The 55,526-nt window shown below is 63.4% G+C and carries 54 protein-coding genes, 1 tRNA gene and 2 rRNA genes (2 of these 57 only partly in view); 23 read left to right on the plus strand and 34 right to left on the minus strand.

Going from position 1 to position 55,526, the window contains the following annotated elements; all coding sequences use genetic code 11:
• The 3 genes from MesoLj_RS09545 to MesoLj_RS09555 all read left to right on the plus strand — a co-directional run.
• Positions 1-2,220 (plus strand): 23S ribosomal RNA (locus MesoLj_RS09545) (it extends 578 nt beyond the left edge of the window).
• A gap of 195 nt (positions 2,221-2,415) precedes the next feature.
• Positions 2,416-2,530 (plus strand): 5S ribosomal RNA (gene rrf / locus MesoLj_RS09550).
• 297 nt (positions 2,531-2,827) lie between these two features.
• Positions 2,828-2,904 (plus strand) — tRNA-Met (locus MesoLj_RS09555).
• A 551-nt stretch (positions 2,905-3,455) separates the two neighbouring features.
• Here the strand turns inward: MesoLj_RS09555 and MesoLj_RS09560 are convergent.
• Positions 3,456-4,238: a hypothetical protein gene (locus MesoLj_RS09560; protein ID WP_202325842.1), complete on the minus strand. Its 783-nt coding sequence runs from the start codon at positions 4,236-4,238 to the stop codon at positions 3,456-3,458.
• Between the two features lie 180 nt (positions 4,239-4,418).
• On the opposite strand from MesoLj_RS09560, the gene MesoLj_RS09565 reads away from it, so the two are divergent.
• A complete protein-coding gene (locus tag MesoLj_RS09565; RefSeq protein WP_202325843.1) occupies positions 4,419-5,201 on the plus strand; it encodes a DeoR/GlpR family DNA-binding transcription regulator in 783 nt (260 codons plus the stop codon).
• A gap of 18 nt (positions 5,202-5,219) precedes the next feature.
• On the opposite strand, the gene MesoLj_RS09570 is transcribed toward MesoLj_RS09565, so the two are convergent.
• Both MesoLj_RS09570 and MesoLj_RS09575 read right to left on the minus strand, forming a co-directional pair.
• On the minus strand, positions 5,220-6,665 hold the full coding sequence (locus MesoLj_RS09570; RefSeq protein ID WP_244735334.1) for an ROK family protein: 1,446 nt from the start codon (positions 6,663-6,665) through the stop codon (positions 5,220-5,222).
• 84 nt (positions 6,666-6,749) lie between these two features.
• On the minus strand, positions 6,750-7,658 hold the full coding sequence (locus tag MesoLj_RS09575) for a tagatose-bisphosphate aldolase (RefSeq protein ID WP_202325845.1): 909 nt from the start codon (positions 7,656-7,658) through the stop codon (positions 6,750-6,752).
• Positions 7,659-7,947: 289 nt separating this feature from the next.
• On the opposite strand from MesoLj_RS09575, the gene MesoLj_RS09580 reads away from it, so the two are divergent.
• From MesoLj_RS09580 to MesoLj_RS09595, 4 genes are all read left to right on the plus strand, one after another.
• Positions 7,948-8,853, plus strand: a complete 906-nt coding sequence (locus MesoLj_RS09580; RefSeq protein WP_140772214.1) for a sugar-binding transcriptional regulator — start codon at positions 7,948-7,950, stop codon at positions 8,851-8,853.
• A 450-nt stretch (positions 8,854-9,303) separates the two neighbouring features.
• On the plus strand, positions 9,304-10,281 hold the full coding sequence (locus MesoLj_RS09585; RefSeq protein ID WP_140772212.1) for an ABC transporter substrate-binding protein: 978 nt from the start codon (positions 9,304-9,306) through the stop codon (positions 10,279-10,281).
• 100 nt (positions 10,282-10,381) lie between these two features.
• On the plus strand, positions 10,382-11,443 hold the full coding sequence (locus MesoLj_RS09590; protein WP_140772210.1) for an ABC transporter permease subunit: 1,062 nt from the start codon (positions 10,382-10,384) through the stop codon (positions 11,441-11,443).
• Positions 11,436-12,191 carry an ATP-binding cassette domain-containing protein gene (locus MesoLj_RS09595; protein ID WP_027043364.1) on the plus strand — a complete coding sequence of 252 codons (756 nt, stop codon included), beginning with the start codon at positions 11,436-11,438 and terminating at the stop codon, positions 12,189-12,191. The genes MesoLj_RS09590 and MesoLj_RS09595 overlap by 8 nt, the downstream gene beginning before the upstream one ends.
• 75 nt (positions 12,192-12,266) lie before the next feature.
• Here the strand turns inward: MesoLj_RS09595 and MesoLj_RS09600 are convergent, their stop codons facing one another.
• The 6 genes from MesoLj_RS09600 to MesoLj_RS09625 form a co-directional block, all read right to left on the minus strand.
• On the minus strand, positions 12,267-12,773 hold the full coding sequence (locus MesoLj_RS09600) for an L-2-amino-thiazoline-4-carboxylic acid hydrolase (protein ID WP_202325846.1): 507 nt from the start codon (positions 12,771-12,773) through the stop codon (positions 12,267-12,269).
• Complete coding sequence (locus MesoLj_RS09605) at positions 12,770-13,555, minus strand: ABC transporter ATP-binding protein (RefSeq protein ID WP_140772206.1); 786 nt, start codon at positions 13,553-13,555, stop codon at positions 12,770-12,772. The genes MesoLj_RS09600 and MesoLj_RS09605 overlap by 4 nt, the downstream gene beginning before the upstream one ends.
• Positions 13,552-14,397 (minus strand): ABC transporter ATP-binding protein, encoded by an 846-nt coding sequence (locus MesoLj_RS09610; protein ID WP_202325847.1) that lies wholly within the window; start codon positions 14,395-14,397, stop codon positions 13,552-13,554. The genes MesoLj_RS09605 and MesoLj_RS09610 overlap by 4 nt, the downstream gene beginning before the upstream one ends.
• The gene (locus MesoLj_RS09615; protein ID WP_202325848.1) at positions 14,394-15,224 is read right to left on the minus strand and encodes an ABC transporter permease; all 831 of its coding nucleotides are present in this window, start codon (positions 15,222-15,224) and stop codon (positions 14,394-14,396) included. Before MesoLj_RS09615 ends, MesoLj_RS09610 begins: the two co-directional genes overlap by 4 nt.
• Positions 15,221-16,207: an ABC transporter permease gene (locus tag MesoLj_RS09620; protein WP_202325849.1), complete on the minus strand. Its 987-nt coding sequence runs from the start codon at positions 16,205-16,207 to the stop codon at positions 15,221-15,223. Before MesoLj_RS09620 ends, MesoLj_RS09615 begins: the two co-directional genes overlap by 4 nt.
• A 246-nt stretch (positions 16,208-16,453) precedes the next feature.
• Complete coding sequence (locus MesoLj_RS09625) at positions 16,454-18,064, minus strand: ABC transporter substrate-binding protein (protein WP_202325850.1); 1,611 nt, start codon at positions 18,062-18,064, stop codon at positions 16,454-16,456.
• A gap of 367 nt (positions 18,065-18,431) precedes the next feature.
• Here MesoLj_RS09625 and MesoLj_RS09630 point away from each other — a divergent pair, with 367 nt between their 5' ends.
• Positions 18,432-19,622 (plus strand): M24 family metallopeptidase, encoded by a 1,191-nt coding sequence (locus MesoLj_RS09630; protein WP_202325851.1) that lies wholly within the window; start codon positions 18,432-18,434, stop codon positions 19,620-19,622.
• Between the two features lie 210 nt (positions 19,623-19,832).
• Here MesoLj_RS09630 and MesoLj_RS09635 read toward each other — a convergent pair whose 3' ends face one another.
• From MesoLj_RS09635 to MesoLj_RS09645, 3 genes are read right to left on the minus strand one after another with little or no spacing between them, the layout of a single operon-like run.
• Positions 19,833-20,249 (minus strand): cupin domain-containing protein, encoded by a 417-nt coding sequence (locus tag MesoLj_RS09635; protein WP_202325852.1) that lies wholly within the window; start codon positions 20,247-20,249, stop codon positions 19,833-19,835.
• 7 nt (positions 20,250-20,256) lie between these two features.
• Positions 20,257-21,123: a phosphoenolpyruvate hydrolase family protein gene (locus MesoLj_RS09640; protein WP_140772192.1), complete on the minus strand. Its 867-nt coding sequence runs from the start codon at positions 21,121-21,123 to the stop codon at positions 20,257-20,259.
• Between the two features lie 11 nt (positions 21,124-21,134).
• Positions 21,135-22,331, minus strand: coding sequence for a Tm-1-like ATP-binding domain-containing protein (locus MesoLj_RS09645; RefSeq protein ID WP_202325853.1), 1,197 nt, complete (start codon positions 22,329-22,331; stop codon positions 21,135-21,137).
• Positions 22,332-22,382: 51 nt separating this feature from the next.
• Between MesoLj_RS09645 and MesoLj_RS09650 the strand changes: the two genes are divergently transcribed.
• The 7 genes from MesoLj_RS09650 (at position 22,383) to MesoLj_RS09680 (ending at position 29,095) form a co-directional block, all read left to right on the plus strand.
• On the plus strand, positions 22,383-23,078 hold the full coding sequence (locus tag MesoLj_RS09650) for a TetR/AcrR family transcriptional regulator (RefSeq protein ID WP_202325854.1): 696 nt from the start codon (positions 22,383-22,385) through the stop codon (positions 23,076-23,078).
• Between the two features lie 359 nt (positions 23,079-23,437).
• Positions 23,438-24,754: an ABC transporter substrate-binding protein gene (locus MesoLj_RS09655; RefSeq protein ID WP_140772186.1), complete on the plus strand. Its 1,317-nt coding sequence runs from the start codon at positions 23,438-23,440 to the stop codon at positions 24,752-24,754.
• A 68-nt stretch (positions 24,755-24,822) separates the two neighbouring features.
• A complete protein-coding gene (locus MesoLj_RS09660; protein WP_056568286.1) occupies positions 24,823-25,728 on the plus strand; it encodes a carbohydrate ABC transporter permease in 906 nt (301 codons plus the stop codon).
• Between the two features lies 1 nt (position 25,729).
• On the plus strand, positions 25,730-26,689 hold the full coding sequence (locus MesoLj_RS09665; protein WP_056568289.1) for a carbohydrate ABC transporter permease: 960 nt from the start codon (positions 25,730-25,732) through the stop codon (positions 26,687-26,689).
• Positions 26,686-26,910: a hypothetical protein gene (locus tag MesoLj_RS09670; RefSeq protein WP_140772182.1), complete on the plus strand. Its 225-nt coding sequence runs from the start codon at positions 26,686-26,688 to the stop codon at positions 26,908-26,910. The genes MesoLj_RS09665 and MesoLj_RS09670 overlap by 4 nt, the downstream gene beginning before the upstream one ends.
• Positions 26,907-28,010, plus strand: coding sequence for an ABC transporter ATP-binding protein (locus MesoLj_RS09675; RefSeq protein WP_140772180.1), 1,104 nt, complete (start codon positions 26,907-26,909; stop codon positions 28,008-28,010). Before MesoLj_RS09670 ends, MesoLj_RS09675 begins: the two co-directional genes overlap by 4 nt.
• Positions 28,010-29,095, plus strand: coding sequence for an ABC transporter ATP-binding protein (locus MesoLj_RS09680; protein WP_202325855.1), 1,086 nt, complete (start codon positions 28,010-28,012; stop codon positions 29,093-29,095). The genes MesoLj_RS09675 and MesoLj_RS09680 overlap by 1 nt, the downstream gene beginning before the upstream one ends.
• Before the next feature lie 48 nt (positions 29,096-29,143).
• Here MesoLj_RS09680 and MesoLj_RS09685 read toward each other — a convergent pair whose 3' ends face one another.
• The gene (locus MesoLj_RS09685; RefSeq protein ID WP_202325856.1) at positions 29,144-30,130 is read right to left on the minus strand and encodes an AraC family transcriptional regulator; all 987 of its coding nucleotides are present in this window, start codon (positions 30,128-30,130) and stop codon (positions 29,144-29,146) included.
• Positions 30,131-30,221: 91 nt separating this feature from the next.
• Between MesoLj_RS09685 and MesoLj_RS09690 the strand changes: the two genes are divergently transcribed.
• A complete protein-coding gene (locus MesoLj_RS09690) occupies positions 30,222-31,436 on the plus strand; it encodes an MFS transporter (RefSeq protein ID WP_202325857.1) in 1,215 nt (404 codons plus the stop codon).
• Positions 31,437-31,473: 37 nt separating this feature from the next.
• Here the strand turns inward: MesoLj_RS09690 and MesoLj_RS09695 are convergent, their stop codons facing one another.
• A complete protein-coding gene (locus MesoLj_RS09695) occupies positions 31,474-32,052 on the minus strand; it encodes a TetR/AcrR family transcriptional regulator (protein ID WP_202325858.1) in 579 nt (192 codons plus the stop codon).
• A gap of 98 nt (positions 32,053-32,150) precedes the next feature.
• On the opposite strand from MesoLj_RS09695, the gene MesoLj_RS09700 reads away from it, so the two are divergent.
• Entirely contained in the window at positions 32,151-33,059 is a 909-nt protein-coding gene (locus tag MesoLj_RS09700) for an SDR family oxidoreductase (RefSeq protein WP_202325859.1), read from the plus strand.
• A gap of 16 nt (positions 33,060-33,075) precedes the next feature.
• Here the strand turns inward: MesoLj_RS09700 and MesoLj_RS09705 are convergent, their stop codons facing one another.
• Positions 33,076-33,423 carry a GFA family protein gene (locus MesoLj_RS09705; protein WP_202325860.1) on the minus strand — a complete coding sequence of 116 codons (348 nt, stop codon included), beginning with the start codon at positions 33,421-33,423 and terminating at the stop codon, positions 33,076-33,078.
• Positions 33,424-33,623: 200 nt separating this feature from the next.
• Between MesoLj_RS09705 and MesoLj_RS09710 the strand changes: the two genes are divergently transcribed.
• The gene (locus MesoLj_RS09710) at positions 33,624-34,919 is read left to right on the plus strand and encodes an amidase (RefSeq protein ID WP_202325861.1); all 1,296 of its coding nucleotides are present in this window, start codon (positions 33,624-33,626) and stop codon (positions 34,917-34,919) included.
• Positions 34,920-34,944: 25 nt separating this feature from the next.
• Here the strand turns inward: MesoLj_RS09710 and MesoLj_RS09715 are convergent, their stop codons facing one another.
• From MesoLj_RS09715 to MesoLj_RS09735, 5 genes are read right to left on the minus strand one after another with little or no spacing between them, the layout of a single operon-like run.
• On the minus strand, positions 34,945-35,334 hold the full coding sequence (locus MesoLj_RS09715) for a hypothetical protein (protein ID WP_202325862.1): 390 nt from the start codon (positions 35,332-35,334) through the stop codon (positions 34,945-34,947).
• A gap of 41 nt (positions 35,335-35,375) precedes the next feature.
• Positions 35,376-36,368, minus strand: a complete 993-nt coding sequence (locus MesoLj_RS09720; protein WP_446720305.1) for a hydroxyacid dehydrogenase — start codon at positions 36,366-36,368, stop codon at positions 35,376-35,378.
• Between the two features lie 2 nt (positions 36,369-36,370).
• Positions 36,371-37,087, minus strand: a complete 717-nt coding sequence (locus tag MesoLj_RS09725; RefSeq protein ID WP_056568322.1) for a FadR/GntR family transcriptional regulator — start codon at positions 37,085-37,087, stop codon at positions 36,371-36,373.
• Positions 37,088-37,089: 2 nt separating this feature from the next.
• The gene (locus tag MesoLj_RS09730) at positions 37,090-38,259 is read right to left on the minus strand and encodes a mandelate racemase/muconate lactonizing enzyme family protein (RefSeq protein WP_056568326.1); all 1,170 of its coding nucleotides are present in this window, start codon (positions 38,257-38,259) and stop codon (positions 37,090-37,092) included.
• Positions 38,260-38,319: 60 nt separating this feature from the next.
• Complete coding sequence (locus MesoLj_RS09735) at positions 38,320-39,207, minus strand: sugar phosphate isomerase/epimerase family protein (RefSeq protein ID WP_140772162.1); 888 nt, start codon at positions 39,205-39,207, stop codon at positions 38,320-38,322.
• A 401-nt stretch (positions 39,208-39,608) separates the two neighbouring features.
• Here MesoLj_RS09735 and MesoLj_RS09740 point away from each other — a divergent pair, with 401 nt between their 5' ends.
• From MesoLj_RS09740 to MesoLj_RS09750, 3 genes are all read left to right on the plus strand, one after another.
• The gene (locus MesoLj_RS09740) at positions 39,609-40,664 is read left to right on the plus strand and encodes a sugar phosphate isomerase/epimerase family protein (RefSeq protein WP_140772161.1); all 1,056 of its coding nucleotides are present in this window, start codon (positions 39,609-39,611) and stop codon (positions 40,662-40,664) included.
• Between the two features lie 148 nt (positions 40,665-40,812).
• A complete protein-coding gene (locus MesoLj_RS09745) occupies positions 40,813-42,000 on the plus strand; it encodes a Gfo/Idh/MocA family protein (RefSeq protein WP_202325863.1) in 1,188 nt (395 codons plus the stop codon).
• 170 nt (positions 42,001-42,170) lie between these two features.
• Positions 42,171-43,022, plus strand: coding sequence for a sugar phosphate isomerase/epimerase family protein (locus MesoLj_RS09750; protein ID WP_202325864.1), 852 nt, complete (start codon positions 42,171-42,173; stop codon positions 43,020-43,022).
• An 88-nt stretch (positions 43,023-43,110) separates the two neighbouring features.
• On the opposite strand, the gene phnE (MesoLj_RS09755) is transcribed toward MesoLj_RS09750, so the two are convergent.
• The 13 genes from phnE (MesoLj_RS09755) to phnG all read right to left on the minus strand — a co-directional run bounded on the left by phnE (MesoLj_RS09755) (position 43,111) and on the right by phnG (position 54,074).
• Complete coding sequence (phnE, locus tag MesoLj_RS09755) at positions 43,111-44,487, minus strand: phosphonate ABC transporter, permease protein PhnE (protein ID WP_202325865.1); 1,377 nt, start codon at positions 44,485-44,487, stop codon at positions 43,111-43,113.
• Positions 44,488-44,582: 95 nt separating this feature from the next.
• Positions 44,583-45,539, minus strand: a complete 957-nt coding sequence (gene phnE / locus MesoLj_RS09760; protein ID WP_202325866.1) for a phosphonate ABC transporter, permease protein PhnE — start codon at positions 45,537-45,539, stop codon at positions 44,583-44,585.
• A 56-nt stretch (positions 45,540-45,595) separates the two neighbouring features.
• Entirely contained in the window at positions 45,596-46,504 is a 909-nt protein-coding gene (phnD, locus tag MesoLj_RS09765) for a phosphonate ABC transporter substrate-binding protein (RefSeq protein WP_140772153.1), read from the minus strand.
• Positions 46,505-46,606: 102 nt separating this feature from the next.
• Positions 46,607-47,464: a phosphonate ABC transporter ATP-binding protein gene (phnC, locus tag MesoLj_RS09770; RefSeq protein WP_140772151.1), complete on the minus strand. Its 858-nt coding sequence runs from the start codon at positions 47,462-47,464 to the stop codon at positions 46,607-46,609.
• 130 nt (positions 47,465-47,594) lie between these two features.
• Positions 47,595-48,305, minus strand: a complete 711-nt coding sequence (locus MesoLj_RS09775; protein WP_202325867.1) for a DUF1868 domain-containing protein — start codon at positions 48,303-48,305, stop codon at positions 47,595-47,597.
• 106 nt (positions 48,306-48,411) lie between these two features.
• Entirely contained in the window at positions 48,412-49,029 is a 618-nt protein-coding gene (locus MesoLj_RS09780) for a DapH/DapD/GlmU-related protein (RefSeq protein WP_202325868.1), read from the minus strand.
• On the minus strand, positions 49,026-49,733 hold the full coding sequence (gene phnL, locus MesoLj_RS09785) for a phosphonate C-P lyase system protein PhnL (protein WP_140772145.1): 708 nt from the start codon (positions 49,731-49,733) through the stop codon (positions 49,026-49,028). The genes MesoLj_RS09780 and phnL overlap by 4 nt, the downstream gene beginning before the upstream one ends.
• 69 nt (positions 49,734-49,802) lie before the next feature.
• On the minus strand, positions 49,803-50,579 hold the full coding sequence (gene phnK, locus MesoLj_RS09790) for a phosphonate C-P lyase system protein PhnK (protein WP_140772143.1): 777 nt from the start codon (positions 50,577-50,579) through the stop codon (positions 49,803-49,805).
• On the minus strand, positions 50,576-51,475 hold the full coding sequence (locus tag MesoLj_RS09795) for an alpha-D-ribose 1-methylphosphonate 5-phosphate C-P-lyase PhnJ (protein WP_202325869.1): 900 nt from the start codon (positions 51,473-51,475) through the stop codon (positions 50,576-50,578). The genes phnK and MesoLj_RS09795 overlap by 4 nt, the downstream gene beginning before the upstream one ends.
• Positions 51,472-51,891 (minus strand): FosX/FosE/FosI family fosfomycin resistance hydrolase, encoded by a 420-nt coding sequence (gene fosX / locus MesoLj_RS09800; RefSeq protein ID WP_210346666.1) that lies wholly within the window; start codon positions 51,889-51,891, stop codon positions 51,472-51,474. The genes MesoLj_RS09795 and fosX overlap by 4 nt, the downstream gene beginning before the upstream one ends.
• Positions 51,888-53,000: a carbon-phosphorus lyase complex subunit PhnI gene (locus MesoLj_RS09805; protein ID WP_202325870.1), complete on the minus strand. Its 1,113-nt coding sequence runs from the start codon at positions 52,998-53,000 to the stop codon at positions 51,888-51,890. Before MesoLj_RS09805 ends, fosX begins: the two co-directional genes overlap by 4 nt.
• A 1-nt stretch (position 53,001) precedes the next feature.
• Positions 53,002-53,613, minus strand: a complete 612-nt coding sequence (gene phnH / locus MesoLj_RS09810; RefSeq protein ID WP_202325871.1) for a phosphonate C-P lyase system protein PhnH — start codon at positions 53,611-53,613, stop codon at positions 53,002-53,004.
• A complete protein-coding gene (gene phnG / locus MesoLj_RS09815; protein ID WP_140772133.1) occupies positions 53,613-54,074 on the minus strand; it encodes a phosphonate C-P lyase system protein PhnG in 462 nt (153 codons plus the stop codon). Before phnG ends, phnH begins: the two co-directional genes overlap by 1 nt.
• A gap of 121 nt (positions 54,075-54,195) precedes the next feature.
• Here phnG and phnF point away from each other — a divergent pair, with 121 nt between their 5' ends.
• Positions 54,196-54,945 (plus strand): phosphonate metabolism transcriptional regulator PhnF, encoded by a 750-nt coding sequence (phnF, locus tag MesoLj_RS09820; RefSeq protein ID WP_140772131.1) that lies wholly within the window; start codon positions 54,196-54,198, stop codon positions 54,943-54,945.
• 284 nt (positions 54,946-55,229) lie between these two features.
• On the opposite strand, the gene MesoLj_RS09825 is transcribed toward phnF, so the two are convergent.
• On the minus strand, positions 55,230-55,526 hold the final stretch of the coding sequence (locus MesoLj_RS09825) for a zinc-binding alcohol dehydrogenase family protein (protein WP_202325872.1). 723 nt of this gene lie beyond the right edge of the window; 297 of the gene's 1,020 nt are visible here — the last part of the coding sequence; the start codon falls outside the window, past its right edge; it ends in the stop codon at positions 55,230-55,232.

Raw genomic sequence — 55,526 nt, forward strand, 5'->3', positions numbered from 1 at the left:
GGAGCCCGCAAGGGTGACCACGTACCTTTTGTATAATGGGTCAGCGACTTAGTGTGACGAGCAAGCTTAAACCGCTAGGTGTAGGCGCAGCGAAAGCGAGTCTGAACAGGGCGTTCAGTTCGTCGCATTAGACCCGAAACCGAGTGATCTAGCCATGAGCAGGTTGAAGGTAAGGTAACACTTACTGGAGGACCGAACCCATAACTGTTGCAATAGTTCGGGATGACTTGTGGCTAGGGGTGAAAGGCCAATCAAACTCGGAAATAGCTGGTTCTCCGCGAAATCTATTTAGGTAGAGCGTCGACCGAATACCCCAGGGGGTAGAGCACTGGATGGGCTAGGGGTCCTCACCGGATTACCAAACCTAACCAAACTCCGAATACCTGGGAGTACTAGTCGGCAGACACACGGCGGGTGCTAACGTCCGTCGTGAAAAGGGAAACAACCCTGACCTACAGCTAAGGTCCCCAAGTTATGGCTAAGTGGGAAAGGATGTGAGGATCCCAAAACAACCAGGATGTTGGCTTAGAAGCAGCCATCATTTAAAGAAAGCGTAACAGCTCACTGGTCTAAATAAGGGTCTTTGCGCCGAAAATGTAACGGGGCTAAAGCCATACACCGAAGCTTAGGGTTCGTAGCAATACGAGCGGTAGCGGAGCGTTCTGTAAGCTGATGAAGCCATACCCGTGAGGGGTGGTGGAGGTATCAGAAGTGCGAATGCTGACATGAGTAACGTAAGGGGAGTGAGAGACTCCCCCGCCGAAAGACCAAGGGTTCCTGCTTAAAGCTAATCTGAGCAGGGTTAGCCGGCCCCTAAGACGAGGCGGAAACGCGTAGTCGATGGGAACCACGTTAATATTCGTGGGCTTGGAGGTAGTGACGGATCATTGAGGTAGTCCAATCTTATCGGATTGAACGGGCTGCTGCGTGGTTCCAGGAAATAGCTCCTCCTTATAAACCGTACCCGAAACCGACACTGGTGGTCTGGTAGAGTATACCAAGGCGCTTGAGAGAACTATGCTGAAGGAACTCGGCAAATTGCACGCGTAACTTCGGAAGAAGCGTGACCCTTTTCTACGCAAGTAGAGGAGGGTGGCACAGACCAGGGGGTAGCGACTGTTTATCAAAAACACAGGGCTCTGCGAAGTCGCAAGACGACGTATAGGGTCTGACGCCTGCCCGGTGCTGGAAGGTTAAGAGGAGGGGTGCAAGCTCTGAATCGAAGCCCCAGTAAACGGCGGCCGTAACTATAACGGTCCTAAGGTAGCGAAATTCCTTGTCGGGTAAGTTCCGACCTGCACGAATGGCGTAACGACTTCCCCGCTGTCTCCAGCATAGACTCAGTGAAATTGAATTCCCCGTGAAGATGCGGGGTTCCTGCGGTTAGACGGAAAGACCCCGTGCACCTTTACTATAGCTTTACATTGGCATTCGTAGTGGCATGTGTAGGATAGGTGGTAGGCTTTGAAACCTGGGCGCCAGCTCAGGTGGAGCCACCCTTGAAATACCACCCTTATTACTATGGATGTCTAACCGCGGCCCGTTATCCGGGTCCGGGACAATGTATGGTGGGTAGTTTGACTGGGGCGGTCGCCTCCTAAAGAGTAACGGAGGCGCGCGATGGTGGGCTCAGAACGGTCGGAAATCGTTCGCTGAGTGCAATGGCATAAGCCTGCCTGACTGCGAGACTGACAAGTCGAGCAGAGACGAAAGTCGGTCATAGTGATCCGGTGGTCCCGCGTGGAAGGGCCATCGCTCAACGGATAAAAGGTACGCCGGGGATAACAGGCTGATGACCCCCAAGAGTCCATATCGACGGGGTTGTTTGGCACCTCGATGTCGACTCATCGCATCCTGGGGCTGGAGCAGGTCCCAAGGGTATGGCTGTTCGCCATTTAAAGCGGTACGTGAGTTGGGTTCAGAACGTCGTGAGACAGTTCGGTCCCTATCTGCCGTGGGTGTAGGAATATTGAAAGGATCTGTCCCTAGTACGAGAGGACCGGGATGGACGGATCTCTGGTGGACCTGTTGTGGCGCCAGCCGCATAGCAGGGTAGCTATATCCGGACGGGATAACCGCTGAAGGCATCTAAGCGGGAAACCCACCTTAAAACGAGTATTCCCTGAGAACCGTGGAAGACGACCACGTTGATAGGCCGGGTGTGGAAGAGCGGCAACGCTTGAAGCTTACCGGTACTAATAGTTCGATCGGCTTGATCGTTCTCATTCCTTATGCTCATCGTGAAACACGATGATCTGACCAGCGCTCACGCATGAGCGGCCCTTACGGGCCTATGCTCCGCGAGGGCGCCGGAAAACCGGCGACGCGCAGTCGCGCTTGCGGGCTTGCGCCCGAAAGCCACAAACGTCGCCTTGGCACAGAAAACAGCTTCTCGAATAACGTGCGTTTTGCCGACCTGGTGGTTATGGCGGAGCGGCTGCACCCGATCCCATTCCGAACTCGGCCGTGAAACGCTCCAGCGCTGATGGTACTTCGTCTCAAGACGCGGGAGAGTAGGTCGCTGCCAGGTCTGCTAAACGCACGTTTTATGTGTCACATCGTACTTTCCAAAAATCGAAGCCGATTTTTGGGGCGACGTGATGAAATCTTCTCTCTACGAACAAGGCCCGCCAACGGGAAACACGGGCCGCGTAAGCGGCCCTTTCATTTGGTGAGCCATCTACCTATTTGTAGGCCATCCTATTCGTAGGTGTGCGCTTACGTCCAAAGCAAGCAAACGCTTGCTCGGATCAGCAAGCAAGCGCTTGCTTAGTTCGGCAAGAAAACGCTTGCCTAGGTCAGCAAGCAAGCGCTTGCCTAGGGTTGACGCGGGGTGGAGCAGCCCGGTAGCTCGTCAGGCTCATAACCTGAAGGTCACAGGTTCAAATCCTGTCCCCGCAACCAAATACAAAAGAGCCCGCCATCGTGCGGGCTCTTTTGCATTTTGCCGTGGGGCCGGCCGATTTTAACCCGCCATCAGGGGCCCCAAGGAGGCAAAGCCGACGCCGCGGGACAGAAAACTCAAATCCTGCCCCAAAACCAACATCACAAACGGCCCGCCCGGCATCCCGCCGGCGGGCCGTTTTGCTATCCGGATGAACCACAACACCCGAAATCAGCCCGCCTGGCTCACAGCCCGCGGGCCGTTCCCGTCTCGGAAGGCGGCCGCCGCCATCAATCCGCTCCCAGCATCCGGGGGCTCAGCCTCCGCTGACGCGGCCCGGCAAAGCCCAGGCCCAAGCCAGTCCCAAACGCCCGGCCCAACGGCGAAAGCCGAATCAGAGCCACCATCCAAAACCAGGCCCAGACGAATAATGCCGGTCAGGTTCCCTCCCTCCCGCCTTCACCGCGCCTATGACCAGAAAATCGACCCACCATAAAAATCCCAAACCAAGCATCCCCGACGGCGTCGGTAAGGCACGCTTCTCGCCTCGGGCAAGGGCGGAAAGCCGGCCTCAGCCGAGCCCGGCCGATGCCAGTCGCATCAAGGCCTCACGGACACCGACGCGGCGATAGGTTTCGGTGACGAGGCCGTCCCGTCTCAACTCTTGGCGGCGGCGTTCGACAAAGGCGCGTTCCTCGGCGGTCAAATCGTGCTCGCGCTTGCGAAGCCAGTCCTGGTAGGACGAGTCGAGTTCCTTGACCGGCTTGGCCGCCGTTGAAACAGAAGCCGGCCGGCTGTCGGTGTAGCGCGGTCGCAAGGCACTGTTGGGATTGTATTCGGTCCGCTTGTCGTTGCCTGAAATGACGAGGTCGGGATCCGGGACCCGGCCCGACGGACTGTAAACGAATGCCGAGGCAATGCGGTCCAGCGCGGCATCGACCTCCTTCGGCCGATGCACGACATCGCGCGGTGCGCGGTCGGGAACGGCCAGCCTCGTGATACCGCGATCATTGATGGCGTCGAGCACCTCGCGATGATCGCGCGAGGTGATCACCTCACGCCGGGCCGGCCAGAAATCATATGGTGCATGCGCGCCATAACCCTTGCCGATGTGGAAGGCATAGATCTCCGGATAGACCGTGAGTTCGGTGCGGCGGCTTGGCTTGATATCGTAGAAGGAGGTGATGGCGATCTGCAACAGATGGGTGGCACCGATGCCGCCAAGCGCATCGTCGATCACCAGGCCGAACCGGTCATGCGGGTTCCAGTCCGGCAAGGCCTGCGAGATCGAAGCGGGCTTGCCGCCGATCTCGACGTCGAACATATCAGCCTCCAGCAATGTCACGACATGCATTGCGATCTCCGTCGTTTTGCGGCGATTCGTCAGGACGTCATCTGATCAGCAGCGCTTGCACTTGTCAGCCGGCATCCGGCTTGAACCGTTCGAACCGAGGCAAATCAGCCGGGCCCCGCGAGACTCCTTTCCCATCCGCTTCGGCATGGTTAATAGTGTCGATTTCGCGGAGGATCGATCATGGAACAAAGCCGGCTATCGAAGAAGGAGCGGCATGAGCTCATTCTGTCGGAAGTGCGGCGCTCGGCCTCCATCCGTATCTCCAGGCTCGCAACGCGCCTTGGTGTCGCCGGCGAAACGATTCGGCGCGATCTTATCGAGCTTGGCGACGCGGGATTGCTCAACCGGACCTATGGCGGCGCGACGATCTCGCTGGTGACATCCGAGCCTGTGATCGCCGAGCGCAGCCAGACCATGATCGAGGAGCGCGCCCGGATCGGGCGTGGCGTAGCCGGGCTGGTTGAGAAAGGCCAGATCGTGATGATCGACGGCGGCTCGACGACTTATGAGGCGGCGCGCAATCTCTCGCAGCTGAGGCGCGACCTGACCATCATCACCAACTCCATCGGTGTCGCCTCGGTGGCCGGCGCCAATCCAACCTTCCGGGTTATCCTGTGCCCCGGCACCTATGACAGCCGCGAAGCCAGCGTGCTCGGCGAGGACACTGTGGAATTCGTCAGGCGCTACAATGCCGATGTTGCGATCATCGGCGCCTCAAGCCTGTCCGTGGATGGGCCCAGCGACATGATCTCGGGGGCGGCCGCCGTGAAACGAGCAATGATTGCACGAGCGCTGTCGACAGCGCTTGTGGTGACCCATGACAAGTTCGGCCGCAACAGCCTCGAACGCGTCTGCGCAATCGGCGAGCTTTCCGACATCGTCACCGATCGTGAGCCGCAGCCGGCGCTGCGCGCCGTCATCGAAGCAGCTGGGACGGAACTCCACGTCCTGGGCGGCGGCTGAACGGGGCCGCCCCGCTATCTATGCGTCGCCAGCCATTTTGGCTCGCAGCCAGGCCGTGATCGCATCGAAGTCGATCGGTTTCGTGGTGTCGACGTTGAAGAGCGGCCCGCGCCGCAACGGCTCGGCGCGCTTGGCGAGCTCGATCAGTTCGGGAATATAGGCGGCACCGGGATGGCCGGCGGGGCGCTGGTCGAGTCGGGCGCCGTATCGCTCGGCAAGCACTTCGCCTGGCGCGTGGCACCATACTTCAACGGTCTGCCCGACACCGGCTTTTCGCAGATGATCCTCCAGAACCTCGCGTGGCTGGAAGCCGAACCAGGCGTCGACGATTACGGTGGTCCCGGCGGGAGCTTCGCCGACGACGGACCAGATCGCCTGATAGCTGGCGCGACCGAGCGTGCGGTTGAACAGGCGGTCGCCGCCGCCGAGCACTTCGAGGAACGGGTTCTTGATCGTGTCGAGCGCCAGCAAGGGCCAGCCCATGCGATCGGCGATGCCGCGCGAGACGGTGCTCTTGCCGCTGGCGGGGATTCCGTTGACGAGCACCGCGCGCTTGATCTGGCCGGACAGGGCCGAGGGGGCAACCGAAACGGCATGCGGCTCCCCCGCCAGGGCCTGCAGGCCGGCTCCGATCACACCGGCGTCATCACCGAGCTGCGCGGGTTCGACCTGGCATTGATACCAGGGCGCCAGCGCCGGTGCGCGGCCGAGCGCTAGGTGCGCCGCCCGGCCGAGGCCGCCGCCAAGCAGCACCAGGTCGGGATCAAGCACCGCAACGGCGGTGTCGATGGCGGCGCGCAGCGGCCTCGCCCAGGCATCCAGTACGCCGCGCGCATTGGTGTCGCCCACCGTATCGCGGGCAAAGAGCTGATCGACCGAAATGCCGGGGCCGAGCCCGGCGCGTGCAATGTGACGGCCGAGCGCCGTGCCCGAACTGGTGGTCTCGACGCAGCCGCGGCGGCCGCAGGCGCAGACCTCGCCATCGACGTCGACAGTGATGTGGCCAAGCTGCCCTGCCGTTGCCGAGCCACGCGTGATCCGCCGATCCTGGGCGACAGCGCCGCCAATGCCGGTGCCGATAGTGAACATGACAATGTTGCCGTGACCACGCCCGGCGCCGAGCGCCATCTCGGCGGCCAGCGCCATGTTGCAGTCATTGTCGATGACGACAGGCTTGCCCGTCATGTCTTCCAGGCGCCGCGCCAGTGCAACCGAGGCGAGGTTGACATAGCCGCCTGACAGGACCGCGCCGCGCCGCGCATCGACGCGGCCGGGAACACCGACGCCGATGGCCTTCACATCAGGCGTGTCGAGAAGGCGCACCATGTCGGCGATGCGGCCGAGCACCAGCTCGGGGTCGGGCGCGCTCTTTTCGGAAACGCGCTTGAGGATCTCACCGGTCTCGGCGATGCGGGCGGCACGCAGATTGGTGCCGCCGATGTCGATTCCTATGCTGAGAGGCATGGCGTCCTGCATTTGTTTTCACGCAATTCCGGACGCAAACCGCTTCACACTTTTGCTGGAGTAGCTCTAGTCCAAATTCGACTATCAGGCAGCGGCTTTTTGCCGGTAGTGCCCGATCACGGCCTGGATCTCACGCAATCGCGGCACCGCGATGGTCTTGAGCCTTTCGCGCTGGATGTCACGGTCGAGCGAGATGCAGTCCTTCCAAAGCGAGCGGCCGGCGATGACGCCCGAGGCGCCGTTCTGCATGGCGATCTCGACCTGGCCGAGGAAGGTGGCGTGGTTGACGCCGGCCGAAAGCACGGCCCAAGGCACCTCACCGGCCATTTTGGTGATGTTGGCGCAAGCTTGCGGCGTTCCGGGGTAGGGAAGCTTCAGCACCTTGGCGCCGCAGTCGAGCGAAATCCTGGTGCCTTCCTCGACCAGCCACGGCGTCTTGGCCGCATAGTCCTCGGGGCTTTCGCCGTCGAGCTGATAGGTCAGGAACTCGACGACCAGCAGCAGGTCTTCCTGCCCGAAATCGGCGATGCACTGGCGCAGGATGGCGATGTTGTGCTCGTTGGCTTCAGGCTTGTCGGCCCGCAGATACACCATGATCTTGCCGCCAGTGCCGCCGAGTGCGCGGACACGGCGCGCGTCGATGCCGGGAACCAGGCGCGACAGACGGTAACCCTCGGGCGAGACGTCGAAACCGGAAGCGTCGAGGCCGATGAGCAGCGCCGTGTCGCGGTTCAGCACACCCTCGTCGACAATGCGCGGCACCGCGCAGAGCGGGTCGAGCAGCACGCAGGATGCGGCACTGGCGAGGTAGCGCGTGATATCCGCCTTGGTGTCGCCAAGCATGTCGTTGGTGATCCTGGCCTGTTCGGCCGGGTCGGACGCCAGCAAGGTCCGCATGCCGCCGCGCTGGTCGCAGGCTATGGCCACCATGGCCCCGTCCTTGCCGCATATCTGCTGATAGCCGCGCAGTTCCGCGGTGGTCATCTTCGTCATGGTCTCAATCCGATGTTGGCGCTCTCTCACGAAGGGCGCGGATCCGTGAAAACAAGAATGTTCGGTTCTGCCCGCCTTGCCGGCAGGCAGGGAGATTTTGCCGAGGTGCTGCGCCATCCGCCCTCGCGAACGACGCCTCGCCGGCCTTGTGACCAGGGATCGGCGGCAAGTTGCGAGTTGGCTGGATTTGCGCGATAACTCCCGTCGGCGTATGTGTGTGTAACACGTTGCTGAAAGGAATTGCAAGCTGTCTGTTTCTCCCATCCAGGATGCCACCCCATCGCGGACGATGCTGCACACGGTGGCCAAGCTGCATTACGTGGAGGAGATGTCGCAGGTCGACATCGCCCGGCAGCTCGGTGTCTCCACCGCGACGATTTCGCGTCTGCTGCAGCGGGCGCGGGCCGAGGGTATTGTCCGCATCGAGGTTCTCGACCTTGCGACACCGGAGGACATCACAAGGCAGCTGGTCGACGGCTTGAAATTGCGGGATGCCGCGGTGGTGGAGACGCCGGCGGCGGGTACGCTGGCGGCGCTCGCGGCGCCGCTTGGCGGTCTGCTCAGGCAGGCGCAACTGGTGGCGGGCTCCGTCGTCGCCATCGGCTGGGGACGCGCGGTGCGCGAGGTCATCCGGGCCGGCCTGCCGCGCATGCCGGGCGTGCTGACCGTGGCCGCCACCGGCGGCATGCAGCAGCAGGCGGCGCATTTTCAGGTCAACGAATTCGTGCGACTCGCCGCCGAGGAGTTCGGCGGCACACCGCATTTCATCCATGCGCCTTATCTGCCGTCTACCGAATTGCGAGAGGTCTTCCTGCGCGACACTGCCATTCGCGATGCCGTCGCTTTGTGGGAGAGGACCGATGTCGCGATCGTTGGCATCGGCTTGCCGCACGCCATCAATGCCCCGGAGGCAAGTGCCGCCACGCCCAGTGAGCAGGCGCTCGTTCATGCGGCCGGCGACGTGCTTCGCCATTATTTTGATGCCGAGGGCACGCTGATCGCTTGGGAAGGGGAGAGCCGGATGATCGCAATGTCGCCGGCGCAGCTGCGAGCCGTGCCGCTGGTCATCGGCGTTGCCGCATCGCCGGAGAAGGCGACGGCGATCATTGCCGCCGTTCGCGCCGGACTCATCAACACGCTGGTGACGGATACCAAGACCGCGCAGGCCATTCTGGCCACCCTCTCGCAGACATAGACCGGCGGCAATAGCGCGTTGACGCTGCCCTTCTGGAGGTGGCTCCAGGGCGCTGCCGCGAAATAGGTTGTGTCGCCGAAGGCGCGGAGCAATAGTTGGCTGGGGCTCCACGGAGCGGTCAGATGTTGGACTGTGTGAATATCCCGGCGCTGCAAGCTCGGAAAAACCGGATTGCAATTTATTTCTGCAAAGTGTTACAAGTTCGAACGCCCGCTGGCAAAGCGTGGCGCGGGGCACAGTTTGCCGGATCTCTCGGAGGCAGAGGGACGGGGCTGTGGCCCAGTGCGCCGGTCGGCTGACCGGCCGACATGTTGACTGGAGGGCGCTTGGGAGGAGCTGCCCGCGAAAGGCAAACAGGCGTTCACGGCCGTTGGCATCCGTCTCTGCACGGATGACGGCCATTCCAATGTCACTCGCAACGGCAGATCTGCCAATAATGAGGAGGATGTCATGAAGAAGATCGTTGCCGCGCTCGCGGCGCTCGCCGTCAGCGCGACGGTGTTGATCGCGCCCGCGCAGGCGCAGGACAAGAAATACACCATCGCGCTCATTCCGGGCCTCACCACCGACGGCTTCTACATCACCATGCGCAAGGGTGCCCAGGCAGCGGCTGACGCGCTCGGCGTGAACCTGGTTTTCCAGGGAGCTTCGGACTTCAACCCGGTCACACAGGTGCCGGTGCTTGACGCGGTCATCGCCAAGAAGCCGGACGCGATCCTGATCGCGCCGACCGACAAGGTCCAGTTGGTCGAGCCGTTGCGCAAGGCCAATGATGCCGGCATTCCGGTCATCACCGTCGACACCTTCATCGGCAGCGGTGTCTACCAGACCGGTGCCGGCGATGCCGATTTCCCGCTGTCCTACATCGCCTCGGACAATGTTCTCGGCGGCGAGATCGCGGCGCGCGCGCTGGCAACCGCCATTGGCGACAAGGGCAAGGTCTATGTCTCGAACGTCAAGCCTGGCGTCTCGACCACCGACCAGCGCGAGGAGGGCTTCAAGAAGGAGATGGCAAATCATCCCGGCATCACCGTGCTGGAGACCCAGTTCAATGACGACGACGCCAACAAGGCGGCTTCGCAGCTGCAGGCGGTGTTCGCGCGCAATCCCGACCTGGTCGGCGTGTTCGGCGCCAATCTGTTCTCGGCGCTGGGTGCGGCCAATGGCGTCAAGCAGGCCGGCCAGACAGGCACCGTCAAGGTGGTTGCCTTCGATGCTCCGACCAGCATCGTCGACAACATCAACACCGGCCTGGTCGACGTGGCGATTGCCCAGCATCCCGCCGAGATCGGTTATTATGGCGTTGTCTCAGCCTACGCCCACCTGACCGGCCACTCGATCCCGGTCACGATCGGCACCGGCTTCACGATCATGAACAAGTCCAACATCGCGGACCCGAACATCTCGAAGTATCTCTACTCCGAGTAAGTCCAGACGTGCTTGGCTCCTCCCGCTCAACGGGAGGAGCCTGTGCCGGTCCTCGCCAGAGGCGGGACCTGTTTGAAGGCAGCCGCACCGCGGAGTATCCATGACCTCGACATCACCAGCCCAACCGGCCGAGAAGCATGTCGCCCCTCAGGCCGACCACGGCGATCCGGCCAGAAGCCTGATCGGACGTATCGCCGAAGCGCGCGCCTGGCTGTTCCTCGCCGGCCTGATCGTCTGTTTCGAGATCTGGTCGAGGCTCGCCTTCGGTGTGACCTTCGTCCTCAATCCGTTCAACCTGCAGTCCATCGCGATATTCGCCGTGGCGCCGCTGCTGCTGGCGACCGGGCAGACCTTTGTCATCATTTCGGGCGGTATCGACCTGTCGCTCGGCTTCATCATGGGGCTTGCCGCCGTCGTCGCCGCGCACGCCACCAACATGGCGGGTGCTGCCATCCCCTTGCCGCTGGCCATGCTGGCGGGCATCCTCGCCGCGGTCATCGTTGCCGGCGTGCCCGGCGTCATCAACGGCCTGCTCATCTCGCGCCTCAGGGTGCCGCCCTTCATCGGCACGCTCGGCATGTTCGGCGTCGCGCGCGGTGCTGCGTTCCTGCTTGCCGGCGGCACGACCGTGCCGGTGCAGAATTCCTGGTTCGCGCTGCTCGGCAACGGCAAGGTCCTTGGCGTGCCCTATCTGGTGCTGATCACCGCTATCTTCGTCGTCGTGATGCACTATCTGCTCAGCCAGACCCGGTTCGGGCAGCACAATTATGCCATCGGCGCCAATGTGCAGGCGGCGCGTCGCTCCGGTATCGATATCAGGGGCCACATACTGCGGCTCTATGTGCTGTCGGCAATGTGTGCCGGCCTTGGCGGCGCGCTCTATGCCGCGCGCTTCACGGCGGGCGCGGCGCAAGCCGGCGAGCCCTTGCTGCTCGACAGCGTCGCTGCGGTGGTGATCGGCGGCGCCAGCCTGTTCGGCGGTTCCGGCACCATCTTCGGCACGGTCGCCGGCGCGCTGGTAATCGCGGTCATCCAGTACGGGCTGGTCTTCGTCAATGTCGAGCCGTTCTGGCAGTTCATCGCCGTCGGCGTCGTCATCATCATTTCCGTCCTTATCGACCAGGCGCAACGCCGGTTCAGTGGAGCCCGTCAGGATGAATAGCAGCAACCAGACCACGCCCCTGCTGGAGGTTCGAAACCTGTCCAAGCACTTCGGCGCCGTGCGCGCGCTCAACGACTTCTCCATGGCCGTGCGGCCGGGCGAAGTGGTGGCGCTGGCCGGTGACAACGGTGCCGGCAAGACGACGCTGATCAAGGCGATATCGGGGGTGTTCCAGCCGACGGGCGGCGAAATCCTGCTCAGGGGCCAGCCGGTGACGTTCGCGACGCCGCAGGAGGCGCGCGAAAAGGGCATCGAGACGATCTACCAGGATCTCGCGCTCGCTGACAATCTGTCGATCGGCGCCAACATATTCCTCGGCCGCGAACCGATGCGCAAGGCGTTCGGCTTCCTGCCGGTGCTAGACCGCAAGGCCATGGCCGAGGCGGCCAAGGCGACGATGGGCCGGCTGGACTTCCATGTCAGCCGGCTCGAGGCCCCGGTCAGCAACTTCTCCGGTGGGCAGCGCCAAGCCGTCGCCATCGGCCGCGCCGTCTACTGGGATGCACAGATCCTGATCATGGACGAGCCAACCGCCGCGCTTGGCGTGCCGGAGCAGCGCAAGGTCATTTCGCTGATCCACCAGCTCAAGGCGCAAGGGCGCGGCGTGATCTTCATCTCGCATAATCTACAAGACATCTTTGCGGTCTCGGACCGCATCGTCGTGCTGCGGCGCGGCGTCCAGGCCGGCGAGCGCAAGATCTCCGAGACCAATCATGACGAGGTCGTCAAGCTGATGGTCGGCGGCTAAGGTGGATTGATATTCAGCCGGCCTGTAAACGCTCGGCCTGACCTGAATCCCAACACAACTTAGACACTGAATTGCTTAGGCGGCATCGCGGTTGGTCAATGCGATGTGGCAGCAGCCGGAGCCGTGGCCGGGCGTCCAGGTGACGTTGTCGAAGCGCACGCCGGTCGCCTCGAACAGGCCACGGTCGAAGGCGCCGGCGATACGGCAGAGCGTGGCGAGCTTTTCATCGCCAACGCCGGCCTCGACCCAGGCATCCTTCAGCGGGCAGCGTTTGACCTTGAAGGCGATGCGGTCATCGCCGCGCTCGACATCGGTCGGATACATCAGGCCGCTATCCGGGCTGACGGCCAGGAAGGCCTCGCCGATGGCGCGCGCGTCGTTGGCGCCGAAGCTGGCGAAGGCAGCCGCGGCCACTTCCTTGCCACGCTGTTCGATGGCGCGGACCATGATTGCCTCCGCCTTCTCGGTGCCCAACTCCCCGGTCAGTTCGTCGAGAAAGAGGCGGTAGAGATCGGCGCGGTTGCGGAAGGCGGAATCGAGTTCGCGCGACAGTTTCTCGGCTCTGGCTTCTGGGTCGGTCATGATGCGTCCTGTGTGGTTCTTTTGAGCCTTGGCGCAGCTGCCACCAACGCCTTGCCAATGGCCGATTGCGGTGCGTCGATGACGGCACGGGCGTCGCCGCTCTCGGCAATCCGCCCGGCATCGAGCAGGATGACACGATGGGCGACGGCGCGGACGACGCCGAGATCATGGGAAATGAAGAGATAGGCGATCCGTTCCTGCCTTTGCAGGTCGAGCAACAGATCGAGGATCTGTCCGCGCACCGAGACGTCGAGCGCCGAAACCGCTTCGTCAAGCACGATCAAAGACGGTTTCGTGGCGATGGCCCGGGCGATGGCGACGCGCTGCCGCTGGCCCCCGGAAATTTCATGGACGGCGCGCGGCGCCAGATCGGCCGTCAGCCCGACGCGCTCGAGCAAGGCAGCAATGCGGCGCGGGCGTTCAGTGCGAGAGGCAATACCATGGATGCGCAAGGGATCGTCGAGCACGCGCGCCACCGTGGCGCGCGGATTGAAGGCGGCAAGCGGATCCTGGAACACCATTTGCAAGCGAGCGCGGCGTGCTCTGAGCGCAGCGCCACTCAAGGCCAGGAAATCATCGCCTTCGAATTCGATGCGACCGGCGTCCGGTTCGATCAGGCGCAGCACCAGCCGCGCGATCGTCGACTTGCCGCTGCCGGAGGGGCCGGCCAATGCCAGCGTTTCGCCGGGCTCGATATGAAAAGAGACATCGTCGGCCGCAGTGACGGTCTTGCCGCCTCGACGGTAGCGTTTGGTGAGGTTGGAAACTGTGAGTAGGCTCATGCGTTGAGACCGCTTCGGTTCAGCAGCGGTTCGGCGTCGAGGCCGATATGGGCGTCGAGCAGCGCGCGGGTGTAGGGCTGGGCCGGCGCGCCGACAATCCGCGCCGCCGTGCCAAGCTCGACCAGCTGGCCGTGGCGGAAGACGGCGATGCGCTCGGCGAGATCTGCCGCCAGCGCGATGTCGTGGCTGATGAACAGCAGCGTCATGCCATCCTCGGCCACTAGCCTGCGGATCAAGCCGACGATCTCGGCCTGCACGATGGTGTCGAGCGCGCTGGTCGCTTCGTCGGCGATCAGCAGTTTCGGTCCGGCAGCGATCGCGGCGGCAATCGCCACGCGCTGCTTCTGGCCGCCGGAGAGTTGATGCGGAAAGGCATGCAGGGCCGAGTCCGGGTCGGGCAGGTGGACGCGCTGGAGCAAGGTCTTTGCCTTCGCGTATGCCTGAGGCCAGGTAAGGCCGAGATGAGTGCGGGCGACTTCGCCGATCTGTTTGCCGATGGTCATGACGGGGTCGAGGCTGGCGGAAGGGTCCTGCAAGACGAAGCCGATGTCGCGGCCGAGGAGGGGAACTCCACCGCGAAGATGACGAAGTTGGCGCTCTACGGGGCCCAAGATTGGTTGTGTTCGCCAGAACCAATCGATCCGCCCTTCAACCCTGGCGCTCGCCGGCAAAAGCCCCGCAATCGCCAACGCCAGCGTGCTTTTCCCTGAACCGCTTTCGCCGATAATCGCCAGACGCTCGCCAGCCACAATATCGAAGCCAACGCCTTTCAGCGCTGCCACTTCGCGACCGTCGCGGCGGTAGGTCACCGTCAGGTCGCGGATCGAAGCCAGCACCGTCACGACAGGCCTCTCCTGACCGCCGTCGTTTCGACGATGCCTTCGCCGGCCAGATAGACGCCGAGCACTGTGAGCACCAGCGCGATGCCTGGGACGATCGACAGGAAGGGTGCGGTGCGCAGAACCGCGCGGCCTTCGGCGATCATGCCGCCCCAGGTGACAAGGTTGGGATCGCCGAGGCCGAGAAACGACAAGGCCGCCTCGGTGAGGATGGCGGCGGCGACGATCACCGAGGACATCGCCAGCACCGGCGGCAAGGCGTTGGGCAGCACCTCGCGAAAGGCGATTTCGAGCGGGTGCATGCCGATGGCGCGTGCACTGGCGACATAATCGCGTTCGCGAATGGAGAGGACTTCGGCGCGGGCAATTCGAGCCGGTCCGGTCCAGGTGCCGAGCGCTATTGCCACAACGACAATGCCGAGCGACGGCCCGACGACGCTGACGAAGGCCAGCGCGAGCAGGAAGCTGGGTACTGTCTGGAAGGCATCGGTGATGCGCATCAGCACCTCGTCGGCGAGGCCGCCGGCAAAGCCGGCCAGCGTACCTATCACCGCGCCGATGGCGAGTGCCGCCGCCGCCGCTGCTAGGCCGACAGCCAGGGAGGTGCGGGCGCCATGGAAAAGCTCCGCCAGCACGTCGCGGCCGAGCCGGTCGGTGCCGAGTGGCAGCGACCAATCCTGGAAAGGCGGCAGCAGCGCCGGGCCGGCGATGGCTTGCGGGTCACCTGGAAACAGCAGCGGCGCGATGAGCGCCATCGCAATCAGCGCGGCCAGGAGGATGGCGCCGGCGGCGGCCTCGGGCGTGCGCAGAAAGCGGCGCAGCGGGCTCATGCGCCGGCCTCGCCGGCACCGACGCGCGGGTCGAGGAAGGCATAGGCGATGTCGACGAGAAGGTTGATGATGATGACCAGGACGGCGCTGGTGAGGATGATGCCGAGCAGCAGGGGCGTGTCGCGCGAAGCCACCGCTTCCTGCGCCAGCCGGCCGAGGCCGGGCACGGAGAAGACGCTCTCGATAACGACGCTGCCACCGAGCATCTGCGCCGATTGCAGACCAAGCATGGTGACCAGTGGCAGCAGCGCGTTGCGGGCGACGTGGGCGAGCACGAGGCGGCGACGCGAAAGCCCCCTGGCGCGGGCGGCCAGCACGAAATCCTGGCGCCAGGCCTCGGCCATGCCGGCGCGCATCATGCGCAGGTAGAGCGCCAGATAGATGAAGCCAAGGGCGCAAACCGGCAGGACGAGATGGACGGCGATGTCGGCGGCGCGGTCGAGACCGGTCTTGTCGGAGGCGAGGGTCTCGATGCCGCCGATCGGCAGCCAGCGCAGGTCGACGGCAAAGATCACGATCAGCACCAGGCCGAGCCAGAAACCCGGCACGGCATAGAGCGCCAGCGAGCCGATCGACAGGAAGCGGTCGCGGAAACTGCCGGGGCGGGCGCCGGCATAGATGCCGAGTGCCGAGCCGAGGCCGAAGGACAGCGCGGTGGCGCTGACCATCAGCAACAGCGTGTTGGGCAGGCGCTCGAGGACGACATCCCGGATCGGCCTGGAGAAGGTCACCGACTGGCCGAGATCCAGATGCAGCAGCGCCCAGAGGTAGTTGGCCAGCCGCGTCAGTTCCGACTGGTCGAGGCCCCAGCGATGGCGCAGCAATTCGATCATGCCGGCGTCGCCGCCGGTCGAGACGATGTAGGCGTCGACCGCGTCGCCGGGTGCGGCCTCGAGCAAGAGGAAGGTGCTGATGACGACGATTAGCAGCACGAAGATGCTGCCGAGGAGGCGGCGGCGGATGAGGGTGAGGGCGCGGTTCATTGTCGCCTTACCCTCCCCCTCGTGGGGAGGGCCGATCCGCGAAGCGGAGCGGGGTGTGGGTCTTCAGGTTTGCGCCAATACCCCCACCCCGACGACTGGCTGCCGCTTCGCAGCATCCACTCGTCGACCCTCCCCACAAGGGGGAGGGTGAGGTTGGCGCTGTCCGGCAGGACAGGGGGGCGCGAAGGAACTCTCATTCTCGAACCTGAGCACCCGGATTTGCGATGCGCAAGCCTGCAGAGAACGCTAGCCAGCCAGATATGTGTCCGCCCAGTTCGAGACAGCCCAGCGCGGATTGTTGGCGATGTTGCCCACCGTGTCGCGCGCGACGCTGATGAAACTCCATTCGGCGACGTTGATCAGCGGCAGGTCGGCCGCCACCTCCTTCTGGAACTCCTTGTAGAGGTCGGTGCGGGCCGTGGTGTCGAGCGTTTCCGAGGCCTTGGTGATCAGCGCGTCGAGCGCATCGTTCTTGTAGCCACCCTGGTTGGAGAACGGCACGCCGTCGGGAATGCCGCTCTGCACCAGGATGGTGGTCGAGATCGCCGGGTCGCCGCGGAATACGGGCGGGCCGACGGCGAGGTCGAAGGCGTGGTCGGTGTAGACCGCCTTGATGTGCGCGGCGGAGTCGTTATTGACCAGCTGCGCGTCGATACCGATGGCTGCCAGCGCCTGGCGCAGATAGTCGCCGAACTGCTTGGTCTCGTTGAAATAGGGCGCCGGCAAAAGTTTCAGCGTGAAGCGCTTGCCGTCCGGGCCTTTCTTGTAGCCAGCTTCGTCGAGCAGCGCGTTGGCCTTGGCAACGTCGAAGGCATAGATCGGCACATCGGCGGTGTAGAATTGCGGATCGTTCTTGGGCACCGGGCCGGTGGCTGTCGCGGCATAGCCGAGGAACACCGTCTTGACGACGAAATCCTTGTCGATGGCATGCGCGATGGCCTGGCGCACTTTCAGATCGGCCAGTTCCTTGCGGCGATGGTTGATCTCGACGACGAGTTGATAGGTCAGCCCCTCATAGCCCTTGGAGATCACCTTCAGGCCCGGCACCTTGGAGATGCGGTCGAGGTCGGCCAGCGGCACTGCGGAAAAGGCAGCGAGCTGGATCTCTTCGGCTTCGAGCGCGCTCGCCGCTGACGTCCGGTCGGGCAGAACCTGGTAGATGATCTCGTCGAGATAGGGCTCGTCCTTGCCCCAGTAATCGGTGTTCTTGATCAGCCTGTAATACTGGCCGGCCTTGTACTCGCCGAACTTGAATGGGCCGGTGCCGATGGGGGCAGTGTTGGCCGGGTTGTCCTCGATCCTGCCGACTTCGTAGACGTGTTTCGGCACGACGCTCGACAGCGCTGGCAGCGCGTTGCGGATCAGCTGGAACGGCGTCGGCTTGGCGAATTTGAAGACGGCGGTGAAATCGTCCGGAGTGTCGACGGCCGCAAGGTCCTTGAACACGGTGCGGCCGAGATTCTGCAGCGGCTTCCAGATCTGCAGCGCCGAGAAGGCGACGTCGGCAGCGGTGAACGGCTTGCCGTCATGCCATTTGACGCCTTCGCGCAGTTTGAACGTCACTGAAAGTCCATCGGCGGAACCTTCCCAGCTCAGCGCCAGGCGTGGCGCGAGCCCGTCCTTGCCATCGAAGGAGGCTTCGGCCAGCGTTTCGACGATCTTGCTGGAGATGAAGAAGACGCCGTTCGAGGCGACGATCGCCGGGTTGAGGTTGCGCGGTTCGGAGTCCGCGGCCAATACCAGCCGTCCACCCTTCTTCGGCGTCTGCGCCCAGCCCAATGTCGGCATGGCCGTGGAAGCCAGAAGCATCGCCGAGCCGGCAAGCATCGTGCGTCTGGAAATCGTGGAACCTGGCATGATCGAACTCCGTCCTCTCCGCGACCCGACCGGGCGCGACAACACCCCTCGGATGCCGGCATCGGCATCCTTGCGGCGGCGATTATGAGCCTTGCCGAGGGTTTCGCCAGAGACGGAATTGGCGCATCCTTGCTTGGCTTTGAAATTTTCGTCCGCTGGACCAGTTTGAGAGAACGGGGTCAAGTCAAACGATCTGGTAGGACCAGATTTGGCGCATATGCGACAGATGACGAGTTGGTGACCGTTCAGAAGCGCCGGTCGCGTATTTCTGGCTAGACCAGAGTGGGCAAAATGGTGCAGATTTGATCCACCGCCAAGGGATATGGGCGAAACAGCATCGATCCCAGGCAAATTCAGGGAGAGAGACATGAACATTGCGCCGGGCAAGAATGCCGTCAGCAATATCCCTTTTGACCAGGCGAGGGTCGACCGGCTGATGGAGGAGGCCGGCATCGATGTGCTGCTCGCAACTTCCAAGCACAACACGCAGTACCTGCTGGGCGGCTACAAGTTCATCTTCTTCGCTGCCATGGATGCGATCGGCCACAGCCGTTACCTGCCCATCGTCGTCTACGAAAAGGGCGGCCCGGATCACGCCGCCTATATCGGCAACCGCATGGAGGGCGGCGAGCACCAGAACAACCCGTTCTGGACGCCGACGCTGCATGCCGCCTGTTGGGGCACGCTGGATGCCGCGAACCTGGCTGTCGAGCATGTCAGGAAGATCGGCAAGGATGGGGCGCGCATCGGCATCGAGCCGGGCTTCCTGCCGTCGGACGCCTATGCGCTGATCCGCAAGGCGCTGCCCGACGCCAAGCTGATCGATGCGACAACGATGCTGGAGAGCATGCGCGCCATCAAGACCGATGCGGAACTGGAGAAACTGCGCACCGCCTCCGAGCTGATCACCGATTCCATGCTGGCGACCATCGCCTGGGCGCGCGAAGGCACGACCAAGGCCGAGATGATCGAACATCTGCGGCGCGAGGAAACCAATCGCGGCGCGCATTTCGAATATTGCCTGCTGACCCTGGGCTCCAGCCACAACCGCGCGGCATCGCCGCAGGCGTGGAAAAAGGGTGAGGTGCTGTCGATCGATTCCGGTGGCAATTATCACGGCTATATCGGCGACCTCTGCCGTATGGGCATTCTGGGCGAGCCGGATGCCGAGCTGGAGGATCTCCTGGCCGAAGTCGAGACAGTGCAGCAGGCCGCCTTCTCGAAGGTGAGGGCGGGCACGCTGGGCGGCGACATGATTTCGCATGCCGAGGGCGTGCTGAAGTCATCGAAGGTCGCGGCCTACACGGATTTCTTCGCGCACGGCATGGGCCTGATCACGCATGAGGCGCCGTTCCTGATGACCAACCACCCGGTGGCCTATGAAGGCACCTACGCGGCCAAGCCGCTGGAGAAGAACATGGTGCTGTCGGTCGAGACGACCATGCTCCACCCGACGCGCGGCTTCATCAAGCTGGAGGATACGCTTGCGGTGACCGAGGCGGGTTATGTGATGTTTGGCGATCGCGGGCGCGGGTGGAACAGGGGTGGGATTTCATAGAACCCAAGATTGGCGCTGCCCCTCATCCGCCTGCCGGCACCTTCTCCCCGTATAGTGACGGGGAGAAGAGGGCAGCCGCGCCCTCGGCACCTATTCTGCGGCGTTGAAAATTGGCGAAAGCGCCTATGACTGCGTCTTTCTCCCCGTCACTATACGGGGAGAAATGTCCGGCAGGACAATGAGGGGCGGCGCTGCCCTATAATAAGTTCATCACTGCCCCGCCGGGAGCAGCTTGAAATCCGGCAGCTCCCGCAACACCAACTCCGGTCCGGCCGGCGAATAGACCACGAAGAGTTGCATCGGCCCGTCGCCTGTGTTCAGCGTCGAGTGGAAACGGCTTTCTGGTACATAGATAGTGCAGCCGGGGCCGACCTTGGCTACCACCGGATTGCCCTTCTCGTCCTCGACCATCTGTTCACCATGGCCGGAGATGACGAAGATGATCTCCTCGGCGCCCGGATGGTTGTGGCGGGTGTGACCTTTGCCGGAAGGCAGGTCGACGACGCCGCCGGAAAAGCGGGTAGCGCCATTCACTTCCGGTGCCACCGTCAGCGATAGTTTTCCCCAGTCGAAGCCGAAGGCGCTGACGTCCTTCGGATAGACAAACACCTTGCTCTTGTCGGTCATCTCTCTCTCATCCCTTCTTTTTCTTCGTCGTCGCTTTGTCGCCGCCCAGTGTGACAGCCTTGAAATCGGCCGTCTGTCTGGCGATCGCGGCTTCCGCCGGCAGCCGTTCCATCGAACTCGCGCCGTAGAAGCCATGCAGGCCCTTGGCGCGAGACAGAATGTAGCGGGCGTCATCCGGCATCGAGATCGGGCCGCCATGGCAAAGCAGGATGACATCCTTGCGTACCGAGCGTGCCGCCTCGGCGATGGCGTCGATCGCGACCACGCAGTCGTCGAGCGACTTGGCCGAGGTGGCGCCGATCGAGCCGCCCGTCGTCACGCCCATATGGGCAACCACGATGTCGGCGCCGGCCTTGGTCATGGCGCGCGCCTCGTCGGGGTTGAAGACATAGGGCGTGGTCAAGAGGTCAAGCTTGTGCGCCTCGGCGATCATGTCGACCTCGAGCCCGAAGCCCATGCCGGTTTCCTCGAAACTCTGCCGCATGGTGCCGTCGAACAGGCCGATGGTCGGGAAATTCTGCACGCCGGAAAAGCCCATCGTCTTCAGTTCGGCCAGCAGCAGCGGCATGATGACGAAGGGGTCGGTGCCGTTGACGCCGGCCAGCACCGGTGTCTTCTTGACCACCGGCAGCACCTCATAGGCCATTTCCTTGACGATCTCGTTGGCATTGCCATAGGCGAGCAGGCCGGCGGCGGAGCCGCGGCCGGCCATGCGATAGCGGCCGGAATTGTAGATGATGATAAGGTCGATGCCGCCGGCCTCCTCGGCCTTGGCCGACAGGCCGGTGCCGGCCCCGCCGCCGACGATCGGCACGCCCTTGTCGATCATTCCACGGAATTTCTTCAGTATGTCCTTGCGCGGTATTGCGGGCATTTCTTGGAACCTCAGTGTCTGGCTATTTCGAGAAAAGCCGCGACCGCGGCCCTGGCGAATTCGGGGTCGTTGATGTGCAATGGCAAGCGCGTGACGCGACGGTTGGCACTTGGCTTGATCGAGCGCTCGATGGCTTCGAACAGGGCGGCGTCGGCTTCTCGATCGAAGAAGGCGCCACCTTCGATGTCGAGTGCCGAGACGCCTTTTTCAGGAATGAGAAAATGCACCGATCCCTCGCAGAGGGCGAGCCTGGTGCCGATCCACTCGCCGATCGCGCGGCATTCGTCCGCGCTTGTGCGCATCAGCGTGACGTTGGGATTGTGCTCGTAGAAAAGCCGGCCGCGATAGCGTTCCGGTATGGTCGACGGCGCCCAGAAGTTGACCATGTCGAGCGCGCCGACCGAACCGATGTAGGGTAGCTTGCTGCGGGCAATCGCGCCGAAGCGGTCCTCCGTTGCCGGCAGCACGCCGCCGAACATGAGATCGCAGACCTCGGTCGTGGTGATGTCGATGACACCGGACAGCAGGCCGCTGTCGGCCAGCTTTTCCATGCTGCGGCCGCCAGTGCCGGTGGCGTGGAAGACCATGCAGTCATATCCGGAGCGGAGCTGGTCGGCGATCGCCGTCACGCAAGGCGTGGTGACGCCGAACATGGTGAGCCCGATCGACGGCTTGCCGTCGGGCGCCGGGGCCGGGCTCGCCGCCATGCCCGCTATCGCCTGGGCGGCGTTGTGCAGCACGACGCGGGAAAGCCGATTCAATCCCGCCATGTCGGTGACCGATGGCATCATGATGATGTCGGAGACGTCGACATAAGGCGCCGTGTCGCCGGAGGCGAGCGTCGAGACCATGATTTTCGGCAGGCCGAGCGGCAGCGCGCGCATGCCCGACGTGATGATCGAGGTGCCGCCGCCGCCGCCTATGCCGATCAGGGCAGCGATGTCGTTTCGCGATTGGACGAAGCGGGTGAAGGCGACGCCCATGGCGGCAACCGCGGCGCCGCGGTCATCGCTGCCGAGCACGGCCGCGCTGCCGTCAGGATGATGACCGGCCACCTGCTTCGCGCTGATGTCGACGGGAACGGTTGAAGCGCGCGTTCCGACATCAATGCGAGAAACGGCAGCGCCCGTGGCGGCGATAGCGTCGGCCAGGAAGGCAAGTTCCTCGCCCTTGGTGTCGGCGGTGCCCACGACGTAGATGCGCTTCATGGGCGGTTCCCAGGTCATTGCAAATTTTTGAGACGCGCGTATCATATTGATATGGATATCTCACGTCAACGAGCCACTTCAGGCGACGACACGGAGCGGGGTAGCGGCCAGGCTGCCGAGCGTGGACCCCGGGCGCGCACGAAACGGTTGATGCTTGAGACGGCGACACGACTGATGCAGGCGGGTGTCACGCCGTCGGTGAGCGAGGTGGCGGAAGCGGCGGAGGTTTCCCGCGCCACCGCCTATCGCTATTTCCCCAGCCAGGCGGCACTGGTGCAGGCCGTCGTCGACGAGGGGCTGGGACCAATCCTGACCTGGCAATCGACCTCTGCGGACGCCGAGCGCCGGGTCGCGGATCTGTTCGACACGGCGATGCCGCGCATCGAGGCTTTTGAGGCGACGTTCAAGGCGGCACTGAAACTGTCGCTCGATCAATGGGCGCGACGCCAGGCCGGCACGCTGGGCGGTGAGCCGGCCTTCACCCGCGGTCATCGCGTCGATCTGCTGCAGCAGGCGATTGCCCCGCTCAAGGGCCATTTGCCGCCGCACGACTTCAAGCGCCTGGCGCAGGCGCTGTCGCTGATCTTCGGTGTCGAGGTGCTGATCGTGCTCAAGGATATCTGGGGCCTGGACAGCCGCAAGACGCGGTCCGTCGCGCAATGGGCGGCAGGCGCCCTGGTGCGCGCGGCGGTGGCGGAATCGATTGGTGAAGGAGGTGGCGACGGTTCAAGCGTGGTCGTGAAGTAGGACCCATCTGGTTCGACCAGATTTGCATGCCGACTATCAATATTATCCCTGACGCAGGGATCTGTGCAACGCCCCTGCGTATCACTGAGTAGGAAAATCATTGGAAAACAGGCAGATAAAGCCTGAATTCCGTCGGAACGACCAAGCCCGTCTTCCAAGAAAGGGCTTGACGACGATGCAAAATTGGTAATACCAGATTAGAAAAGAAAAGTGGATCAAAAGTGAGGGCTGCGATCCATTTTCCGGCAGGGCGAGGAGGCCCGAAACCGGAAAGGTGCGATCACGGGAGGAACTACCGGAGCCGGCCCCGTTGCCGGCTCACATGACAGGGTAGAATGCGCACAAGGGAGGAAATCATTATGCGCAAGTTAGTGACCAGCGTGCTTGCTGGTATCGGCTTAACGCTTGCCTGCGGAACGTCAGTCTACGCGCAGGAAAAGTCGCTCACCATCTTCTGGGCGGAATGGGATCCGGCCAATTACCTGCAGGAACTCGGCAACGAATACGAGAAGGAAACCGGCGTCAAGATCACGGTGGAGACCACGCCGTGGGCCGACTTCCAGACGAAGGCCTTCACCGAGTTCAACGCCCATGGCGACGCCTATGACCTGGTCGTCGGCGACTCGCAATGGCTGGGCGCCGGCTCGACCGGTGGCCACTATGTCGACCTGACGGACTTCTTCAAGAAGCACGATCTCGGCAATGTCATGGCACCGGCGACGGTGAAATATTACGCCGAATATCCCGGCAACAGCGGCAAGTACTGGGCCATTCCGCTCGAAGGCGACGCTGTCGGCTGGTCCTACCGCAAGGACTGGTTCGAGGATCCCAAGGAGAAGGAAGCGTTCAAGGCCAAATATGGCTACGACCTCGATGTGCCGAAGGATTTCAAGGCGCTGCGCGACATAGCCGAGTTCTTCTATCGGCCCGACCAGAAGCGCTACGGCATCGCGATCTATACCGACAATTCCTATGATGCGATGGCAATGGGCTTCGAGAACGCGCTGTTCTCCTACGGCGGCGAGCTGGGTGACTATGCGACCTACAAGGTCGATGGCCACATCAATTCCGACAAGGCCGTAGCCGCGCTCGACGCTTACAAGGAACTCTACAAGTTCACGCCTCCCGGCTGGGCCAAATCGTTCTTCGTCGAGGATAACCAGGCGATCACCGAGAACCTGGCGGCGATGAGCATGAACTTCTTCGCCTTCTTCCCCTCGCTGATAAACGAGGCGTCGAACCCGAACGCCAAAAACACCGGCTTCTTCGCCAACCCGCCGGGACCGAATGGCGACCAGTTCGCCGCACTTGGTGGTCAGGGCATCTCCGTCATCTCGTACTCGAAGAAGCAGGACGAGGCGATGAAGTTCCTTGAATGGTTCATCAAGGACGAGACCCAGAAAAAGTGGGCGGCCCTTGGCGGTTATACCTGCAGCGCGGCGGTGCTCAAATCGCCGGAATTCCAGAGCGCAACGCCTTACAACAAGGCCTTCTACGAGACCATGTTCAAGGTGAAGGACTTCTGGGCGGTGCCGGAATACGCCGAACTGCTGCAGCAGCTCAACCAGCGCATCTATCCCTACATGATCGGCGGCGACGGCACCGCCAAGGAAACGCTGGACGCGCTGGCCGCCGACTGGAACGCGACGTTCAAGAAGTACGGCCGCGTTCAGTAACAATCATGCCTCACGGAGGGGGCGTTGGTGCCTCCTCCGTTTCTTTTTCTGCAAATGGGAGAGGGGTCTTGGCGACCACGATGATCACAACGCTGGACAGGTCCTCGCGGGCGGCCACGCGCGGCCTGAGCGACATTTCGATCCGCAACCTCTTCATTGTTCCGACGGTCCTGTTCCTGATCGTCTTCAACATCTTTCCGCTGATCTATTCGCTTGGCTATTCCTTCACCGACTTCCGCGCCTCGACCAACGCGCCGGCGAATTTCGTAGGGCTGCAGAACTATCGCGACCTGCTCAACGACCCCTATGTCTGGTCCAATTTCGCCATCACGGCGAAATACGTCATCATCTCAGTCGCCGGCCAGCTGCTTGTCGGCTTCGGCGTGGCGATGCTGCTCAACCGCGATATCCCGCTCAAGGGCCTTATCACCACGCTGCTGCTGCTGCCGATGATGCTGTCGATGGCTGTCGTCGGCTTGTTCTGGAAGCTTCTCTACGACCCATCATGGGGCGTCATCAATTATGCGCTGGGGCTCGGCAATTTCGAGTGGCTGGCCGATCCCAAGATGGCGCTCTACGCCGTCGCGCTGACCGACATCTGGATGTGGTCGCCCTTCGTCATGCTGTTGTCGCTGGCGGGTCTCTCGGCGGTGCCGAAACATCTCTACGAGGCCGCCGCGATCGACCGTGCCGGGCCGTTCTACACGTTCTTCCGCATCACACTGCCGCTGGTGGCGCCGATCCTGATGATCGCGGTCATCTTCCGGACCATGGAAGCGTTCAAGACTTTCGACCTCGCCTACATCCTGACCAGCCAGCCGACGGCCGAACTGATCTCGATCCGGCTCTACAAGATGGCGTTCCAGGAATGGCAGACCGGGCGCTCCTGCGCGATGGCCTACATCGTGCTGATCATGGTGCTGGCCATCACCAACATCTACGTCAAATACCTCAACAAGGTGAAGGAGCGCTGAGATGGCCGCCGTCCGCACTTCTTCCGAGATCGGCTTCAACCGCGTCGCCATCGTCGCCGTGCTGGTGGTGACGATCATCTTCCTTGCCCCAATCTACTGGATCGCCTCGACGGCATTCAAGCCGCGCAACCTGGCCACGACCATCCCGCCGACGGTCGTCTTCCAGCCGGAGATTTCGCCTTTCGTGAAGCTGTTTACCAAGCGCTCGCAATTGCGCAGCCCGCCGACGCCCGAAGAATACGCGGCGGCGCCATGGTGGGAGCGGGTCGTTTTCGATGGCGGCGAGAAGATCGTGCGCGACGGCAAAGGCCAGGTGCAGTGGTCGGGCTATCCGAGCCGCTTCCTGAATTCGCTGATCATCGCCATCACCTCGACAGTGCTGGCGGTCGGCATGGGCACGTTCACCGCCTACGGCTTCTCGCGCTTCAAGGTGAAGGGGGAGGCGGATCTGCTCTTCTTCATCCTGTCGACACGCATGCTGCCGCCGGTGGTGGTGGCGATCCCGATGTTCCTCATGTACCGCGCGGTCGGCCTCAACGACACCCATATCGGCCTGATCATTCTCTACACCGCCTTCAACCTGTCCTTCTCGGTCTGGCTGATGAAGGGTTTCATGGACGAGATTCCGAAAGAATATGAGGAAGCGGCCCTCGTCGACGGTTACACGCGCATGGAGGCCTTCTTCAAGATCGTGCTGCCGGAGGCCGCCACCGGCATCGCCGCCACTGCCGTGTTCTGCTTCATCACAGCGTGGAACGAATATGCCTTCGCGCTGATCATGACCAATCGCCGTGCGCAGACAGCGCCGCCCTTCATCCCCAGCCAGGTCGGCTCCGGCCTGCCCGACTGGACGGTGATCGCCGCCGGAACGTTCCTGTTCCTGCTGCCGGTCGCCATCTTCACCTTCCTGCTCCGCAATCATTTGCTGCGCGGCATGTCCTTCGGAGCGATCCGCAAATGAGCTTTCGCGCCATCAATCAGAAATATCTGGAGCCTGGTTCGCAGGTGCTCATGGTGCTCGGCATCGTGGCACTCTGCCAGCCCTGGAACATGCTGCTGCACACATATGGCCTGACCATCATCCTGATCGGGCTGATCGGCTTCAACATCACCTCGAAAATCGCGCCTGAGGAGGAAGCCGGCACCGGCCATGCCGCGCGAAATCCGGGAGCAGAGCATTGACCCAGATCGAGCTTCGCGGCGTGCAGAAATTCTTCGGCGCCGTCCAGGTCATCAAGGACCTCAACCTCAAGATTGCCGACAACGAGTTCATCGTGCTGCTCGGCCAATCGGGCTGCGGCAAGACGACGACGCTGCGCGCGATCGCCGGGCTGGAGACGATCGACGAGGGCGACATCCTCATCGACGGCAAGCCGGTCCAGCATCTGAAGGCCGCCGACCGCGACATCGCCATGGTGTTCCAGTCGTTCTCGCTCTACCCGCATATGAGCGTCTACGAGAACATCGCCTTCCCCTTGCGCGCCACGCGCAAAAGCAAGGCCGAGATCGACAGCGAGGTGCGCTCGGTCGCCAAGACCCTGCAGATATCGGATCTGCTCGGCAAGAAGCCATCGGCACTTTCGGGCGGCGACATGCAGCGCGTCGCCATCGGCCGGGCGCTGGTGCGGCGGCCGAAGGCTATGCTGATGGACGAGCCGATCGGCGCGCTCGATGCCAAGTTGCGCGAGGAGATGCGGGCCGAGATCAAGCGGCTGCACATCAAGCAGGGCTCGACCACGATCTATGTCACGCACGACCAGATCGAGGCGATGAGCCTCGCCGACCGCATCGTCATCATGCATGAAGGCGTGCTGCAGCAGGTGGGCACGCCCGACGAGGTCTATTCGCGCCCGGCCAATCTGTTCGTGGCGCAATTCGTCGGCAGCCCGGTGATGAATGTCGCCGACGCGGCGGTGGCCGAGAAAGCCGCGTCCGCATCGGTGACGGTCGGTGACGCGGCCACCGGCTTCGAGTTTCCGCGCGCTCTGCTGTCGAAGCTCAACGGCCATGCCGGCGGCCAGCTGGCGCTCGGCATCCGTCCGGAAGGCGTGCTCATTCGCCGTGACGCGGCCGACGGCTTCATGGCCGTCGAGACGCAGATCGTCGAACCGCTGGGGTCCTTCGATATCGTCGACCTGAAGGTCGGCTCCAAGATGCTGCGCGCCCGTACCAAGAGCGGCTTCATCTCGGGGCCCGGCGAGAAGGTCTTTGCGCGGATCGATCCGACGCAGGCGCATTTCTTCGACAAGGCAAGCGGCAAGTCGCTGGAAGTGAGATTGTGATGGCCCATATCCAGCTCAAGAATATCTCCAAGAGTTTCGGTAATCACACGGCCCTGACCGGGCTCGATCTCGACATCGCCGATGGCGAGTTCTTCGTGTTGCTCGGCGAGACGGGCGCCGGCAAGACGACGACGCTGCGGCTGATCGCAGGCCTCGAGAAACCGAGCGAGGGGCAGGTCCTCATCGACGGCGTCGACGTTGCCGACTGGGGCGCGGCCGAACGTGACGTGGCGCTGGTGCTGCAGCAATATTCGCTCTATCCGCGCTACACGGTGCGTGAAAACCTCGAATTCCCGCTGAAGCCGAAGATCCGCCGGCTGCCCGATGCCGAGATCAAGGACCGCGTCGACCGCGCTGCCCGCACACTGCGCATCGAGCACTTGCTCGACCGCAAGACCGACCGCCTGTCCGGCGGCGAGATGCAGCGCGTCTCGATCGGCCGCGCCATCGTGCGCAAGCCGCGCGTGTTCCTGATGGACGAGCCGCTGTCGGCGCTCGATGCCAAATTGCGCGAGGCGCTGCGCACGGAACTGAAGAACCTGCAGATACAGCTCGGCGCCACGTTCCTGTTCGTCACCCACGACCAGATCGAGGCGATGTCGATGGGCGACAAGGTTGGCGTGCTCAACCATGGCCGCATCGTCCAGACCGGCACGCCGCACGAGATCTACAACAACCCGCGCGACACCTATGTGGCAAGCTTCGTCGGCTCGCCGCCGATGAACCTCATCGACGGCAAGCTGGTCAACAACCGCGCGGTGATGGCACCGATGAATTTCGAGCTGCCGCTTTCTGGGGGAGCCAAGACGAGTGCGGCGACCGACGGTCGCCCGCTCGTCTTCGGCATCCGTCCCGAAGATGTCTATCTGGAAAGCGGCGCTCCGGTCGAGGCGCGTGTCCATGACGTGGAAAATCATGGCGTCGAGAAGATCCTGACGCTGCGCGTCGGCGACACAACACTGCGCGCAACGGTGCCGGCCAGGACCGATGTCGCGATCGAACAGCCGGTGCGTTTTGCCTGGAACCCGGACAAGGTGGTGCTGTTCGACAAGGGCAGCGGTGTCAGCTTGCGCCACGCCGGGTGACGCGCTGTTTCTGATCAGCCGGGTAGCCTTGCTACGAAGGATACTGGCTCAACTGGCCTGGCGGACTTCGGCCTGTTCCTCGGCGCGAAGGTGGCTGGGCGCCGCGCCGATGACCCGCTTGAAGGCACGGCTGAAGGCGGCGTCCGATTCATAGCCAAGGCGGGCGGCAACGACTGATATTTTCATCCGGTCGCGGACCAGCCACTGACGCGCCTGATGCATCCTGACCTGGGTGACATATCTTGCCGGCGTTTCGCCGACGATGGTGGCGAAACGTTCGGCAAAACCCGAGCGCGAGGCGCCCATCATCCGGGCCAGCGACTCGACCGTCCAGTCATGGTCAGGTTCGAGATGGATGGCGGCCAGCACGCGACCGATGTCGCGGTCCTTGACCGCGGCGATCCAGCCGGAGGAGTCGCCGCAACCACGTTCGACCCAGGAGCGGATGACGGTGGCGGCAAGCACATCGGCCAGCCGTGCCAGGATGCCGCCGGAGCCGACACGCTCCATCGTCACTTCGCGCGCCATGGACTCCAGCAGGTGTGGAATGCCGGGCTCGTAGGCTTCCAGCTCGTGCGTGCGCATCACGTCCGGCATCATGCCGAGCAGGGGGTGCAGGCCGTCGATGTTGAAATACATCGCGGCGCAGAAAAGCAGCGTTCCGGGCTGACAATTCTTGTCGCACATCTCCGCGTTTGACGTGCAATAGACATCCTTGCAGACTTCCTCGAGCTCGTAGCCATGGATCGGCCAGGCCTGCGCCCCGGGTTCGCTGGCCAGCACATGCGCCTCGCCTCGTGGAAGCAGCACCGCGTCGCCAGCATTGAGCTGCACCCATTCGCCGGATGGCTGCTTGAGCCAGCAGCCCTTGCGGCCGATGAAATGAAACCGCGCTCCGGGCTGAGCCGGGAACTGGATACCCCAAGGCTCCTTCATTTCGCAGCGGCCATACTCGACACCGTCGAGACGCAGGCCCCGCAATATGTCAGTCAGCGGGTCGCCGGTAATCGGGATTTTGGACGAACGGTCATGCATGATGGGGTTTCTAGCATGGAAACTCCAACCCGTCACTCCCTATGTTGCATCGCAGCCAAATGTTGCGCCGCAAACAAATCGGAGACTGACCATGGCCGAACCCGCGACAGGCGTCATCGACGCCGCACTTCTGAACCCCACAGAAACCGATGAGCGAGCCGAGCCGGCATGGGGTGCCGTGGTTTCGCTGGCGCTTGGCGTTTTCGGCCTCGTCACCGCCGAATTCCTGCCCGCCAGCCTGCTGACGCCGATGGCGCGCGATCTCGGTGTCAGCGAAGGCGTGGCCGGGCAAGCGGTGACGGCAACCGCCATAGTCGGCGCCATCGCAGCGCCCACCATGGCCATCATCACAAGGCGCATGGACCGCAGGTTCGTGACGTGGATGCTGACGGCATTCCTCATCTTGTCCAACCTCCTGGCCACCTTTGCCTCATCGCTGTCCATGCTTCTGCTTGCCCGCGTCGTGCTCGGCGTTGCGCTCGGCGGCTTCTGGGCGATGTCGGCGGCCATGGCGTTGCGGCTGGTGCCGATGCGGCTGATGCCGCGCGCCATGTCGATCATCCTGACCGGGGTCTCGCTGGCCACCGTCACCGCCGCTCCGGTCGGCGCCTATGTCGGCGACATCTGGGGATGGCGCACGGCGTTCATGATTGCCACCATCGTCGGCGCCTTGGCGCTGCTGGTGCAATTGGCCACCATTCCGAAGCTGCCACCGGTGGGTGTCGCAAGCTTCCGCACCTTGCTCGATGTGCTGGAGCGGCCGTCGATCCGGGTGGCGCTGCTGGTCGTGCTGCTGGTCGCGTCCGGGCATTTTGCCGGCTTCACCTATGTGCGCCCCTTCCTCGAAAAGGTGCCGGTGCTCGACATCGAGACGATCTCGCTGGTGCTGCTGGCCTATGGCGTAGGCGGTTTCTTCGGCAATATCGCCGGCGGCATCCTGGCGGAGCGTAACCTCAAGGCGGCCGTTGCCCTGGCGCCCTTGCTGATTGCGCTGGCCGCCGCCTCGATGCTGATCTTTGGCGCCTCGCCGACGATTGCCGCCACCGCCGTCGCCGCCTGGGGTTTTGCCTTCGGCGCGGTGCCGGTCGGGCTGCAGAGCTGGCTGGTGCGGGCAGCGCCGGACCAGGCCGAAAGTGCCGGCGGCTTGATGGTGGCGACCTTCCAGGTGGCGATCGCGCTGGGCGCCGTCTTCGGCGGCTTGCTGGTCGACCATACCGGCGTGGCCAGCGCCTTCGCCTATTGCGGCATCGCAACGCTGCTGGCGGCGATCGTCGTGTTCCTGCGTGGCCCGAAGCAGGCCGAATAGTCTCCCATCCCTGACCTGCCCAGCGGCCCGAGAACCATCATGGTTCTCGGGCCGCTGCCGTTGTGATGGCGGCAACGAAGCGGTTGAGGCTGTCCTCGATATAGGTGGCGACTTCAACTGCCGGATCGAAGCTCCACCACAGGAGGGAGCCTTGCCAGTGCGACGCCATCAGCAGGCCGATGTCCCGCGGAGGTGTGGGCGTTGCCGCGAAACAAGCCGCCAGTGCCTTGCAAAGGGCTGTCTTCCAGGCCGCACCGCGCGTCCTGAGCACGGGGTCTCGCAAATCCTCGCGCAAGACGAGCAGGCCTTCGGCATAGGCTTCGATGCCGCCATAGCCCTGCGACAACGCCACCAGCAATTCAATGGCGCCGGCCGGGGTCTTGGGCACGCTGGCGGCCAGCATCCTGGTCCTGTCGTCGAGGCCGTCCCAGGCATGCAGCAAGGTGCGCTGCTTCAACCGCGCCTTATTGCCAAAGCGCTGCACCAGTGTTGCACCGGAGAGGCCGCAGGCCTTTGCCAGGCGCTCGAAGGTAAGCGCCTCCGGGCCATGCTCGTGCATCAGCCGCAATGCGCTCTCCAGTACCTGCTCGTCGGATTGGGTCTTGGGACGGGTCATCTTGACATTCCATTATAACCGAACGATCATTTATATATGATGGATGTGGCGCAAGCCATCCTTATTTGATCGATGCGTGCCGTTCTTGGGAGAGTTCAATGACGTTGCAAGGAAAAGTTGCTCTGGTTGCCGGTGGCACACGAGGTGCCGGGCGCGGCATAGCGGTCGAGCTCGGCGCTGCCGGCGCCACTGTCTATGTCACCGGGCGGAGCACGCGCGCGCAGCAATCGGAGTATGCGCGGCCCGAAACAATCGAGGAGACGGCGGAAATGGTCACAGCGACCGGCGGCAGGGGCATCGCCGTGCAGGTCGACCATCTCGTGTCCGACGATGTGCGCAGGCTGGTCGAGCGCATCCGCACCGAACAGGGCCGTCTCGATATCCTGGTCAACGACATCTGGGGCGGTGAGAAGCTCTTCGAATGGGACAAGCCAGTCTGGGACCACAATCTGGAGAACGGTTTGCGCATGCTGCGTCTGGCCATAGACACCCATCTGATCACCGCCCACCATGCGCTGCCCCTCATGATCGAGCAGCCGGGCGGGCTGCTGGTCGAAGTCACGGACGGCACCGCCGAATACAATGCCGATCACTACCGCCTGTCGCCTTTCTACGATCTCGCCAAGGTCGCGGTGAACCGCATGGCCTGGGCCCATGCCAAGGACCTTGCGAAACACGGAGCCACCTCAGTCTCGTTGACGCCCGGCTGGCTGCGATCGGAGATGATGCTGGAGGCTTTTGGAGTACGCGAGGAAAATTGGCGTGATGCAACCGCGACGGTGCCGCATTTCGTCATTTCGGAGACGCCGCGCTTCGTTGGGCGCGCCGTTGCCGCGTTGGCTGCGGATCCTGATCGCTCACGCTGGAACGGGCAGTCGCTATCCAGCGGCGGGCTGGCGCGAGTCTACGGCTTTACCGACCTCGACGGTTCGCGGCCCGATGCCTGGCGCTATGTGCCGGAGGTGCAGGACGCCGGCAAGCCAGCCGACGCAACGGGCTATCGGTGATGCGATCTGGAGTCGCTCAGGCCGAACGCCCGTCAAAATCGAAGACCGGCAAGGTGGACGGGTCGATATCGGCGACGCAGTTGAGGTTGATGTAAGCGTTGCGTTCGCCGCTTTCGCGGAGATCCTCGGCGAAAGGGTGGATGCCGCAGGTGCGGCAGAAGCGGTGCGCCATGGTGTGGTTGCCGAATGTGTAGGTGCCCAGATCATCGCCCCAGGCCAGGACGGTCAGGCTCTCATGCGGGATGGCGCACAGCAAGGCGCCCTTGCGCGAGCAAATCGAACAATTGCACCTGATGGCACCGGTCAGTTCCGCCTTGAATTCCAGGCCGACCTTGCCGCAGTGACAGCTGCCTTTGTACAGCATCAGTATCTTCCTATCGCTGGCAGGTGCAAAGGCACGCTGGCCGGGTTATCCCTTTCGCAGGCCCAACCGGCTGCGTTAAGTCTTTGTTTTTTCGCAATTCCCAAGGGCAAAGCGCCATGTGCTTTGCCCGGGGAAAACCGCACACACTTTTCCTGGAATTGCTTTAAAGACGTTGCATTCTGGCGGAGTCCGACATCGACATGCAATCCATCCGTGACCGTCTCGAAATCATCCTGTCACGTCTTGCCAATCGTGCGGCCGACGAGAAGGTCTTCACCAGGCTCTATGCCGAACCCGCGCGGGCCGTGGCGGACGCCAGCGATGCCCGTAAGCGCGCCGGTGTGACGCTTGGGCCGCTCGACGGCACCATCGTCTCGATCAAGGATCTGTTCGATGTCGCGGGCGAACAAACGACGGCGGGCTCGCTGATGCTCAGAACCGCCGCGCCCGCGTCGGATGACGCCGCCATCGTCCGCCGGCTGCGGCAAGCCGGTGCGGTCATCATCGGCAAGACCAACATGACCGAATTCGCCTTCACCGCGATCGGCGACAACATGCACTACGGCACGCCAGGCAATGCCGTTGACGCCACCCGCATCCCCGGCGGTTCGTCGTCCGGCGCCGGCGTTTCCGTCGGCGAGGGGACGAGCGACGTCTCGATCGGATCCGACACCGGCGGGTCGATCCGCATTCCTGCCGCGCTCAATGGCGTCGTCGGCTTCAAGCCGACGGCGCGGCGCGTGCCGCTGGCCGGCGCCTTTCCGCTGTCTGGCACCTTGGACTCGATCGGGCCGCTTGCCCGAACCGTCGCGCAATGTGCCGCCACCGATGCCGTGATGGCCGGCGAGGTGCCGACCGAGCTGGTGGCCGTATCGCTCGCGGGACTTCGCGTTGGTGTGCCGCGCGGCGTTCTTTTCGGCGACACGGAAGGTGAGGTCATGACGTCGTTCGAGCGTTGTCTCGGCAAGATCGAACAGGCTGGCGCGCGCATTGCGGATCTGTCGATCGACGACATGATTGCCGATCTGCGCGCGGCGACCAAACGTGGCTCGATCGCTGCCATGGAAGGGGCCGAGGTGCATGCCGACTGGCTGGCGACAGGCGCATCGGCGCCGGTCGACCCGCATGTCAGCGGGCCTTTGTCGCGAGCGGCGATGCTGCCGGTGCCGGTCTACATCAGGGCCTTGCGCCGCCGCCGCGCGCTCGTCGCCGCCATGGATGAGCGGCTGGCGTCGGTCGATGTGCTGGTTCTGCCGACCACGCCGGTGACGGCGCCGACCATCGTCTCCATGGCCGAGAATGCCGAGCTGCGCGACCACGTCGAAGGCCTGCTGTTGCGCAACACACAGGTCGCCAACCAGTTCGACCTCTGCGCGATCTCGCTGCCGATGCCTGATATGGCGCTGCCGGCCGGACTGATGCTGGTCGCGCGCAATGGCCACGATCGGCATCTGTTGCGGATTGCCGCCGAAGTGGAGAGGCTGCTGGCTGGTTGATCGGCAGGGAGCCGCGAATTGCGGATCAGTGTGACGAGCAATGCTTGCGTTCGCTGTCCTTGGCGGTGCGTACTATGCGGGTCGCGACCAGCCAGGGCAGGCTGTAATCCTTACCGGTGATGGTCTGGGTGCGGTGCTCGATCGAGCCCCTGACGACGATCTCCCCGCTGTACAGCACGTCGGACTGATCCGTTATCGCCTTGTCGGCCTGCGGCAAGCCGCTGGTGTCGATCGACACACCCTTGATGATCGTGCCAGTGGCAAGATCAAGCGCGCTGTTCGATGGGCAGGGCGCCTTGAAGCAGCGCAGCCCATTGTCACAATAGACATAGCTGCTCTCGGCTGCGGCGACTGTCGGCAAGGCGCAGATGGACGAGGCTGCGGCAATCAGAAATGCGAGGTGAAGACCGGACATGGCCGCACCGTCGCGAAGAATTGGGGCGAAACCGCGATGCTCTAGATGTCGAGCGGAAACCGGCTCCGGTAATGATCGACAACTTCGGGATTGCGCAGATTGACCGGCAGCTTGCCGGCCAGCACCAGCAAGGCTTCGCCCGCCGCGCCGACGCCCATGCGCATCATCGATTCCTCGGTAATCCCTGCCATATGCGGGGTGATGATGACGTTGTCGAAGCCGAAATAGGGATGATTGGACGGCAGCGGCTGCGTCGAGAACACATCGAGCGCGGCGCCGCCGATGCGGCGCTCCCGCAAGGCCTCGATCAGGGCGTCGTCATCGACGACCGGCCCACGCGAAACGTTGATCAGCAGCGCGTTGGGTTTCATGCGGGCGATGCGCTCACGACTGATCAGGCCACGCGTCTCCGGCGTCAGCGGACAGCAGAGCACGATGATGTCGCTCTGCTCTACCAGCGCGTCGATCGACAGGAAGCCGACTTTGTCCGGCGCCGGCTGCATGCTGCGCGTCGTTGCCACCACCTTCAGGTCGAAACCATGCGCCGCGATATGGCCGACGGCCTGGCCGACGGCGCCGAGGCCGACGATGCCGATGGTCTTGCCGGCAAGCTCGATATTGGCGTTGGCATGCTCGCGTCCGGCGAGCCAGCCTTTGGCGCGCAGGTCGCGGTCGACCCTGCGGAATTGCCGCAGCAGCGCCAGTGCGGTGAACATGACGTGTTCCGCGACCGAGCGCGCATTGACCGCCGGCACGTTGGCCACCAGCACGCCGGCGGCGGCCGCCGCTTCCATTGGTATCATGTCGAGCCCGGCGCCATGGCGGATCGCCGCCCGCAGCTTCCAGGCACCCTCGAACAGGGCTGGTGGCAGCGACGCGCGCACGATGACGATGTCGGAATCCTTCGCCTCCCGGGTTAAGGTGGCGGCATCGAGGGCCGAAGCGATGACGAGTTGACCGGCGCCGGCGAGCTTGGCCGAGGCGCGCGGGTGCAGCGGATGGGTCGACAGGATCTTTGGCACGGACTGGACCACGGTCAGGCCTTTTCGAGCGCCGGGCTCGCGGCAACCGCGTTGCCGCCCTCGATCAGCCCCTTCCAATAGCTCTCCGCGCCTTGAAGGTGGGCACTCATCAGCGCCTGGGCGAGATTGCCGTCTCTGCGCAGCAGAGCCTCGTAGATCTGCACGTGCTCGGCATGCGAGCGCACGCTGCGTTCGGGATCGTTGAAGTAGATCGGCAGGCGCTGTTCGCCCATCAGATAATAGACGCTGCAGATGTTGTGGAAGACGCTGTTCTTGGTGGCGCGAACGATCTCGAGGTGAAACTCGCGGTCTTCCTTGGCGAGGCCTTCGCCGGCGGCGATGCGCTCCTCGGAAGCCTTGAGGATTTCGCGCAGCCGCTCGAAATTCTCCTCGGTGGCGCGCGAGCAGGCAAGCTCGGCGGCTTTGATTTCGTGGATCTTGCGTAGCTCGACCGTCTCGTAGATCTGCAACGGATCGAGCGGCAGGCCGGCGCGCGCGAACAGGGCCAGCGCCTCGACGCTCGCCTGCTTGGTGTCGATGTAGATGCCGGACTTCGCCCGACGCTCGACGATGCGCATGGCTTCCAGAATGGCCAGAGCCTCGCGGATCTGGCCGCGGCTGACGCCGAAATGCTCGGCCAGTTCACGCTCCGACGGCGTGCGGCCGGTCTCGCTGTCCGAGTGGGAGAACAGATAGGCGGCGAGTTCCGCGAGGAGGTTCTTTTCTTTCATCGTCAACTGCGTTGCGCGTGCGCCTCCAGGAATCGCTCAGAAATGGTGAACCCCAATCCAGGCTTTTCCGGGATCGCTATCATACCGTCCGTTGCTTCGACAGTCTCTTCGATCAGATCATGGATCATCGGGTTGGCGCCGAGCGAATATTCGACGATGAAACTCGACGGCGAGGCGGCACAGACATGCAAGCCGGCGAAGAAGCAGGGCGCGCCGGCCCACAGATGTGGCGCAAAGCGCAGATTGAAGGCGCTGGCGATGGTGCCGATCTTCATCGCCTCGCTGATGCCGCCGCAGAAGGCGGGATCGGGCTGGAAGATATCGGCTGATTTGAGCACGGCAAGATCGCGGAAGGCGTAACGCGTCGCCTCACTCTCGCCGGTGGCGATCGGAACAGCGCCGGAGGCCCGCACTTCCGCCATGCCCGGCTTGTCGTCGGCAATGATCGGCTCCTCGAACCAGGCGAGATCGAGGTCGTTGACAAGGTGGATGAAGCGCTTGGCTTCCGCCACCGTATAGGTGCCGTGGGCGTCGACCATCAGTTCGACATCGGGGCCGAGCGCCTGGCGTGCGGCGCGCACACGGGCGGCGGAGACGTGTGCTGCCCCATCCATGGCGCCGACCCGCATCTTCAGCGCCTTGAAGCCGCCCCGGGCTATGTAGGATTTCAATTGCTCGCCGATGGCATCCGCGGACGCCCAGCCGCCCGAGGCATAGGCCTGCATGCGGTCGACCTTGCGGCCGCCGAGCAGCCGCCAGACCGGCACGCCGAGCGACTTGCCCAGGATGTCCCAGAGCGCGATGTCAATCGCGCTGATGGCGGCGATGCTCATGCCGCGCCGGGCGAGCTGCGGCATGGCGTGGCCGGTGCGCGCGGCACTGTCGTGGCGCACGCCGTTGTAGAGCATCTCCCAGATGATTCCGATATCGGCCGGATCCCGGCCGATCAGCTGCGGGCCGACCTCATGGTTCAGCATGTGGACGAGGGCGCCGTAGCTGCCGGCGCTGCCGGCGGCGTTCTTGCCTTCGCCCCAGCCGACCAGCCCGTCATCGGTTTCGATGCGCAGGATGGCGGCGTCGAAGGTCGTCACCTGGCCGAAGTCGCTGCGGTGCTGCCGAGCGGCTTCGATCGGGATGCGGACCCACCAGGCTTGGACGGTCTTGATGCGCATGTTTTTCCCCAGCCCTGCCGCCGGTCAGGGCGGAAGGGCAAATTTCCCAAAAAGTGTCGACTACTTGATCAGCGGCAGCAGCGTTTCGGCGGTGATGCGCATCTGGTCGGTGTAGAATTTCTCGGTCAGCACGCTGGAGCCGTGATCCTGGATAAATTTCAGCTGCTCAGGCGAGATATCAACCGGGTGGCGCTCGACCATTTCGGGATAGGGCGCCGCCGGCGTGCGGTCGACCGGAGCGACGAACTCATTGGTCAGCGCGCCGTCGTAGCCGACTTCCTTCAAGGTGGCGACGATCTTCGGCCAGTCGATCTGGCCGAGGCCGGCGGCGAAGCGGTTGTTGTCGGCGACATGGAAGTCGAACAGCCGCTTTCCGATCTTACGGATGGCGTCGTAGACGTTAAATTCCTCCATGTGGATGTGGTAGGCGTCGAGGCAGACGCCGCATTCGGGGCTCACGGCATCGGCCAGCGCCAGCGCCTGGGCGCCGCGATTGAACAGATAGGTCTCGAAGCGGTTGAGCGGTTCGACGGCGATCTTGACGCCGACCTTCTTGGCATGGGTGAAGCACTCGCGGGTCGCGTCGACCACCCACTTCCATTCCTCTTCCTCGGTGCCGTCCGGCACCACCTTGCCAACGGTGGCGGGGACGAGCGTGATGATCTCGCCGTCGAGTTCGCTGACCATGGTCAGCACGTCCTTGACGTACTGCACCGAGCGCTCGCGCTGGCCCTGGTTCTTGGCGGCAAGGTTGCGTTCGCCCAGCATCAAGGTCACCGCGCCCCAGCAGCGGATGCCATGCTCCTTCAGCAGCGCCCGCGTCTCCTTGGTCTTGTACTGTTCGGGCTCACCGGAAATCTCGATCGACTCATAGCCGAACTTCTTGATGCGCTTGAGGGTAGTCTCCAGGGGTTCCGCGCGCATCCAGTTGTGCGTCGAAAGATGCATGGTCTGTCCTTCCCAAATTCGTCCGTATGGTTTGCCTGCGACATGCATCGCCGAAAGGCGACGCAAGGGTTCCTCCCCAAGGCACCCCCAGCCTTTTCCTGCAAACTGGTTCGACCAATTGGGCCTGAAGCGAGGTCTACAGCAAATTGCTTGGAACGGCAAGAAGTGCGCAAGCGCAACTTTTTGTGCGAATTATTCCATTGATTGTATTGCGATATATGACGATATTTCGGGTGTGCCGACGGCTTTGAAGATGCATTGCGAGGCTTGACCAAATTTCGCTATTTGGTAATACCAGAATGGCAGTGCCTGCAAAGCGCCCGGTGCGAAAAGACCAAAATGGCTGGCCCTGCTTCCAATCGGCGCTATGCTTGGTCGCGACAAAATGAGGGAGGATGCCGATGCCGACGACAATGAAGGGCCCTGGGCTGTTTCTGGCGCAGTTCGCGGGTGACGCGGCGCCATTCAATTCGCTGGCCTCGATCACCAAATGGGCCGCCGGTCTCGGCTATAAAGGCGTGCAGATCCCGACCTGGGACGGGCGCCTGTTCGACCTCAAGAAGGCAGCCTCTTCCAAGACCTATTGCGACGAGGTCAAGGGCATCTGTGCCGATGCCGGCGTCGAGATCACCGAACTGTCGACGCATCTGCAGGGGCAGTTGGTGGCGGTACATCCGGCCTATGATACGCAGTTCGACGGCTTCGCACCGGCCTCGGTCCACAACAATCCCAAGGCGCGGCAGAAATGGGCGGTCGAGCAGATGAAGTTCGGCGCCAAGGCATCGCGCAATCTCGGGCTTGACGCCTCGGTGTCGTTCACCGGCTCGCTGGCTTTCCCTTATCTCTACCCCTTCCCGCAGCGGCCGGCCGGACTGATCGAGGAGGCCTTTGGCGAACTCGGCAAACGCTGGAAGCCGATCCTCGATGTGTATGAGGACAATGGCGTCGATGTCGGCTACGAAATTCATCCCTCCGAGGACGTGTTCGACGGCGCCACCTTCGAGATGTTCCTCGATGCGGTCGGCGGCCACAAGCGCTGCAACATCAACTACGACCCGTCGCACTTCCTCCTGCAGCAGCTCGACTATCTCGAATTCATCGACATCTACCACGAGCGCATCAAGGCGTTCCACGTGAAGGACGCCGAGTTCAATCCGACCGGCCGGCAAGGCGTCTATTCCGGCTATCAGAGCTGGACCAACCGCGCCGGCCGCTTCCGCTCGCTCGGTGACGGGCAGGTGGATTTCGGCGGCATCTTCTCCAAGCTGACGCAGTACAATTATGATTCCTGGGCGGTCCTGGAGTGGGAGTGCTGCCTGAAGCATCCCGAAGACGGCGCGGCCGAAGGCGCACCCTTCATCCAGCACCACATCATCCGCGTGACGGAAAAGGCATTCGACGACTTTGCCGGCGGCACCACCGACAAGAAGCTGCTGCGCGCGATGATGGGCATCTAGCGCGGCTTGTCCCTCCCCCGAGGGGGAGGGTGGCCCGAAGGGCCGGGTGGGGTCGGTTCGTGCCGAACTCCGCCTCTACGACCCACCAGATCCGCTGCGCGGATCGACCCCTCCTCGAGGAGAGGTAAATAGCACGAGGGAGAGAGACATGGTCGGCGCATCGAAGTCGGAAACGGGAGGCGGCCCGATCCGCTACGGCATGGTCGGCGGCGGGCAAGGCGCCTTCATCGGCGCGGTGCACCGCATCGCGGCGCGCATGGACAATGATTTCGTGCTGGTTGCCGGCGCGCTGTCGTCCGACCCGGCGCGTGCCAGGGCTTCGGCCGCCGAACTCGGCCTCGATCCGGACCGCAGCTACGCGTCCTACGCCGAGATGGCCAAGGCCGAGGCGAAGCGTCCCGACGGCATCGAGGCGGTGGCCATCGTCACGCCCAACAATGTGCATGTGCCGGCAGCCAAGGCCTTCCTCGAGGCCGGCATCCACGTGATCTGCGACAAGCCGCTGGCGACGACGCTGGCCGAGGCGAAGAAGCTCGCCGCGGTCGTCGAGAAGACCGGCAAGGTGTTCGTGCTGACCCACAATTATACCGCCTATCCGATGGTGCGGCAGGCACGCGAAATGGTGGCCAAGGGTGTGCTCGGCGACATCCGCATCGTGCAATCGGAATATCCGCAGGACTGGCTTACCGAGGATCTCGCCGCCACCGGCCAGAAGCAGGCCTCATGGCGCGGCGATCCCAAGCAGGCGGGCGCCGGTGGCGCGCTGGGCGATATTGGCACCCATGCCTACAATCTCGCCCGCTTCGTCTCCGGGCTGGAGCTCGATTCGCTGTCGGCCGATCTCGATGCCTTCGTGCCGGGGCGGCTGCTCGACGACAATGTCAACGTCATGCTGCGCTTCAAGCCCGCCGGCAAGACGCATCCCGCCAAGGGCATGATCTGGGCGAGCCAGGTGGCGCCCGGACACGAAAACGGGCTGAAGCTGCGTATCTATGGTTCGAAGGGCGGGCTGGAATGGGTGCAGGCCGATCCGAACTATCTCTGGTACACGCCGTTCGGCCAGCCGAAGCAGTTGATCACGCGCAACGGCGCCGGTGCGCTGCCGGTCGCGGGTCGTGTCAGCCGCGTTCCATCAGGTCATCCCGAGGGCTATCTCGAAGGTTTCGCCAATATATATCAGGAGGCGGCACGGGCCATTCGCGCGGCGCGCCGCAAGGGTGGCAAGCCGGCAAAGGATGTCGTCTTCCCGACCATCCAGGACGGCGTCGAAGGCATGGCCTTCATCGAGGCCTGCGTGAAGTCGTCGAAGAAGAATGGAGCGTGGACCAAGCTCTGACCGGGATGCCGATCTTCAGGTGAGGCCGGCCTGCAAATGACAGTTTCCTGCGCTTCCGGTGCCCGCGTGCGAAAAGTACGCTCCGCTCCGGTTCCCGGAAACCCCCATTTTCGGCTCGGCCTGACCTGAAGTTCAACACCCCGGTAGGGCCAAAAAGGGGAGGGGCGTCGATGAAAATCGGCATGTGCATGTTCTTGTGGACGACCGCGGTGTCGAAGAAGCACGAGCCACTGCTTCGAGACATCAAGGCCACCGGTTTCGACGGTGTCGAGATTCCGATCTTTGCCGGCATGCCCGACGACTACAGGAAGCTCGGCGAACTGCTCGACCGCATCGGCTTGGAACGGACCGCGGTATCGGCGATGGGCGATCCCTCAATGAACCTGATCTCGGCCGATGCCGCGACCCGCAAGGTCGGTGTCGAGTACATGAAATGGGCTGTCGATTGCGCCGACGCGCTTGGCGCAAGGACGCTCAGCGGACCGCTGCATTCGACGCTCGGCGCGTTTTCCGGCTCCGGGCCGACGGCCGCCGAGAAGAACCGTTCCGTCGCCTCGCAGCGCGCCATTGGCGACCACGCCGGCAAGCGCAACGTCACCATCGGGCTGGAGGCGCTGAACCGCTTCGAATGCTATCTTCTCAACACGATGGCTGATCTGTCGGAGCACATCGATGCCATCGACCGGCCGCACATCAAGGCGATGTACGACACTTTTCATGCCAATATCGAGGAGGCCGACCCGATCGGCGCCTATACGAAACATCGCAGGAATGTCGTGCACATCCACATATCGGAAAACGATCGCGGCGTGCCGGGGCGCGGCAATATTCCGTGGAAAGAGACGTTCGCCGCGATCCGCAAGAGCGGCTATGACGACTGGCTGACGATCGAGGCGTTTGGGCGCTCGCTGAAGGATTTGGCGGCGGCGACCAAGGTGTGGCGCGATTTCTCGGAAACGCCGGAAGCGGTTTATCGCGAGGGCTACAAGCATATCAAGAACGGGTGGAAGAAGGCCGCTTAGGGCGTCGGGACGCCGTCTGACGAGCGCCGGCGGGACAGAGGGGGGCGCTGTCCCGCCGACCTCTCCTAATCGTGCACCACAGGACGACCTAACCCTGCTCGGCCTGGATCCGGTTGTAGTCGTGGATCGTCCGGCTCAGCCGGCGGCGCAGGAAGTTGGATATGTTGTCGAAGATGAAGACGACGAGCAGGATCAGCAGCACCATGTAGAAGACGTTGGCCCAGTTGGAGTTGGTGCGCATCGCTTCCCACAATTTCAGGCCGATGCCGCCGGCGCCGACGGCGCCGATGATGGTGGCGCCCCTGGTGTTGGATTCCCACTGGTAGAGGGTCTGGCTGATGAAGACCGGAATGACTTCCGGCATCACACCGTAGCGCTGCACCAGGAGACCGTTGGCACCAGTCGACAGCACACCTTCGCGCGGCTTGTCGTCGATGTTTTCCAGCGCCTCGGAATAGGTTTTGCCGAGCGTGCCGATCTCGGTGAAGAAGATCGCGGCACTGCCGGCGAGCGGGCCGGGGCCGAAGGCGCGGGTGAAGAACAAGGCCCAGATCAGCATGTCGACCGAGCGCATGAAGTCGAAGAAGCGCTTGAGGACCTGGCTGAGCACGCCGCTCGGCGTGATGTTGCGGGCGGCGAAGAAGGCAAGCGGGAAGGCGACGATGCCGCCGAGCAGGGTGCCCAGAAACGCCATGACGATGGTTTGCAAAAGCTTCGTCCAGACGTCGCCGTGTTGCCACTGGGCGTTGTTCCAGATGTTGTCGCCGGCCAGCGCCAGGTTCGACGTGCCCGGCTTCAGCTCAGGCCCCGACACGATCAGCGAGAGCACTTCGCCCGCCGATTTGCCGAAGAAGGGCGAGCGTGTGTCGAAGACGAAATTCGCCCAGCCGAGGAAGCGCTTGCGCACCTTGACGCGGTCGACGGTGACGCGCACCTCGCCGACGAAGCCCATCTTGGCGACCACCTCGTCGTCATGGGCGGTGATCCAGTCCGGCACCGGACCTGATATCACCGGCTTGCCGCTGGTCAGCGCAACAGGCACGGTCTCGCCGTTGGCCGTGATTGTCGCCTGTGCCTTGTCGAAGGTGACGGATTTTGCCGGGCCGTCGATCAGCACGGTGAATGTGCCGTCCGGATTTTTGATTACCCAGTCGGGGTTCGGGTTCTCGCCAAGGGCCGAAAAGCGCGGGTATTTTGGCGTGATCTCCGGCTGGTCGAGACGGAATTCCGGCTGCAAATCGTAGCTGATCCATTGTGTCAGGAAGAGCGGCAGACGCTCCCAGTGCGATTCCCGCAGCACTTGCGGCAGGTTGAAGAACCACAGGACATAGATGAGGTAAGTCAGGATGCCGACAAACAGGAAGAGCGGGGCGAAGCGCTTGTGCAGCGGCCGCCGGAACACTTGCGGATAGCGCTCCTCGATCGACAGCATTTCCTCGGCGGTCATGGTCGTTTGTCTTTCCATTTGGCCATGACCTCTTGGACAAAACGGTTCCCGCTTGTCCGAGAAAACCGGATGCCACTTTTCGCTAACGCGGTCCTTCGGTTCGGTGTCATGGCCTAAGCCCCCATCAGAAAGGCTTGCTCGCCGACCAGCTTGCGGCGCAGCCAGGCGGAAAACTGGTCGATGATGAAGATGGTCGTGAACAAGAGCAGCACCAGCGCCAGTGTCTTGGCGCCGAAGCCGCGCGAGATGGAGAGCTTCAACTCCTCGCCGATGCCGCCGCCGCCGACGGCGCCGATGATGGTCGAGGCGCGGACATTGATCTCGACGCGCAGCAGCGTGTAGGACGTGAAATTGGGCAGCACCTGCGGCAGGCCGGCAAAGCGCACCCGCTCGAACCAGTTGGCGCCGACCGCGCGAAGGCCTTCCTCGGCACGCATGTCGATGTTCTCGTTGATCTCGTAGAACAGCTTGCCGAGCGCGCCGATCGAATGCAGGCCGATGGCGATGATGGCGGCGATCGGACCGATGGAGACAATTGCCGCGAACAGGCCGGCAATGACGATCTCGGGGAAGGCGCGCAGCAGCTCCATGAAACGCTTGACGATCAGCCGCAGCGCCGGATGGGGCGTCAGGTTGCGGGCCGCGATGAAGGAAAAGGGCACGGCGAAGATGAAGCCGATGAAGGTGGAGACCAGCGCCACGTTCACCGTGGTCAGCATCAGCTCGAAATATTCGGGAATGTAGAACCCGCCCCAGACATAGATGCGGCCGAGCGGGAAATTGTATTCCTGGGTGCCGGTATCATGCGGCGAGGCAATGTCGAACATTGCCCGCCAGACGTCGTTCCAGTCCTTGGGGACCAGCCAGCTCAAGAAATCCAGGATATGCGGCAGCCGATCGAAGAAGTGTCCGGCATTGGCTTCGTCGGCGAACCACATGCTGGCGAACATCGCGGCGAGCAGCAGGCCAACGCCGAGCACGGTATAGAGCCTGCGCAGCGACGTCTGGCGTCGCCAGGCATCGGCCATCGGATGAGGGGCGCCGGAGGGGGCTGTCACGGAAAGGGTCATGATCGGAGATGCAAAAAGGGCGGTGTTTTTGAACACCGCCCTTCTTGATTTCGCCGTTAGCCGCCGATGGCTGCCTTACGGGCTTCGACGATGACGTTGTAGAAATCCGGCTTCACCGGAACGTAGCCGGTGAAATCGCCACCTTCGACGCCTTCGAAGCAAGCCTTGTCCTTCTTCGGCAGTTCGGTGAAGAAGGCGGCGAGCTTGGCGGTCATCTCGTCGCCGAGCGCGGTGCGCACGACCAGCGGGCCGTTCGGGATCAGGCCCGAGCGCCAGACTTCGACGAAGTCGTTCGGGTCGACAGCGCCCTTGGCGACGACCTTGTGGAAGGTGCCGGAGGTGAAGCCGTTCTTGAAGTCGCCGATGCCCGAGGAATCGTCGACAGCGACATCGACCTTGCCGTCGCGCACGGCCAGGATGTTGTTCTCATGGCCGCCGTTGAACTGGGTCGAGGCGAAATAGGTCTCGTTGGAGGCGCCGGTGTCCTTCGGAATCTGGGTCAGCGGGATCAGGTAGCCGGAGGTCGAATCCGGATCGGCATAGCCGAGCTTCTTGCCCTTGGCCGACTTGATGTCGGTGATGCCGGAAGACTTGAGCGCCAGGCCGATCGAATAATAGCCGGTCGCGCCGTCGGTCTGCTGGGTGGTGAGGATCGGGGTGACCGCCTTCGGATCCTTGATGTAGACGCTGGCATAGCCGGAGGCGCCGAGTTCGGCGAAGTCGAGCGTGCCACCGAGCAGGCCCTGGATGACGCCGTCGTAGTCGGCGGCGGGGAACAGCGAGACCTTCTCGAAGCCGAATTCGGCCTTCAGATGGTCGGCCAGGCACTGGTAGTTGCGCAGCCGGTCGGTTTCGTTTTCACCGCCGAGGATGCCGACGCGGAATTCCTTCAGATCGGCGGCGTGGGCCATGCTGGTCGCCATGGCGAGCACCGAAACGGCGCCGAAAACCATCTTCCTGAACATTTGATGTCTCTCCTGTAAGTTCCGGCCCCGCGCCGGCAACGTTCTTGATCTTGACAAATGCCCTTGACGCGGGCGGACGATCCAGGCCGCTCTTTCTTGAACTCAGTAACCCGGGAATGCGGGTTCGAGCGGTCCGGCGGATGCTGCGATCTTTTGCTTGAAGGCAACGCTGGTGGAGGTGATGGCCTCCGATATCTCTGCGCCATTGCTGTCGGCGCCATAGACGAGGCGCACGGCCTCTCGGTTCAGCTCTTCGGGCGGGCCGTCGAAGACGACCTTGCCGGCGGCCATGCCGATGATGCGGTTGCAATAGGCACGCGCTGTATCGAGCGTATGCAGATTGGTGACGACGGTGATGCCTTCGCGCAGGTTGATGTCCTGCAGGGAATCCATCACCACCTTGGCGTTGAGCGGGTCGAGCGAGGCGATCGGCTCGTCGGCGAGGATAACCTTTGGCTGCTGCATCATGGCGCGGGCGATGGCGACGCGCTGCTGCTGTCCACCTGACAGCGTGCCGGCTGGCTGCAGAGCGGTACGGGCGATGTCGAGCCGCTCCAGGGCGGCGACTGCCTCGGCGCATTCGGCGCGTGAAAACATACCGAGAAGGTTGGACAGGGTCGAACGATGGTTCAACTTGCCGAGCAGCACATTGGTCAACACGTCGAGGCGCGGCACCAGGTTGAACTGCTGGAAGATCATGGCGCAGTCGCGCTGCCAGCGCCGCAGCGGTGAGCCGCGCAACTGGGAGACCTCGGCGCCGTCAAAAAAAATCGACCCCTGGCTGGGGTCGACGAGACGGTTGATCATGCGAAGAAGGGTCGATTTGCCGGCGCCCGAACGGCCGATGACGCCGACCATCTGACCCTGCGGGATCGAGATGGTGACGTCGCTGACGGCGGTGTTCTTGCCAAATCGTCGGCTGACACCGCGGATTTCGAGCGTGGCAGAGCTTGCTGACATGGGCTGGTTCCAGTCCGGTCCATATTGATCGTCAGGCATTCGCCTAACGCAGCCACATGAACCTGCCGTGTCGCCAGCATGTCAGTTTTGTTACGCTCCACAGGCTTGGCGGCTGGCGCCTTGCCGGAGATCAGCCGAGCACCAGCAATTCCTCGAAATGCTTCATGTCGCGGAAAGCGCAGAAGGCGGGCGCCTTGATCTCGATTGTCGGAGCCTGCCTTGCGAAAAGCGCCAGGCAATCGTCGAACAGCGCCTGCCAGGCCGCGGCCCTGTCGTCGGCGAGACGCTGGATCTGGTAGGCGAAGGTGATGTGGAAGACGTAGGTGTCGTGATCGGGATGCCGGTAGCCGAACGGAACCGCCAGTGCATCGCGCCACTTACGCATGACCCGCACATCCTCGTCCGTCGCGCCGGCAACGGTGAGGCCGGTCGGCACGACCTCGACCACCTTGATGTTGAAGGGGCCGAGCCCCTCGAAACCCTTCAGGCGTTCCAGATAAAGGCGAGTCATCGCATCGATGCCGGTGTCGAGCGGCACGTCCTGCGGCCAGTAGGGCAGGCGGCGGCGATATTCGATGATGCCCTGGAATAGGGTCATGTGCAGGCTGGAGACAGGCGTGAAGGCGAGCCGGTCGGCGTCAGGCATCGCCAGCATCTTCTCACGCACGCCAAGCACCACAGCCTCGGATGGCGAACCTCCGACCAGGTGGCTGACGACGGTGTTGCCTGGCTCGGTCAGAAAATTGCCCGACGTGTCGTAGCGGGTGCCGAGATGCGCTGGCGAGGCCGGATTGGAGCCGGCAAAGAATCCGGCGAGCGAGGGTCTGACGGTGTCGGGCATGGCGATCTCCTTGGGGAGATGGCGTCCTGTCCGAGTCCTGTGTCAAGGATGTGAACAGGCTCCCCGATGACGATGATGCGAGGGAGCCATCTTTGCTGGAACTGCCTTACCCCTGGTATTTCTCCAGGAACGCCTCGGCCGAAAGTTCGCGAAAATCGTCAAGTGACGCGCGCAGCCTGGCATGGTCCCAGTCCCACCAGGCAAGCGCCTGGTATCGTTCAGCGGTGCGGCGGTCGAAGCGCTCGCGGATCGGCTTTGCCGGCACGCCGGCGACGATGGTGTAGGGCGCGACATCCTTCGACACGACGGCTCCCGCGCCGACCGCGGCGCCATCGCCGACAGTAACGCCGGGCAGGACGGTCGAACCGTGGCCGAGCCAGGTGTCGTGGCCGATGCTGACGCGCTTGGCGCGGCGTTGGGCGAAGAACTGGCTCTCATGCTCGGCATCGTCCCAATAGTCCGACGCGCGGTAGGTGAAATGGTGCAGCGTCGGCCGCCAGGTCGGGTGGTTGGTGGCGTTGAGGCGCACGCTTGCGGCGATGTTGGCGAACTTGCCGATCGTCGCGCACCAGACGGCGCAGTCCTGCATCATGTAGGAATAGTCGCCGAGTTCGCTTTCCGAGACCCTGCTGCGGTCGGCGATCTCGGTCCAGCGGCCAAGCGTCGAGTTGTGTACCTCCGCCGTCGGGTGGACCAGCGGCGTCTCCGACAATTTCCTGGTCATGCGGCGAGTTTTCCCGGAGCAAAGGCGGTGACGTCGATGATGCGGTCGGCAACCGCCTCGCGCACATCGTGATCGTGGAAGATGCCGAGCAGGGCGACATCCGCCGCCTTCTTGGCGGCGATGAGTTCGATCACCACGTCGCGGTTGGTGGCGTCGAGCGAGGCGGTCGGCTCGTCGAGCAGCAGGATCGGGTGTTCGGTGATGAAGCCGCGCGCGATGTTGACGCGCTGCTGCTCACCGCCGGAGAAGGTCGCCGGCGGCAGCGCCCAGAGTTTTTCCGGCAGGTTGAGCTTCGCCAGGAGTGCGCGCGCCTTGCCTCTGGCCGCCTCGCGCTCCTCGCCGCGTTCGACCAGCGGCTCCGCGACGACATCGAGCGCCGAAACGCGCGGCACGGTGCGCAGGAACTGGCTGACATAGCCGATCGTTTGCCGGCGCACGGCAAGCACGGTGCGCGGGCTGGCATTGGCGAGATCGATCAGCCCGTCGTCGTGCCTGACGATGATCTGGCCTTCATCGACGGCATAGTTGCCGTAGAGCATCTTCAGGATCGAGCTCTTGCCGGCACCGGACGGGCCGCCGAGCACCGTGCATTCGCCAGCCTTGATCGAGAACGAGACACCAGCGACGACCGGCAGCTTGATGCCGTCGCGCAGGTGCATGGTGAAGCTCTTGGCGACGTCGGAAACAACGAGCGGGGTTGGCATGATCAGTGTCCTTTGTCTTGCCGCATGATCCGGTCCGAAAGCCGGCTTCCACTTTTCGGGATCATGCGGCTACACCTGCAAAATCGAGGAAACGAGAAGCTGCGTGTAAGGGGCGCGGGGATCGTCGAGGACGCGGTCGGTGAGTCCGCTTTCGACGACGCGGCCGTCCTTCATCACCATCATGCGCTGCGACAGAAGACGTGCGACGGCAAGGTCGTGGGTGACGACGATGGCCGCCAGGCCAAGATCGTTGACCAGTCCGCGCAGCAGATCAAGCAGGCGCGCCTGCACCGAGACGTCGAGGCCGCCGGTCGGCTCATCCATGAACACCAGCCGTGGCCCGGTGACGAGGTTGCGGGCGATCTGCAGGCGCTGGCGCATGCCGCCGGAAAAGGCGCGGGGCTCGTCGTCGATGCGGTCCTGCTCGATCTCGACGCGCGACAGCCAATCGACGGCCGTGGCGCGGATCTTGCCGTAGTGGCGGTCGCCGACCGCCATCAGCCGTTCGCCGACATTGGCGCCGGCCGATACCGTCATGCGCAGGCCATCGGCCGGGTTCTGGTGGACGAAGCCCCAGTCGGTGCGCATCAGGAAGCGGCGTTCGGCCTCGCTCATGCGGTAGAGCTCACGGAACTGGCCGTCACGCATGCGGTAGCTGGCGGTGCCGGAGGACGGCAGCAGCCGCGTCGACAGGCAGTTGAGCAGCGTCGTCTTGCCGGAGCCGGATTCGCCGACGACAGCCAGGACTTCACCGGGCCACAGGTCGAAGGAGACGTTGTCGCAGCCGACGCGCGAACCGTAGAATTTGGAGAGCGCCGAGACGCGCAGCAACGGTTCGTCGGTCATTGTGCCGGCTCCATTTTTTCCGAGGCATGATGGGCATCGGGGGCACGGTGGCCGCGATGGCCGTCGGCTCGCCGCTTCTCGCAGTGGTCGGTGTCGGAGCAGACGAACATGTGGCCGCCATGGTCATCGAGGATGACTTCGTCGAGATAGACATTCTCGGCGGCGCACAGTGCGCAGGGCTGGTCGAAGGTCTGCACCTCGAAGGGGTGATCCTCGAAGTCGAGGCTGACGACCTCGGTGAAGGGCGGCACCGCGTAGATGCGCTTTTCGCGGCCGGCGCCGAACAGCTGCAGGGCAGGCGAGCGGTGCATCTTGGGATTGTCGAATTTCGGCGTCGGCGAGGGGTCCATCACATAGCGGCCTTCGACCTTCACCGGATAGGCATAGGTGGTGGCGATGCGGCCATGCTTGGCGATGTCCTCGTAAAGCTTCACATGCATGAGGCCGTATTCCTCCAGCGCATGCATTTTTCGCGTTTCCGTTTCGCGCGGTTCGAGGAAGCGCAGCGGCTCAGGGATCGGCACCTGGTAGACCAGCACCTGGCCCGCGGTCAGCGGATGCTCGGGGATGCGGTGGCGGGTCTGGATGATGGTGGCGCTGGCGGTATCGGTGGTCACCGCGACATTGGCGACCTTCTTGAAGAAGGCGCGGATCGACACCGCATTGGTGGTGTCGTCGGCGCCCTGGTCGATGACCTTCAGCACGTCATCTGGGCCGATGATCGAGGCAGTGACCTGGACGCCGCCGGTGCCCCAGCCATAGGGCATCGGCATTTCGCGCGAGGCGAACGGCACCTGATAGCCCGGAATGGCGATACCCTTGAGGATCGCCCGGCGGATCATCCTTTTGGTCTGCTCGTCGAGATAGGCAAAGTTGTAGGTGGCGATGTCGGTCATGATGCTGCCTCCAATCCCTTGGCATAGCGCTCCAGGCGGTCCGCAAGCGTGCCGGTGTGCAGTTCGAACATGTGATTGTCGTCGTCGTAGAAATAGATCGAGCGGCCTTCACCCTCGACGCGCGGACGCGGCGGACGCATGTCGAGGCCGAGCTTGGCGACACGCTCGGCGTAGTGGTCGAAATCGGTGTCATCGATCTTGAAGGCGATGTGGTTGTAGCTGCGCTCCGGCAGCGCCTCGCCTTGCATGATGGCGATCCAGATGTCGCCGATCAGGAAGAATTTTTCGCGCGACAGCGAGAACTGTTCGGCATCGCTGGCATAGACTTCGCGCGCTTCGAAAACTCCGGTCAGGATCTCGGTCATCCGGTCGAGATCCCTGACGATGAAGGTCATGTGGGACAGGCCTTCGATCATTCCGCTGCCTCCCGCTTTTCTTCAGCCTTGGCGGGGTTCTCCCGGGCCTCATACTCGGCGCGCATGCGGCGCACGAGGTCGAGTTCGGCCTGGAAGTCGACATAATGCGGCAGCTTCAGATGCTCGACGAAGCCGGTCGCCTGGACGTTGTCGGAATGCGAGATGACGAACTCCTCGTCCTGGGCGGCGGCGACTATGTCCTCGCCGAGTTCGGAGGCGCGCAGAGCCCGGTCGCAGAGCGCCATGGCCATCGCCTTGCGCTCGCTCTGGCCGAAGACGAGGCCGTAGCCGCGGGTGAATTGCGGCGGTGCCTTGGCCGATCCCTTGAACTGATTGACCATCTGGCATTCGGTGACCCGCACCGTGCCGAGCGGGGCGGCGAAAGGCAGTTCCGGAATGTCGAGTTCCAGCTCGACCTCGCCGATGCGGATTTCGCCGACGAAGGGATGGTTGCGGGCGTAGCCGCGCTGGGTGGAATAGCCGAGCGCCAGCAGGAAACCTTCGTCACCGCGCGACAGCGCCTGCAGGCGGATGTCGCGCGCCATCGGGAATTCCAGCGGCTCGCGGGTGATGTCGCCGGGGACATGATCCTGCGGCATCTCGCCATCCGGTTCGATCAGGCCCTCGCGGGCGAGGATCGCCGAGACGCGCGGCATGGCCTGCGCTTCAGTCTCGCGCTGCAACGGTTCGGCGACATCGGCGCCGGCGGCAAGCTCGGGATCGAGCAGCCGGTGGGTGTAGTCGAAGGTCGGGCCAAGCAACTGGCCGCCGGGCAAGTCCTTGTAGGTTGCCGACACACGCCGTTCGACCCGCATGGCGCCGGTGTCGATCGGTCTGGAATAGCCGAAACGCGGCAGCGTGGTGCGATAGGCGCGCACCAGGAAGATCGCCTCGATCATGTCGCCGCGCGCCTGGACGATGGCGAGTGCCGCCAGTTCACGATCATAGAGCGAGCCTTCGCTCATCACCCGATCGACGCCGAGCGACAACTGCTCGACGATCTGGTCGAGGCGCAGCGCGGGCACCGAACGGTCGCCGCGCCGGCGGTCGGCGAGAAGGCTGTGGGCATTGGCGATTGCGGCCTCGCCGCCTTTTACCGCGACATACATCTTACGCCTCCATCGTCTTGATACGTGTCGTGCGCGGAAGGCAGGCTATGCCTTGCGATGTGGCGAGGATGACGTCGACACCGCGCGGAAAGCGCTTGTTGTTCTGCTTCCACTGCTCGATGAAATGACGCGGCATCTGCGCCGGCGCGATCACGGCGCTGGTTTCGATGCCGGGGCCTTCAAGCAAGAGCGGCGCACCTGACACGAGGTCGCTGACCTGGAGGATCAGCGTGGTCGATCTGTCGGGATAATCCTGCGTGCCTTGCGCAAAACCGTCGAGCGCCATCATCTCGGCCGGTGTTGCGACAAACGCGAAATGCGCGTCGGCCGGCGTGTTGGCCAGCGGCGCGCCGGTGTGGAAACCAAGCCAGGAGCCGATCGCGGAGGAGGTGTGCAGGGCCGGGTCGAGCCAGAGCGGCGTGTCGTTGTCGCACAGCGCCAGCGCCACCGCGCCTGACGTTGCCGAGAGCGGTGCTGGCGGACGGGCCAGGGCAGGCAAAGGCTGCACACTGCCTGGCCGCGCCATCGCGTCCATGATTGCGCGGAACACGGTCTGGGCATTGAAGACCGGATCGGCGAAGCCGCCCTCGATCGATTGTGCTGCGATATCCATCAGTCTTCTCCGCGAACCATGGTGAAGAAATCCACCTTCGTTGCCGCCGTCTCCGCGCGGCGTTTTTCGTTGGCGGCGGCAAGCGCCGACCTCAGAGGCGCGATCAGCCTGGTCTCGACTTCGGCGCGGCTGGCAGGGTCCTGCCACAGCGCGTCGGCTATTGCCGCCAGCTTTGCCTTCTGCTTGTCGCGACCAAGCGCGTAGCAATGGCCGACCTGACCGGACGGCAACCGGACGGTGGCGCGGGTGACGGTCGCCTCGCCGACATTGAATGGCGCGCCGCCGCCGCCGATACGACCGCGCAGCGTCACCAGCCCGGTCTCGGGACCACGCAGCAGTTCGGCTTGCGAAGGCAGGCCAGCCTCGTTCCAGAGCCGGACGATGTCGTCGCCGCTCGACTGCGCCAAAGTCGCCATGGCGGCCTTGCGTTCGGCCTGGTCGCGGGCTTCCTGTCCTCGCATCAGCAGAATTCCTCTTTGCCAAATTTGTCTATTGATATAGACAACTATACAAATTATACATATTACCTAACGCGAGTCCATGACGCGTGGATGACAGCCGATGGAAGGCGGGGGCAAATTCATGACCGGACGACAGGAAGCCGACAGTATCGAACGGCGCAGCGGCGTCTCGCTGTGGCGCCAGATCGCCGACAGGATCCTGCAGGCGATCGCCATCGGGGATTTCGCCGAGAATGCCGCGCTGCCGCCGGAGGTGGCGCTCGCCGAGCGCTATGGCGTCAACCGTCACACGGTGCGCAGCGCCATATCGGCGCTCGTGCAGGAAGGGGTGCTGCGGGCCGAGCAGGGGCGCGGCACCTTCGTCTTGTCGCGCAAACGGCTGTCCTATCCGATCGGCGCGCGGACACGCTTTTCAACAGGCCTGCAAGGGCAGACATCGGAACGGCATATCGTGTTGCTCGCTTCATCGATCGAGCCCGCAAGTCAGCGTGTCGCCGAGGGCCTTGGGTTGGCCAGGGGTGCCGAGGTGATCAGGCTCGAGACACGCGGTGAAGCCGACGGACGGCCTGTGTCGCGTGCTGCCGGCTGGTTCGATGCCAGACGCTTCACCGGGATCGACAAGGCGATGGCCGAGACCGGGTCTGTCACGGCCTCTCTGGCTCGTTTCGGGATAGACGATTATCTCCGGCAATCGACCGTGCTGTCGGCGCGCCATGCCGATGCCGCCGATCTTGCCGACCTGGACCTGCAGCCGGGCGCTATCGTTCTGGTCACTGTGGCCGTCAACGTCACGCCGGATGGCCAGCCGATCCAGTTTTCGGAATCGCGGTTTCCGGCCGAGAGGGTGGAGTTGAAGCTGTCGGCGCTGTAGGGAATGCCGGCCTTTTACGAGACCGTGACCAGCCCGGTCGTGCCTAACTGTCGGCGGCTGCTCGTTTCGGCTTCCCCCAATCCGTCGCTGCTTCGCAGCGCCACCTTTCCCCCCTCCGGAGGGGAAAGGAAGGGAGCATCGCTGGAGGAGCGGTGGCTGCAATAGGTCAGTGCCCTTCCTCTACCCCGTCGATCGGGGGAGAGGTGGCTCGGCGGAGCCGAGACGGAGTGGGGGTCGACTGTGCTGCGCGCCCTCAATTCGGGCCGAGTTCACCACTTGCCGTATTACGACACCACCTCGATCACAGCCTTGATCAGGCCGGATTTCTCATGCGCCCAGCGGGCGAGGTCGCGCGGCGTGCCGTCTAGTGTGGTGCGGTGTGTGACGAGCTTGGCCAATGGCACGGCACCGTTGCGGATCGAGGCAGCGACATGATCGAAGTCGGCGCGCAAAGCGTTGCGGCTGCCGATCAGCGTCATTTCACGCTTGTGAAATTCAGGGTCGGAAAAGACGATGTCGTCCTTGACGACGCTGACCAGCACCAGCGTGCCGCCGTGGGCGACATGGGCGAAGGCCGACTG

The sequence above is a fragment of the Mesorhizobium sp. 113-3-9 genome (genome assembly GCF_016756515.1).
Taxonomy (GTDB): Bacteria; Pseudomonadota; Alphaproteobacteria; order Rhizobiales; family Rhizobiaceae; genus Mesorhizobium.

Bases quoted from the DNA above. Each gene is read 5' to 3' on its own strand.
- MesoLj_RS09560 (WP_202325842.1), bottom strand. From the start codon at position 4,238: ATGCATGTCGTGACATTGCTGGAGGCTGATATGTTCGACGTCGAGATC.
- MesoLj_RS09565 (WP_202325843.1), top strand. From the start codon at position 4,419: ATGGAACAAAGCCGGCTATCGAAGAAGGAGCGGCATGAGCTCATTCTG.
- MesoLj_RS09570 (WP_244735334.1), bottom strand. From the start codon at position 6,665: ATGCCTCTCAGCATAGGAATCGACATCGGCGGCACCAATCTGCGTGCC.
- MesoLj_RS09575 (WP_202325845.1), bottom strand. From the start codon at position 7,658: ATGACGAAGATGACCACCGCGGAACTGCGCGGCTATCAGCAGATATGC.
- MesoLj_RS09580 (WP_140772214.1), top strand. From the start codon at position 7,948: ATGCTGCACACGGTGGCCAAGCTGCATTACGTGGAGGAGATGTCGCAG.
- MesoLj_RS09585 (WP_140772212.1), top strand. From the start codon at position 9,304: ATGAAGAAGATCGTTGCCGCGCTCGCGGCGCTCGCCGTCAGCGCGACG.
- MesoLj_RS09590 (WP_140772210.1), top strand. From the start codon at position 10,382: ATGACCTCGACATCACCAGCCCAACCGGCCGAGAAGCATGTCGCCCCT.
- MesoLj_RS09595 (WP_027043364.1), top strand. From the start codon at position 11,436: ATGAATAGCAGCAACCAGACCACGCCCCTGCTGGAGGTTCGAAACCTG.
- MesoLj_RS09600 (WP_202325846.1), bottom strand. From the start codon at position 12,773: ATGACCGACCCAGAAGCCAGAGCCGAGAAACTGTCGCGCGAACTCGAT.
- MesoLj_RS09605 (WP_140772206.1), bottom strand. From the start codon at position 13,555: ATGAGCCTACTCACAGTTTCCAACCTCACCAAACGCTACCGTCGAGGC.
- MesoLj_RS09615 (WP_202325848.1), bottom strand. From the start codon at position 15,224: ATGAGCCCGCTGCGCCGCTTTCTGCGCACGCCCGAGGCCGCCGCCGGC.
- MesoLj_RS09620 (WP_202325849.1), bottom strand. From the start codon at position 16,207: ATGAACCGCGCCCTCACCCTCATCCGCCGCCGCCTCCTCGGCAGCATC.
- MesoLj_RS09625 (WP_202325850.1), bottom strand. From the start codon at position 18,064: ATGCCAGGTTCCACGATTTCCAGACGCACGATGCTTGCCGGCTCGGCG.
- MesoLj_RS09630 (WP_202325851.1), top strand. From the start codon at position 18,432: ATGAACATTGCGCCGGGCAAGAATGCCGTCAGCAATATCCCTTTTGAC.
- MesoLj_RS09635 (WP_202325852.1), bottom strand. From the start codon at position 20,249: ATGACCGACAAGAGCAAGGTGTTTGTCTATCCGAAGGACGTCAGCGCC.
- MesoLj_RS09640 (WP_140772192.1), bottom strand. From the start codon at position 21,123: ATGCCCGCAATACCGCGCAAGGACATACTGAAGAAATTCCGTGGAATG.
- MesoLj_RS09645 (WP_202325853.1), bottom strand. From the start codon at position 22,331: ATGAAGCGCATCTACGTCGTGGGCACCGCCGACACCAAGGGCGAGGAA.
- MesoLj_RS09650 (WP_202325854.1), top strand. From the start codon at position 22,383: ATGGATATCTCACGTCAACGAGCCACTTCAGGCGACGACACGGAGCGG.
- MesoLj_RS09655 (WP_140772186.1), top strand. From the start codon at position 23,438: ATGCGCAAGTTAGTGACCAGCGTGCTTGCTGGTATCGGCTTAACGCTT.
- MesoLj_RS09665 (WP_056568289.1), top strand. From the start codon at position 25,730: ATGGCCGCCGTCCGCACTTCTTCCGAGATCGGCTTCAACCGCGTCGCC.
- MesoLj_RS09670 (WP_140772182.1), top strand. From the start codon at position 26,686: ATGAGCTTTCGCGCCATCAATCAGAAATATCTGGAGCCTGGTTCGCAG.
- MesoLj_RS09680 (WP_202325855.1), top strand. From the start codon at position 28,010: ATGGCCCATATCCAGCTCAAGAATATCTCCAAGAGTTTCGGTAATCAC.
- MesoLj_RS09685 (WP_202325856.1), bottom strand. From the start codon at position 30,130: ATGCATGACCGTTCGTCCAAAATCCCGATTACCGGCGACCCGCTGACT.
- MesoLj_RS09690 (WP_202325857.1), top strand. From the start codon at position 30,222: ATGGCCGAACCCGCGACAGGCGTCATCGACGCCGCACTTCTGAACCCC.
- MesoLj_RS09695 (WP_202325858.1), bottom strand. From the start codon at position 32,052: ATGACCCGTCCCAAGACCCAATCCGACGAGCAGGTACTGGAGAGCGCA.
- MesoLj_RS09700 (WP_202325859.1), top strand. From the start codon at position 32,151: ATGACGTTGCAAGGAAAAGTTGCTCTGGTTGCCGGTGGCACACGAGGT.
- MesoLj_RS09705 (WP_202325860.1), bottom strand. From the start codon at position 33,423: ATGCTGTACAAAGGCAGCTGTCACTGCGGCAAGGTCGGCCTGGAATTC.
- MesoLj_RS09710 (WP_202325861.1), top strand. From the start codon at position 33,624: ATGCAATCCATCCGTGACCGTCTCGAAATCATCCTGTCACGTCTTGCC.
- MesoLj_RS09715 (WP_202325862.1), bottom strand. From the start codon at position 35,334: ATGTCCGGTCTTCACCTCGCATTTCTGATTGCCGCAGCCTCGTCCATC.
- MesoLj_RS09725 (WP_056568322.1), bottom strand. From the start codon at position 37,087: ATGAAAGAAAAGAACCTCCTCGCGGAACTCGCCGCCTATCTGTTCTCC.
- MesoLj_RS09730 (WP_056568326.1), bottom strand. From the start codon at position 38,259: ATGCGCATCAAGACCGTCCAAGCCTGGTGGGTCCGCATCCCGATCGAA.
- MesoLj_RS09735 (WP_140772162.1), bottom strand. From the start codon at position 39,207: ATGCATCTTTCGACGCACAACTGGATGCGCGCGGAACCCCTGGAGACT.
- MesoLj_RS09740 (WP_140772161.1), top strand. From the start codon at position 39,609: ATGCCGACGACAATGAAGGGCCCTGGGCTGTTTCTGGCGCAGTTCGCG.
- MesoLj_RS09745 (WP_202325863.1), top strand. From the start codon at position 40,813: ATGGTCGGCGCATCGAAGTCGGAAACGGGAGGCGGCCCGATCCGCTAC.
- MesoLj_RS09750 (WP_202325864.1), top strand. From the start codon at position 42,171: ATGAAAATCGGCATGTGCATGTTCTTGTGGACGACCGCGGTGTCGAAG.
- phnE (WP_202325865.1), bottom strand. From the start codon at position 44,487: ATGGAAAGACAAACGACCATGACCGCCGAGGAAATGCTGTCGATCGAG.
- phnE (WP_202325866.1), bottom strand. From the start codon at position 45,539: ATGACCCTTTCCGTGACAGCCCCCTCCGGCGCCCCTCATCCGATGGCC.
- phnD (WP_140772153.1), bottom strand. From the start codon at position 46,504: ATGTTCAGGAAGATGGTTTTCGGCGCCGTTTCGGTGCTCGCCATGGCG.
- phnC (WP_140772151.1), bottom strand. From the start codon at position 47,464: ATGTCAGCAAGCTCTGCCACGCTCGAAATCCGCGGTGTCAGCCGACGA.
- MesoLj_RS09775 (WP_202325867.1), bottom strand. From the start codon at position 48,305: ATGCCCGACACCGTCAGACCCTCGCTCGCCGGATTCTTTGCCGGCTCC.
- MesoLj_RS09780 (WP_202325868.1), bottom strand. From the start codon at position 49,029: ATGACCAGGAAATTGTCGGAGACGCCGCTGGTCCACCCGACGGCGGAG.
- phnL (WP_140772145.1), bottom strand. From the start codon at position 49,733: ATGCCAACCCCGCTCGTTGTTTCCGACGTCGCCAAGAGCTTCACCATG.
- phnK (WP_140772143.1), bottom strand. From the start codon at position 50,579: ATGACCGACGAACCGTTGCTGCGCGTCTCGGCGCTCTCCAAATTCTAC.
- MesoLj_RS09795 (WP_202325869.1), bottom strand. From the start codon at position 51,475: ATGACCGACATCGCCACCTACAACTTTGCCTATCTCGACGAGCAGACC.
- fosX (WP_210346666.1), bottom strand. From the start codon at position 51,891: ATGATCGAAGGCCTGTCCCACATGACCTTCATCGTCAGGGATCTCGAC.
- MesoLj_RS09805 (WP_202325870.1), bottom strand. From the start codon at position 53,000: ATGTATGTCGCGGTAAAAGGCGGCGAGGCCGCAATCGCCAATGCCCAC.
- phnH (WP_202325871.1), bottom strand. From the start codon at position 53,613: ATGGATATCGCAGCACAATCGATCGAGGGCGGCTTCGCCGATCCGGTC.
- phnG (WP_140772133.1), bottom strand. From the start codon at position 54,074: ATGCGAGGACAGGAAGCCCGCGACCAGGCCGAACGCAAGGCCGCCATG.
- phnF (WP_140772131.1), top strand. From the start codon at position 54,196: ATGACCGGACGACAGGAAGCCGACAGTATCGAACGGCGCAGCGGCGTC.